The following is a 57,671-nucleotide window of genomic DNA, read 5'->3' on the forward strand; positions in this document are numbered from 1 at the left end:
AGGTAGCAATTATCTAAATCGCGAATGGCTTTCTTAGCATGAAACAAGCCATATAAAACATTCGATTTATGGTAAATCTCACTTTCGGGTGAATTGACATACTTCGGAACATTCTTGTCGGTTTTTAAAGTTCTGCCACCAAAACCAATAACTCTACCTGTAAAGTTATGAATAGGAAACATCACCCGACCTCGAAAACGATCGTAGATTTTTCCATTATCATTTTTAATCGATAAACCGGTTGATTCTAAAAATTCAAGTTTATGACCGGCATTAGTTGCGTTTTGTGTTAAGGCATCCCAAACATCAGGAGAATAGCCCACTTCAAACTTCTTAAGGATGTCTTCTCTGAATCCACGTTCCTTAAAGTAACTTAAACCAATTCCTTTACCTTCATCTGTTTCCCAAAGTTGTTTAACAAAAAAAGCAGCTGCGTATTGAGATACGATATATAAACTTTCTTTCGCACTTTGCGCTTCTGCTGCCTCTGGAGACAGCTCAGCCTCCTCTACTTCTATGTTATATTTATTGGCTAAAAATTTAAGTGCTTCCGGATAGGAGTATTTCTCATGATCCATGATAAAACGCACCGAATCACCACCCTTGCCACAACCGAAGCATTTGTAAATACCTTTAGTTACCGATACGTGAAAGGAAGGTGTTTTTTCGCCATGAAAAGGACAATTACCAATTAAACTGGTTCCGCGTTTTTTTAAGTGCACAAAATCCCCTACTACCTCCTCTATCCGGGCGGTATCCATTATCTTATCTATCGTTTCGCGGTTGATCATATATTATTATTTTCGTCATTGTGAGGGGCATGACGAAGCAATCTTTTTTGCTTTTATTAAATCACAAGCAGGAAAGATTGCTTCACCCTTTCGCTCAACTTAACCCTTCAGTTCGCAAGGACGACACCGTTTCGTCATTGCGAGGAGGCACGACGAAGCAATCTTTTTTGCTTTATTTATGCTCAATCTTTATCACAAACAGAAAGGATTGCTTCATCCTTTCGCTCAACTTAACCCTTCAGTTCGCAATGACGGCTCCACTTACCGTCATTGCGAGGAGGCACGACGAAGCAATCTTTTTTGTTTTTAATTACTCTTAAATTTTCATCACAAAAGCAGGATAAGATCGCTTCACTCACCCTAACCCTTCTGTTCGCAATGACGACACCCTCTCATCGTCATTGCGAGGAGGCAAGACGAAGCAATCTTTTTTGCTTTATTTACGCTCAATCTTTATCATAAGCAGGAAAGATTGCTTCACCCTTTCGCTCACCCGAACCCTTCAGTTCGCAATGACGCGTCATTGCGAGAAGGCACGACGAAGCAATCTTTTTGTTATCAATCATTTTAATATTTACCATTCTTTAACCTCATCCCATAAATCTTTCCATTCAGGATTTAAGTTTTCAATAAGTTTTATTTTCTTCAACCTGCTTCCGCCTTTAATCCTTTTTTCTTCTGCAATTGCATCCTCAATCGTAGAATAAAAACAAAAATAAACAAGTTTATTAACGTTATATCTTGCAGAAAAAGAATTTGAATGTTCTTTCTCTTTATGTTCCTTCATTCTAGATAAAAGATCTGATGTTACCCCCGTATAGAATGTTGTATGGGTAAAGTTGGTTATAATGTAGACTGTACCACCTCGTTCCATAGGTTTGATTAATTACACTTTTTTTGAAGATTGCTCCACCCTTTCGCTCAACTTAACCCTTCAGTCGCAATGACGACACCACTTACCGTCATTGTGAGGGGGCACGACGAAGCAATCTTTTTTGTTTTTAATTACTCTTAAATTTTCATCACAAAAGCAGGATAGATCGCTTCACTCCTTCACTCACCCTAACCCTTCTGTCCGCAATGACGACACCACTTATCGTCATTGCGAGGAGGCACGACGAAGCAATCTTTTTTGCTTTATTTACGCTCAATCTTATCACAAGCAGGAAAGATTGCTTCATTCGAACTTATCCTTTTTTCGCAAAAACGGATAGATTACTTCACCAACGGCAATAATTGTTCAGCAACTAACTGATTACCTTTTTCATTTAAATGAACCCGATCTGTGGTTAAAATACCTTTTTCTTGATCTTCAAGATTGTTGCTTGCCTCGTAATCAGCAAATACCTTTCTTAAATCACATAGTGGCAGATTGTTCTTTGCCGCCAGTTCCCTAATTCCGGCTGCATATTTATTTAAGTCAGCATCCATCTCGTTTGTACCGTCCTTTTTTTCGCCAATTACAGAAGGCGTACACAACACCACTTTACTTCCAATACCTTGAATTTTATTAATCAGTGCCTGATAAAATTTTAAATACTTATCATAATCAGTTCCGGTATGCGAAGATTGTTTATGCCACACATCATTAATGCCTACATAGATCACCACCAAATCTGGTTTCTTATTTAATACATCATCCTCTAAACGTAAATATAAGTCGTAAATTTTATTACCACCAATGCCGGCCCCTAGCACTTCATACTTTGTTGAATCCAGCTTTCTTTTAAGCAATGTGATATACCCATTTTTAGATACACCCTGTTGGGTAATGGAATCACCGAAGAAAATAATTCGTTTTGGTTTTAACGTCATTGATGTGAAGATCACCAGGCAAAAGCCTATTAAAATTACAGTGCTAAACAGGTTTCTCATAATTTTTTATTGGTTAGGGTTTCTTTTTAAAATCAAGATCTTGGAAATCAAAACTAAAGTCAGTTAGCGGAGAAATGGCCTCTATTTTAAAACCATCAGCAGCGGCATTATTATCCAGACTAAAATTTACAAATGCATCGGCATCCAAACTTCTATCATACCATTTTACGATAAAGGTGTTTCCTTTGTAATAGGTCATATCACCACGAAGCTTAGGTGCATTCTTTGCCTGAAAGTGCATCTTGCCATTTACATCGCTTATTGTTACCTCTCCAAACCAATCATCACGATAGGTTCCGTAATAGTTTTTAGCCTCAGGTTTTGAAGAAATTGCTTTTTGTTGTGCAGCAATATCAGCCCAGACTTTAGCCACCATTTCATTGGCTTCCTTTTCATTATTTAGCCTGTTATCATTGTAGCTTTTAATTCTATCCTGACCTTTTATTCCAAGATAGCCATCTTTAATGGAGTTGGTTATGGCGCTAAATGCTGCACCAGATTGTTGATTGGTTAAAACAATAATACCTAATTTCATTTCCGGAAGGATGGTGACCTGGGTAACAATACCTGATAAACCACCCGTATGCGTAGCCTGGAACTTACCATTCACATTACTTAGAAACCAACCTAGTCCATAGCTGCTAAAGCTAGCCGGATTGCCTCCTGCAATAATGGTTTGTGGTGTCCAAAGTTCTTTGGCAACCGCAGGGCTAAACAATTTTTTATCCCCTTCGGCACCATATTTCCCGCTATTCATCATGGCCATTACCCACTTACTCATATCCGTTACGTTCGAATAGATACCGCCTGCTGCATTTGCTATTTCGCCAAAACTTAATCCAACAGGCAACAGCTTTCCTTCATAAGGTGCATGTCCATCAATCACATTCGATTTATCCTTTAAACGATACCACGACGCGGCAGTTTTGGTCATGCCTAATGGTTTGATGATTCTGCTTTCGATAAAATTTTCATAAGTCATTCCTGAAACCCTGGCCACCACATCACCTGCAACGATGTACATCAGGTTATCATAATCATATTTGGTACGGAAAGAAGAAACAGGCTTTAAATAACGGAGATTATGAATCAGTTGATTTTTGGTTACCGTAGAAGAATCAGGCCAGATCATTAAATCACCAGCTCCAAGACCTAAGCCACTGCGGTGTGTTAACAAATCACGGATGGTAAATTCACTGGTTACGTAAGCATCATACATTTTAAATTCTGGTATCACATCGGTAACTTTCGTATCCCATGTAATTTTTTTCTCGTCAACCAGCATGCCTACTGCAGCTGCAGTGAAAGCCTTTGTATTAGATGCTACACCAAAAAGTGTATTTTCATCAACTTTCTTATTAGTTTTTATAGAACGAACTCCGTAACCTTTCAAATGGATTATTTTCCCATCTTTAATTACAGAAACGGCAATTCCAGGAACGTTAAATGTGGTTAATGTCTTTTCAACCAAACTATCAATTTGATGAGAAGAAAGGATTTGAGCCTGTAAGCTGATGCTACAATAAAGTAAAAGGGCAAGAAGAATTCTAAATTTAAGAAAGGAATGAGATTTCATTTTTACGGGTTTGAATAATGCCTTAAAGATAATAAATCTTTTACGCAAGCCATTCTTACTTCCCTTTTTCCAACTTATAATCTTTATGTACAATAAGGAAACTCGCCCGCTCCTCTTTTTTAAAAGGATAGTCCCAATTTCCCTGATAGGTTATTTTAGTAGGTAGTTTATCCTCACCAAAATAGCCCATTTCAATATTCATTTGTACATTAAAATCGAATAACATATTGCCATATTTCATGTCTACGTATCTTCCAAGAATATTAAAGTTTCGCTTATCGAATATGGTTACCAATTCCCTAATCATGATGCCATCTTTGGTCCAGCTACTTAAATCTGGCTTTACAGAAACTTTAAAACGATAAACCGGAATAGAATCTAGATAGGTACCGCTGGTGAAAGCGTAATCATAATACTGACGCATATTTGCAGTAAAAATTTCAGTTTTGCTTCCAATAAAAGGTACTTTAACCGGGCGGCCTGGGTTAAAAATGAGGGTTTTCAATTTGTCTTTGTAACCTTCATTCGTTCCTCCTTTACCATCACCAGTTGGCGCATTTGGCACGAAGTCGGTATTATAGGCATTCATAAAAATGTAATCAAACATCTCAACCGTATACAACTGATACTTTCCATTTTTCTTATAAACCTTACCGGTATCCTGTTTTACCAGATATTCCATTTTGTAAGGGCCATTATTGTTGTGTTTAATTTTACGATAAATCTTTCCGTCTACCTTATTTTTCTTATCATAAGTGTAAATCCTATTTTCAGCAATAAAACTATAACGTTTCATGTTTCTAAAAGATTGATAAAATGACGTATCATTAATTACCTTATTAATAAAGGTTTCAATATTCAGCTTTTCAGCTTTGATATTAACGGTTGAATCTAACGTAATGGTTTTAATCGTATCAGGATTGAAACGTGGAATTTCCTGTGCAAAACCATTATAAAAAAATGAGGTAATGATCAGGATTAAAAATATTTTCTTCATGCTTGCGTAGCTTGGCAAAAACGATGCCTTATTTAATTTGAGAAACACTAATTCAGACTAACATTGATTAGTTGCCTAATTGTTTCAATGCGATGTATGCCATTAATCCAGTAGAAATTTTCAAGGCATCTTCGTCGATATCAAATTTTGGCGTGTGCACAGAATATTGGGTATCCTTGGCCGCGTTCCCAGTACCTAAACGATAAAAACAAGCATCTGTTATCTGTGAGTAGAAGGAGAAATCTTCTGCCGCCATCCAGATATCCAGATCAACTACATTTTCTTTCCCTAAAAAATCTTCAGCAAAGGATTTAGCATTTGCTGTTAACTTTTCCTCATTAATTAAAAATGGATAACCTTTGTGAATATCAAAATCACAACTTCCACCCATACTTTCGGCCATGCCTTCAGCCATTTTTTTCATGCGTATGTGTGCTTCTGCTCTCCAATCCTCATCCAGCGTTCTGAATGTACCTTCAATTTTCACTTCATTCGGGATAATATTTGTAGCACCATTGGCTGTAACTTTACCAAAAGATAAAACAGAAGGAATACGTGGATCAGCATTACGGCTGACGATTTGTTGCAATGCAATAATGATATGCGAAGCAATCACAACCGGATCGATATTTTGATGTGGCTGCGCACCATGCCCCCCTTTTCCGGTTACGGTTACATATAATTCATCGGTCGATGCCATATAGATTCCCGAACGGAAACCAACTTTGCCAGCATCTATTAAGGGCATTACATGCTGACCAACAATATAATCTGGTTTTGGATTTTCCAGAACCCCTTCTTTGATCATGATACTTGCTCCTCCTGGAAGTAATTCTTCTGCAGGCTGGAAGATAAATTTAATCGTACCACCAAATTCAGCTTTCAGTTGATTTAAAATATAAGCAGTTCCTAATAGAGATGAGGTATGTACATCATGCCCACAGGCATGCATCACGCCGGGGCTCTTAGAAGCATAATGTTTATCACTAACTTCGTTAATGGGCAAGGCATCCATATCACCACGCAAAGCGATCACCTGATCTGATGGCAAATCTCCCTTTAACAAAGCTACAACACCTGTATTGGCACAACTGGTAAATTCGATTCCCCACTGCGTTAACTTTTCTTTAACAAATGCAGAGGTTTCAAATTCATGATAGGACAATTCTGGGTTTGCATGTAAATGCTGACGATAGCCTACTACATCATCAAAAATGGTTGCAGCTAAATCCTTAATTTTATCTTTGATCATCAGTGGTAATATCTAATTGTGGTGCATTGATTTTTTCCCTGAATATAAATAACGTTGGGAAGGTTGGTCTTATTTCACTCATTAATCGCTGGGCTTCTAATCTTGTTCTAAAATCGCCAACCCTAACATAATAGTTTGGTTCTTTATAAATGAGGTAAGTGTTTAACCTTGGATACAATGTTTTAAAGCGTGCCTGTTGATTGAAAACTTCCCGCCGATCGGAACCATAGAAAATCTGAACACGGTATCCATAAGATGAAACGATGGGTTTCCCTATTTTTACTTCACCTGATGTACGATATACATCCACTCTCTTGGCAATCAAACTATCTATTAAAGGATCTTTTATAACCACAACCTCTCCCTTTTGAGCAAGAGCGATATTGATAAAGAAGAAACTGAAGATTAGCGTATACAATATTTTCATGATGGTATGACAGTAGACAAACGAAAATTGTTTTAAAAACAAGAATGCCGAATTCACCGCAAAAATCGGCATTCTTTATGGGTTGTGCAAATGGTTATTATTAGTAGTTTTTGGATCATCAATTCTGGCTGAGCACAGCGAAGCCGAGAAATATTTTAAAATAGTTAATCGGTTAATGACAATTCAAAGATTTCTCTACTGCGGTCGAAATGACAAATTTCCTACTGAATATTATCAACTAAAGGCGTGTTTAAAAAAAGCCAGGTTCATTTCGAAACCTGGCTTTTTGTACTATTTCCATGCTATGAGAAGTCTCAATTTGCTTTCTTTGGTTCTAACTTTAATTCATAAACTTTTGGATCATATTTCATCATTGCGCCAGTAGCTGCATCAACTGCCCAACCAATCAGTCCTAATAAATTTAATACGGCAACAGGATTGAATGCTGGCGTTGGTTGAAAGGTTTTGGTTTCATAACCATCAAGTTTTAAGCTAACCATTGGGCCTGAAAATCCTTTTTTCAATGGAACTGCCATTGGTGTAACACCTACTTTAACTCCATCAACTTCGATATCAGCAGCTGGAGGGTTAGAATTAATCTGAACGTTTTGTTTTGTTCCGGTGAAGATGGTTGCGCAGCTCGAAAGCAGCAATGTTGCCGAGATGGCAACAAGGGTAAATACTTTTTTCATTTTTTGTGTGTGTGTTATGTGTCCCTACTCTTATGGCTTTTCAGTTCCGCCCTGTTTACGGTTCAGCTCCGCTTTTATATTAACCGCGTAAAGAAGTTGCCTACCAACTTCAAAATTGATCAATAGCTTGTAAATACGTTTAAGGATTGTGTTGATTAGAACAAGTAGATGAGTTAAAGTCTACGTCAATAAATATAGTATTAAATCTGAGCATTAAAAACCTATTTGTACAAAAAAGGCCTTGACGAAAGTCAAGGCCTTAATAATGTGCTATATAATTTATCTTACAAATTTGCGCCGTGGCAGTTTTTATATTTTTTACCACTTCCACAAGGGCACAGTTCATTTCTGCCTACTGTTGCTTCTTTACGGATAGGTTGCTGCGGAACAGCTTCACGCGTATCACCAAACTCAATACCTGGTTCTTCTCTACCAAACTCCTGTTTGGTTGTTTGTAACTTAGGTTGTTTTACTGGTGCTGGTGCTTCTCTCAAGTCTTCAGCCTCTTGCTGAACTGGAATACCACCTTTATATAAGAAACTTACTACTTCTTTATTCACTGCATTAAGCATGCTCTTAAATAAGTTGAAGGCTTCCATTTTATAAATAACCAATGGATCTTTCTGCTCATACACCGCATTTTGAACTGATTGTTTCAAATCATCCATTTCACGTAAATGCTCTTTCCAACTGTCGTCAATTAAAGCCAGAACAATTGTTTTCTCGAATGAACGAACAACCTCTTTTCCTTTATTATCGATTGCTTTTTTCAAATCTACTGCAACTTGAATGCCGCGAATACCATCCGTAAATGGAACAACGATTTGTTCAATAAGCTCACCGCGTTCTTCATAAACCTGAGTTAAAACCGGCAAAGATTGTTGAATTACTGCTTCTGATTTACGGGCATAAAAAGCTTCTGCTTCTTCAAATAATTTTTCAGATAGCTGTGCAGCATTGGTTGATGCAAATTCTTTTTCGGTAATGGCGGTATCTAAAGAGAAGTTTTTAATTACTTCTAGTTTGAAACCATCATAATTAGCCTCTTCTTTATATTCTGTTACGATATCTTCAGCAACATCAAAAACCATGTTGTTCATATCCACATCTAAACGTTCGCCAAATAAAGCATTTTTACGTTTAGCATAAATTACAGTACGTTGAGAGTTCATCACATCATCGTACTCCAATAAACGTTTACGAATACCAAAGTTGTTTTCTTCTACTTTTTTCTGTGCACGTTCGATAGACTTGGTAATCATAGAATGTTGAATCACTTCACCATCCTCAATACCCATGCGCACCATAATGCCAGAAATTCTTTCAGATCCAAATAAACGCATTAAGTTATCTTCAAGAGAAACGAAGAACTGTGAAGAACCCGGATCACCCTGACGACCGGCACGACCACGTAACTGTCTGTCAACACGACGTGATTCATGGCGCTCAGTACCTACAATGGCTAAACCACCTGCTTCTTTTACACCTGCACCTAATTTAATATCCGTACCACGACCAGCCATGTTGGTGGCAATGGTAACTGTTCCAGACTGACCAGCTTCAGCAACAATATCAGCCTCCCTCTGGTGCATTTTAGCATTTAATACGTTGTGTTTAATTCCACGAAGTTTAAGCATACGGCTTAACAATTCTGAAATTTCAACAGAAGTTGTACCTACCAGCACCGGACGACCAGCTTGTGTTAACTTTACAATTTCATCAGCAACCGCATTGTACTTTTCACGAACGGTACGGTAAACATAATCCTGCTCATCTCTTCTTGAAATATTTCTATTGGTTGGAATTTCAACAACATCCAGTTTATAGATTGACCAGAACTCACCAGCTTCAGTAGTTGCAGTACCCGTCATACCACAAAGTTTATGGTACATACGGAAATAATTTTGCAAGGTTACGGTAGCATAAGTTTGAGTTGCATCTTCAACTTTAACATTTTCTTTAGCCTCAATCGCCTGATGTAATCCGTCAGAATAACGACGACCATCCATGATACGCCCAGTTTGCTCATCAACAATTTTAATCTTTCCTTCATCGATGATATATTCTACATCAATTTCGAACAAGGTATAAGCTTTTAATAGTTGATTTACAGAGTGAATGCGTTCTGCTTTTACAGAATAATCACGCATTAAAGCATCTTTGGTAGATACTTTTTCTTCTAAAGGCAAGTCTGATTTTTCAAGCTCTGCTACTTCTGTACCTACATCAGGTAAAACAAAGAAATGAGGATCTTCACCTGATTGGGTAATCAACTCAATACCTTTTTCTGTTAATTCTACCTGGTTATTTTTTTCATCAATATAGAAGAACAATTCAGAATCTACCTTAGGCATATTCTTAGATTGATCTGCCATGTAGTAGTTTTCTGTTTTCAACAACAAACCTCGAACACCACTTTCACTTAAGAATTTAATTAGGGCTTTATTTTTTGGCAAACCACGGTAAGCACGTAATAATGCTAAACCACCTTCACCCTCTTCTGTTCCGCTGTTACCAGCGTTAATTAATTTTTTGGCTTCATTTAATGCTTGAGAAACATATGCCTTTTGAGCATTTACCAAACGCTCAATGCGTGGTTTTAACTCATAAAATTCATGTTGATCTCCATGAGGGATCGGGCCTGAGATAATTAACGGTGTACGGGCATCATCAATTAATACTGAATCGACCTCATCCACCATGGCAAAGTGTTGCTTGCGCTGAACCAATTGATCTGGCGTTTGCGACATATTGTCACGCAGGTAATCAAAACCGAACTCGTTATTGGTTCCGTAAGTGATATCTGAAGCATAAGCTTTTCTTCTTTCTTCAGAGTTTGGCTCATGTTTATCGATACAATCTACACTTAAGCCATGAAATTCAAATAATGGACCATTCCATTCACTATCTCTGCGGGCCAGGTAATCATTCACGGTTACGATGTGAACACCTTGTCCGGCAAGTGCATTTAAATATGCTGGTAAAGTACTCACCAGGGTTTTACCCTCACCAGTAGCCATTTCGGCAATTTTACCACTATGTAGAACAATACCACCGATTAACTGTACATCGTAATGAACCATGTTCCATACCACTTCAGTTCCGGCAGCATCCCAACGGTTTGCCCATTGTGCTTTATCACCTACAATTTTAACATTACTTTTGCGTGCTGCATAATCTCTATCAAATTGTGTTGCGGTAACTTCTAAATAATCGTTCTCACTTAAACGGCGAGATGTTTCTTTTACCACTGCAAAAGCTTCAGGAAGAATTTCCAAAAGAACTTTTTCTAATTCAGCATCGCGATCTTTTCCTAAGGCATCAACCTGATCGTAAATGGCCGTTTTTTGATGAAGATCCAGCTCTTCACTTTCAGCATCAGCTTTCAAGGCAGAGATTTTACCATCTATTTCAGTTAAAAAAGCAGATATTCTGCCTTTAAATTCTATCGTTTTACCACGCAACTCATCGTTGCTGAGCGCTGAAAGTTTGCTGTATTCTTCGTTGATTTTAACAACCAATGGCTGAATAGCCTTAATATCTCTTTCTGATTTACTTCCGAAAACCTTCGCTAAAAATCCTAACATTATGTTTTAAATCGTATTTATTATTAAAAAATGGTGTGTTACAACAACCAAGCCATTGCATTGCGCTAGTCAGTTTGGCAGTTATTAGTGGCTAAAATTAAGGATATATTCTAAAATATCAGTTATATTGCTACTGATAAATCAAATCATCTACAGAAAACTTTATATTATCGATACAATTCGTTTTTTTATTTAGTTTATTTTCTATTTGCATAATGTCTAAGAAAGCGATCTTTCAAATTTTAATTGAGTTTATTGCAGCATTATTTATACTGTCGCTGCCGCTTTTAATGCTATTCAGACAAGATTCATTATTTGTTCGGCCAGCAGATTTATTAGTGCCTCATCTGCTATTTTGCTTTTGCATTATAGGTATATATTTCTTGCATGCCTATGTATTATTCCCGAAGCTTTATCTTCAGAAAAAATATTTATTATATTTTTCAAGCCTGATTATTATTTTAATCTTTCTTATTGTAACGAGGCCATTTGATAAGTTTATGCTGCGGAAGAACGAAATGCAGTACCCCAGAGAAATGCCACCCCCACCACCATGGAATTTCCAGAAGAAAGGTATTCCACCACCCATGAAACCAAGGGCTGATTTCATCAGTGTTTTTCTTTACCTTTTAATTATTGTAATCAGTGTAATTAAAGAAACCAATAAGAAATTACAGGAAACCACTAAAAGGGCTTTACAGGCAGAAGCAGAGAAGGCACAGGCAGAATTATCATTTTTAAAGGCGCAGGTGAATCCGCATTTTTTGTACAATACGCTAAACAACATTTACACCCTGGCCATTATTAAAGATGATCACACCGGACCATCTATTATGAAATTATCCAATATTATGCGGTACATTACCGATGAGGCTAATCATGATTTTGTGGGTTTGCAAAATGAAATAGATTGCATTACGGATTTTATCAGCTTACAAAAATTACGCTTAACTAAAAAAACCACGCTGGAGTATCGGTTAGAAGGGTTAATCGGAAACCAGCAGATTGCGCCTTTAATATTAATGGCATTTGTAGAAAATGTGTTTAAATATGGCATTAGCAATCATAAATGTGGAGATTTGGTGATTCATATTAACGTAACAGATACTTCAATTAATTTTTATTGCAAAAATGTACTTTACCCAGATAAGAAAAATACAGAAAGAACAGGAATTGGCTTAGAGAATACTAAAAAGCGTTTACAATATATTTACCCCAACAAACATGTATTAAACGTTTCTGATCACGATGGCTTTTTTACCGTAAACCTTACTATCCACTTTTAAAAGATATGCGTTTAAGATGTATTGCAGTTGATGACGAACCTTTGGCACTATCGCTCATTCAGAGTTATATTATGGCTAATGAAAACCTTGAACTGGTACAAGTTTTTGAAGATGCTATAGCCGCATCTGAATATTTAAATCACACTTCTGTTGATTTATTATTTTTAGACATCAACATGCCTGATATTACGGGCATTAATCTATATAAATCATTGATTCAGAAACCTATGGTTATTTTTACTACAGCTTATAAGAATTTTGCTTTTGAAGGATTTGAACTAAACGCTGTAGATTATCTTTTAAAACCGATTGAATATTTGCGTTTTAAGAAGGCGATTAATAAAACAATAGATTTTTATCAATATCAGCAAACTAACCAGAAGGAAGTTGTTGAGCAGAGTATTTTTGTACATTCAGAATACAGATTGGTTAAAATTGACTTAAAAGACATTTTGTATATTGAAAGCCTGGAAGATTATGTAAAAATACATATCCAGAACAGCAAAATGATTTTAAGTTTAATGCCGCTGAAAAGGTTACTGGAAAAATTACCGGAAGACAAATTTAAACGCATTCATCGCAGTTACGTAGTGCCGGTGAGCAAAGTAAAATCCATACTTAATCGAAAAGCCGAACTTTTAAACGGCGAAATTCTCCCCATCAGCAATACATATGCATCCTTTATTGAAGATTGGCAACAGTTGCAAAGTTAAACCTTAACAATTTTTAACGGGACGTTCATTTACCGACACTTCCATTTAGCTAATCGACACATGTTTGATTGTTGCTACCATATCAAGCAATTTTATCGAACTAACAAAAACATCATTTAAAGGCTATGGAAAGAAAGAATTTTATCAGGAGTTTAATGATTGGAGCAATCTCCACTCCTGTTATTATTGATGCTTGCAAAAAAACAAGTACAGATGGCAGCACAACAGCTGGCTCAGGCACAGCCGGAACAACAACCAGTACTAACGGCTCTTGCACGGTGGCACCTACAGAAACTGAAGGGCCATTTCCGACCAAAACTCCTGCTTCTTATGTGCGCAGTGATATTACTGATGGCAAAATGGGTTATAAATTAAGCATTAAAATCACTATTGGGAATATCAATAACAGTTGTGCGGCATTGGCAGGCGCGATTGTAGATATCTGGCATTGCGATGCAGAAGGCAATTATTCTGAGTATGGTGGCACAGGTATGCAATCAACCAACTATCAATCTGTTCATTTTTTACGTGGCAGGCAAACCACTAATACCGATGGCTTAGTAACCTTTACATCAATTTTTCCTGGCTGGTATAGTGGTAGGGCCACACACATTCATGTACATGTTTACAACACGGCTGGAATATCATTAAGTATTACGCAAATTGCCTTCCCGGAAGGATCCGGAACTGCTTTAGCATTAGTAAATGGCTATAGTAAGGGAATGAGTGGATATACCTATAATAATGCTGATAATGTTTTTAGCGATGATAAAACAGGTGTTGAAATTGCCACAGTAACAGGATCTTTAACTGCTGGTTTCGAATTAAATTTCAAACTAAATGTTAAGGCATAATATTTTTAAATCCTTTATTTTTTTAGACGCTGGCAACGCTCAGCGTCTTTTTTAATTTTATACCATGCCACAAAAAGTAATTACGCTGTGTTATCGAAAAATCATTGATTCAACAGCCACAAATCCATGGGATAAATTTATTCATGAGGATAGTTTTACCGAGCTGAAAATGCAATCGCAGTTCTATAATCAGGAAGGAAAACACAGTACTTTTGCTGAGATCATTTTAAATGTCCCTGGTTCAGAAAAACTTCATTTTCTGGTTAGCGCTGCAATTACGGGATATCTGCAACAGCTCAATGGAATTATTCCAGATGTACTGGATAATCTTGGCAGGCGTTTTCTTACTTTTGAAAACTTTAAATTTGAAATCATTAATTCTGATTTAAATCAAATTGATAAACACAAGGTGGCAATAAATTTCTTTTCCAGGCCCTTATTATGGCATGATAGCATTGATCAATACCTGCTGGTTTCAGCATTTAATAAAAAAACAACAGATGAAATTTTCACCAATCTGTTTCAGATTCAACCATTTGTTAGCATTCATGCTATCAAAAACATCTCATAATTATGGACATCACTTCGGGAAAAATATACCTTGCTGATCAAAGGGGCCTCATAGAAACCTCAATTGCAAAAAGACACTGTACTTTTAACTTCGAAAAGTATTACAATGAGCACAAACAAGCATCAGGAGAACTGTTTATTTGTAATGATGAATCCATTGCCGGAAATAAGCTTACCTTTTTTCTATCCAGGGAAGATTCTTATCAGCTATTTTTTCCTGTTACCGGTGGGTTAGATATGGTGCAGAATGGAAAGGAGTTTTCGATCGAAACTGGCCAGGTGCAGGTTTTAAACGTAGGAAAAGGAGAAGTATTGGAAATCAGTAATCCTTATCCCAATGACGTGGTGAATTATATGCAGATTGGAATTACTACAGATCTGTTTTTACTTCGGGCAAGTGAGATGCTGTTCAATTTCGATTTCGAAAAGAATCCAAACCAGCTGATAGAAATTATATCCAGCTCGAAATTACCTTTTAAATTAAGTGCGGGGATTTTTGCGGGACGGAAAGAAACCACCTATCACCTTCAAAACCCAGAAAACAGATTTTTCTGTTTCATTATTGATGGAGCCTTCGAAATTGAAGGCAGGCTATTGCATGCCCGGGATGGTTTGTCACTTTGGGACGTAACACAAGTGGAATTAGAAGCCTTGAGCAATAACGCCATTATTCTGATATTAGAGCATTTGTAGCAATAAGTTCTCTATATCCTATTCTCTGTTTTCAATCCTCCATTTCCAGTGTCATCTTTCCGCTTCACGCCCAAATATGACATCACACTTAAATTAATGCAAATCGAAACTTTTATCTTCGATAAATCGTTAATACAAGCACATGAGAGGTTTCCGTTTTTCTGATTATAATCCTGGCGATACGCCAAAAGGTGGGTTTGATGAGTTGTTAAAATTATTTAGCGAATTGCTGAATTATACAGCGGGTGATGCGGCGGAAGCTTTAAGCTGGCTAAACGAACTCGACAAACAATATAAATTAACCAATAATGATTATGGTATTGGGAATTTTATTGATGACCTGAAAGATAAAGGTTATCTAACGGAAGACAATCAATCCGGAGAATTCAAAATTACCGCTAAAACCGAGCAAACCATTCGTAAATCTGCCTTAGATGAAATTTTTGGTAAGCTCAAAAAATCTGGCCGCGGAAATCATAACAGTAATCAGTCTGGTATTGGTGAAGAAAAAAATGCCGATCGCCGCGAATATAATTTCGGCGATAGTTTAGATCAGATCGATATGACTGCATCGATCCAGAATGCACAAATTAACCATGGTATAGGTGATTTCACTTTAACTGACCGTGATTTGGAAGTAGAAGAAAAGGATTTTAAAACTTTAACTTCTACCGTGCTGATGATTGATATTTCGCACTCTATGATTTTATATGGCGAAGACAGAATTACACCCGCTAAAAAAGTAGCGATGGCTTTAGCAGAACTGATTAAAACCAAATACCCAAAAGATACACTGGATATTGTGGTTTTTGGAAATGATGCATGGCCCATCACGGTAAAAGATTTACCCTATCTTCAGGTAGGGCCTTACCATACTAATACTTTTGCAGGTTTAGAACTGGCGACCGATTTACTGCGCCGCCGAAAAACACATAACAAACAAATTTTCATGATTACAGATGGGAAACCTACCTGTTTAAAAGAAAATGGGAAATACTATAAAAACAGCATGGGTTTGGATAGAAAGGTAATTAACAAAACCTTAAACATGGCAGCCCAATGTAAGCGATTGAAAATTCCGATTACGACTTTTATGATTGCCAAAGACCCGTATTTACAACAGTTTGTCCGCCAGTTTACTGAAATTAATGGTGGACGAGCATTTTACAGTTCATTAAATGGCCTTGGCGAATACATATTTGAGGATTACATTAAAAACAGAAGAAAAACAGTGAAATAGCCTGGAGTCTGAAAGTCTTTAGTCTGAAGTTGAAAAATAAATCGAGGTTGAAGTTGATAAACCATAATTACATAATAAACGACATTTAAACAGGGAAAAATTTGGCGGTGAAGCAACGCGATTTACAAAACCTCTAATCACTAAATCATAAACCCTAAACCTATTTTAAAAAATGCAAAACACCACATTAGGCGAATTAAAAACCACAGGATATCAATCAAGATCAGTTAAAGAAGAATTGAGAGAAAACCTGATTAAAGTTTTAAAAGATAAAAAAACAGAATTTGAAGGCATAATCGGTTACGATGAAACTGTAATTCCGGAATTGCAGACTGCAATTCTTTCCCGCCACAACATCCTGCTTTTGGGCTTACGCGGACAAGCAAAAACACGTATAGCCCGTTTAATGGTTAATTTGCTGGATGAATATGTTCCATATGTAGCCGGAAGCGAAATATTTGATGATCCATTGAATCCTATTTCGTGGTATGCCAAAAATGAAATTTCTACGAAAGGCGATGCTACAGAAATTGCCTGGCTGCACCGCAGTGAACGCTATACCGAAAAACTGGCTACACCAGATGTTACCGTTGCAGATTTAATTGGTGATGTAGATCCAATTAAAGCGGCGACTTTAAAATTAACCTATAACGATGAGCGTGTAATCCACTTTGGATTGATCCCACGAGCACACAGAAGTATTTTTGTGATCAATGAATTGCCCGATTTGCAAGCTCGGATTCAAGTGGCCTTATTTAATATGCTGCAAGAAAAAGACATTCAAATCCGTGGATTTAAATTACGCTTACCTTTAGATGTTCAATTTGTATTTACAGCAAATCCGGAAGATTATACCAACCGTGGTAGCATTGTAACGCCTTTGAAAGATAGGATCGAAAGTCAGATTTTAACACACTACCCAAAAAGCATTGAAATTTCACGTAAAATCACTTTTCAGGAAGCTAAACTAACAGAAGCCCAAAGAACGGCTATTGAAGCAGATGGCTTGTTAAAAGACCTGATTGAACAAATTGCTTTTGAGGCCCGCAAAAGTGAATACATTGATCAGAAATCTGGTGTTTCAGCAAGGCTGACCATTTCAGCTTATGAAAACTTAATCAGCACTGCTGAACGCCGAATGTTAATCTCTGGTGAAAAAAGCACATTCGTTCGCTTATCAGATTTAGCTGGAATTATCCCTGCCATTACCGGAAAGATCGAACTGGTTTATGAAGGTGAATTAGAAGGGCCCGCACATGTAGCCACGACTTTAATCGGCAAGGCTGTTAAAACATTATTTGCACGATATTTTCCTGATCCTGAGAAAGCGAAGAAAACGAAGACCGCCAATCCATATACTGAAATTACCGAATGGTTTACGGAAGGAAACAATGTAGATGTAACGGATAGTTTGAGCAATGCACAATATAAAAAAGCATTGATGCTGGTACCAGGTTTGTATGATACGGTTAAAAAATTCCATCCAAAATTAAGTGAAAATCAAACCCTGCTGCTTATGGAATTTGTATTACATGGATTAGCAGAATATTCTCAGTTAAGTAAAAATTATCTAAATGGTGGCTTCGGTTTTTCTGATATGTTCGGTAGCTTATTTAATGCCGAATTTGATGAGGAAGAAGATGAAGATGATTTCAGATAATTTTAATCTATAATTTTTTAGCTTTGACAAATTCTTTCCAATAGGAGAGAATTTGTCAAAGCTTTTTCTTTATTAAATTTTTCTCATGGGAAGATTACCTTTTATCATAGCTGCCTGCATTTTCATCATCATTTTCGATATTTATTGCTTCAGGGCAATTATTTCTGTTTTCAAAAAATGGAAGCCAACCACTAAAAAAATCTTCTCCATTTTATACTGGAGCTATAGCATTCTGCTTATTATAGGGGTTTTCGCAGGCATTTACCTCAATCTTTTTCTCACCCTTAGGGCAATCATTTTAGTGGCATTCTTTTTAACAGTTGCCTGTAAAATGGCCATGTTGCCTTTCTTGGTTCTGGACGATTTACGCAGACTGTATATCAAAGTTTTCAGAAAAAAAGCGGTGGTTAAAGATCAGCCCATCAGTGAAACTGATCAGATTTCACGTTCAGAATTTTTGGTTAAGGCAGGTTTAGTTGCGGCAGCCGTTCCACTTACATCTTTAAGCTGGGGCATCATTTCTGGTGCTTACGATTATCAGGTTAGGAAAGTAAACCTCATTTTACCTAACCTTCCAAAAGCTTTTGATGGCATTACTATGGCGCAGATTTCTGATATCCATTCTGGTAGTTTTTATAATAAGACTGCTGTAAAAGGTGGCGTGGAATTACTGTTGGCAGAAAAACCTGATTTCGTATTTTTTACTGGCGATTTAGTGAACAACCTGACTAATGAGGTTCGAGATTATCAGGATATTTTCTCAAAGGTTAAAGCGCCTCTTGGTGTTTATTCTTCCCTTGGAAATCACGATTATGGTGATTATTATTTTGGAAAGGAGTCATCTCCGGCCAAAGTAAAAAACCTGAAGAACATGGTGGATGTACACAAAATTATGGGCTATGATTTGTTGATGAATGATCACCGCCGACTTAAGGTTGATGGTGAAGAAATTGGTATCCTGGGCATAGAGAACTGGGGAATGGGGCGTTTTCCAAAATATGGAAAAATGGAATTAGCTGTTCAAAACACAGATGATTTACCTGTAAAACTATTATTAAGCCACGATCCTTCACACTGGCGTGGAGAGGTACTAAAAAAGTATCCGCAAATTGATGCCATGTTCAGCGGCCATACACATGGGATGCAGTTTGGTGTTCGCCTTAAAGAATATCAGTGGAGCCCCGTACAATATATCTATAAAGAGTGGGCAGGCTTATATCAGGAACAAAAACAACAGCTTTACGTTAATGTTGGCTATGGCTTTTTAGGCTATCCTGGAAGGGTTGGCGTGTTGCCAGAAATTACGGTTTTTACGTTGAAAAGAGCTTAATATGAGAATACTGAAGGAGGGAATGAGAGATTGAAGGAAGGAATGAGAGAATGGAAAAGTATTACGCCAACACATTCAATCATTCTCTAATTCTATCATTCAAGCCTCAATCATTTGTATTACCCCGCATTAAAGCGATAGCCAACACCTCTAACGGTTTGTAATAACTGAGGGTTATCAGGATTTAATTCAATTTTTTTACGCAACCGAACAATATGCATATCAAGTGTTCTGGTATTTACATCAGAGTTATAACCCCAAACCACCAGCATTAATTCATCACGGTTGATTACTTTTCCAGGGTTACGCAAAAAGTAAAGCAAAATGCGATTTTCCAATATGGTGAGCTCAATTTTCTTTCCTTCTCTGAATAAAGTATGAATATTCGGATGGTGCTCCATATTACCAAAACGGTGAATTTCGGCCGTATCTTTATTTACAATAAACTTCACCTTGCTCTCCAACATGGCTACCAATACATCCATATTAAAAGGCTTGGTGATATAATCTGAAGCGCCAAAATTATACGCATCAATTTTATCTACATCCTGGGCTTTTGCTGTCATCATAATGATCAGGTTCTCGAAGCCTTGTTTACGAACATTTTCGCATACTTCGGCACCCTGTTTACCTGGCATCATCCAATCCAATAGTACAATATCAGGCTGGTCAGCGATAATGATCCGCTCGCCAGATTCTCCATCATTTGCTTCTAAAACGGTATAGCCTTCGGCTTTTAAACGGTGTGCAACTAAAAAACGAAGATTTTCATCATCTTCTACAATTAATATTTTTACTTCTTTAGACATTTGTGTGTATTTATATGTTGTAAAGTTAAAAGATTGAAAAATTTAAAGGTTGTCAAAACAACATTCAACCTTTCCAATATATCCAGCGTTTCTATTACATTTTAACTATTATAGGGCAATACAATTTTAAATTCTGTACCCAAACCTACTTTACTTTTAACAGAGATTTCTCCCTCCATAAAGTTAACCAGTTCCTTGCAAAAAGCCAAACCAAGGCCTACGCTTCCCATTTGATTATATTCGTTTTGTATCCTGAAAAACTTTTTAAAGATATTATTCAATTCCCCTGAAGCGATACCAATTCCCTTATCTGCAAAGCGAAAAACCAAAACTCCTTTTATCAGCTTGGCACTCATATGTAACTTTTTATTTTCAGGTTTTGAGTATTTGTATGCATTCTCTGCCAGGTTATCAAACAAACTACCTAATAACACGGGATCAGTGATGAAGGTTTTAAAACCAACCACTTCATAAGTCATCTTAAAATCTGGGTGCTTTAAAGTATGCGACTCAATGGTACTTTCAATAAAATCACGAATATTAACCGTTTCCTGATTGAGTTTAATCGCTTTATTTTCAATCTGTGTAAAAGCCAGCAGCTTGTTCATTAAACCATTCAATTTATCAGCTTCCTCATCCAGTATTTTACCATAAAGTTGTTGCTCTTTCTGGCTTAAAGCTGTGGCACTTTTAATATTATTACCTGCAATTTTAATCACGCTTACCGGAGTTTTAAACTCGTGCGTCAGGTTATTTACAAAATCATACTGCAACTTAAACATTTTACTATTGATATTTAAGTTACGATATATTAAAAAAGCAACCAAAAGTAGCACACCATATACCAAGAGCAAAACAAGGGCAATAGGCATAAAGTATATAAATATTTCTCTTTTGATGTAAGATTTAGAACTCGTCAGGTATAACTTGAAATCAGAAAAAGCACCTGGTAATGCAATCTCTGTGGTCATGTTTTCATCGGAGGTATCAATTGGATCGTATGTTAATGGCTCTACCTGAATTTTCTGATATAACAATGGTCTGGTATTTACCACCTTAATTTTATTCGGGTTTAGCTGAAAAACGAGCATATCCTGCTGGTAAACGGGTGAAGGATTTAACCTGCGCCGCATCATATCTTTATAGACTTTTAAATCTTCCCTTCTTGGAATATTCAGGTAGGTAATTTTATTGGAGCTAACGACAGAAAAGTTGGTAAACAGTTCTTCCTGTGTAGGCACAGCAACGGTATCTAACTGATCAACAAATGTGACTAATTTATACGCCATGGCATTGAAATCATCACCAACTTTAAAAGATTTGGTATCAGATTCAGAAAACAACCTGATTGAATCTGCAGCTACATTTTTGCCAAACTGAAAAATAGATTTTGGCCCGATTGATAACTTCCCGACATTCATGCCATCTTTTACCGGCATGTTTTTAACTTCGGTATCGTAAAAGGTTACCCTTGATACAAATGAGTATTTAAGCATTATGGTGTCTACAAACTTGGATGCTGTAGCAGAATCCAGAAACCCGTTATAATAAGAGATTTCAGGCATTTTATTCTGAAAGAAATCATTATAAGGCTTAATACTTTGCTCCAGTACATTTACCTTTTCTGAAACGAATTCATTTTCTATAGATTTCTTGCTGAAATTGAAAGCCAGAAAAAGAGACAGCACAAATAAGATGGATATGAGTACGATAAAGGTAACACCTAGTGAAAAATTTTTGCGATAGCCACTCTTCTTATCCAGCGCCATAACTTATTTCTTGCTGATATTGTTTTTTAAAAACTCTTCCAATGCTTTGTACAAAGCTGTTCTCCCCTGTTGCCTTTTAATTGGATTTGGCCCCTCTTCTTTTTCAATGTAGGTAACAGGTACATTTCTCTTTTTAAGTTCTTTAATAAACTGCACACCTTCGGCTACATTCACCCGTGGATCTTTAGGATTCTGGGCAATGAAAAGGGGTAATTTAAACCGATCAGCATGAAAAACAGGCGAAGCCGAACGCAGGTAGTCTGTATCCGTTACCGGGTTGCCAATAATCTCGTAATACATTTGTAGATTAGACTTTAAAAATGGCGGAATTCCCTTCAGGTAACTAAATAAATTAATCACTCCAGAATTTGATCCTCCACAACTATAAAGATCAGCATTTTTATACAAACAATTCAGCGCAATATAGCCACCAAAACCATTGCCATAAATGGCTATTTTTTTTGGGTTTGCAATTTTATTTGCAATCAGCCAGCGAACGCCATCATTCACATCTTCCTGTATTTTATCATCCCACTCTTTAAAACCCGCAGCATAAAAAGATTTACCATAGCCATTTGAGCCACGATAGTTGACTTGCAATACAGCATAACCCCTATTAGCCAGAAATTGAACTTCGGCATTATAACCCCAGGTATTTCTTCCACCCGGACCATTGTGAGGCAAAACGACCACTGGCAAATTGGTTTTCTTTGTACCTTTTGGAAGGGTTAAATAGCCGTTAATGGTTAAACTATCAGAACTTTTAAAACTGATGGGCTTCATATCGCTCATCGATTCCCCTTTAATGGAAGAGTTGATATCAGTAAGTTTTTTAAGTTTATTTTCGCTAACGGTATATAGATAATAAGAGCCCGGGTTTTTATCAGTGAAGGTTCTAACCACAAAAACGTTATCCATTTTATCGTTATCCATAATGCGCCATTCGGTGCCGGGTAAGAGTTGATCTATTTTACTGTAGGTAAGTTTGGTCTCGTTATCCAGGTAATATTTTTGCTTTTTCCAGGTCTCACAGGTAACAAACATAATTTTATTTTGTATTCTGGAATACCTGGTTTCTGTAACATTCAGGGTATCATTCGCAAAAAGCACCTTTTTTTCTTTACCTGTTTTTAAATCCAAGGCCACCAATGCATTTTTATCCCGGTTTACACTAGAAATTGCATATAACACATTAGGCTCATTTTCTGGAAAGGCTACAGGCTGAAAAGTAGTTTCAAAATTGTTGGTAATTACAGGCAGAAAAGGCTTTCTTTCATTCTCCCGGTAAAGCAGCGTTTCATTTACGCCATCACTGGCAACCGCAATTTTTAGAATCCCCTTATTATCCGTCATCCATTCGGTAATATTGCCCGGGTTTTTAGCGGCAATTTCCATTTTTCCATTCCGAACGTTTAACCGATAAACATCAAAAACAGTTGAATCCCGTTTATTTGAAGCTACAATGATATATTTATCATCAATTAACTGATCTTCAATTACCCGAACCCTGGTTTTTTCATTTGAACTCAGTTGCACTTGTTTACTTCCATCCTTGTTGATGACAAAGAGGTCGGATTTTCTTTCTTTAGTATCATCTTCGGCATAATAAATCAATTCATTGTTACTGGTCCAAAAATGAAAGCTGATTGATTTTTCTGTAAGATGTGTAAGCTGAACACTTTTTCCTGTGGCCAGGTTCTCGACGAATAAATCAAGCTTTTTATCCTGAAGTTTAAGATAGGACAGGCTTTTGCCATCAGGCGAAATACGATAATACGCTTTATCCTGTGTTTTAAAGAAATCATCAACAGGTATAATTCCTACATCACCCGAGCGCTTACAAGCACAGATTGCAGCAATAAAAACCAATAAAATAATCCTTTTCAACATAAATAATTTCTCGCCGGGATGACAAAAATAGGCATCTCAACCACTTAACTCTAGTTTACACTAACAATGTTACTTTAATAACAAATCTAAACCTGTCGTCCAATTTAGTATTTATTCAGAATCTGAGAAAAACAACTGCTACAATAACCCTGCTCAAAATTTAAAGCAATAAAGCTTCCAGTTATACTAAATCAATTTAGTTATTCTTTAACACTAAATCTTTTACCTTTCGCGTCTTTTTATTACATTTAAAATTTACAAAATAGGATTATGAATCGTTTAATCACCTTCACATTTTTCATTTTAAGCTTTAATGTTCAGGCGCAGATTATCAATAATAATTCATCTTTTTTATCAGAAGATAACAATTTAGCCATCCAATATTACCGGGATGGAGATTACGAGAAAGCTGTTGTTTTGCTGGAAAAAATGTTCGCCAATCCTAATAACGAAGGCTATTTTGACATTTATTTCAATAGCTTATTAAAACTGAAACGTTATGATGTAGCTGAAAAAGTAGTTAAAAAAGTGATGAAACAGCATCCGGAAAATGATGCTTATCCAATTGCGCTGGGCAAGCTTTATCAGGAAAAAGGTGATGTACAATCTGCTAATAAAATATTTAATGACATCATCGCGAAACTCCCGAAGGATGAATTTATGATCCGGAATTTAGCGAATAACTTTTATCGCTTCGAGAACTACGATTTGGCAGTTCAAACCTTTAAACAAGGAAGAAAGATTCTCGCAAATGATCAGCTCTTCACTTACGAATTGTTGAACATCTATCGGTATAAAAAAGATAAACCCATGCTAATGCAGGAGTATCTGGACATATTACCTTCCACACCGCAATTATTGCTGCAGGCTGAGAATGTACTTTCAATGATTTTTGAGGATAAAAGTGACTATCAGACTTTTCAGGCGGCCATATTAAGAAAGATCCAAAAAGCACCCGATGCAGAAATTTACATTCAACTTTTAACATGGAACTATATTCAGCAACAAGAGTTTGATGCAGCCTTGCGCCAGCTTATTGCCTTTGATAAACGTACAAAAGCTGATGGAGGAACCCTATTTAATGCCAGTTTTACATTTATAGATAATGGCGCTTACGAAACGGCAATAAAAGCTTATGAATATTTGTTAACCAAAGGAAAAGAAAATCAATATTACCTGCCATCGAAAATTGAAATGTTGAATACCAGATACAACCTCCAAACTTCGGGAAAATACTCAGTGGCAGATCTGAATTTACTTGCTAAGGATTATCAGGGTTTGCTGGATGAAAATGGGAAGAACAGGAATACATTATTTGCCATTAAAAAATTGGCGAACCTGCAGGCATACTATTTAAATGAGCCGGGTAAAGCCGAAAAAGGCCTGGAAGAAGCCTTGCAAATACCCGGAATTGGCGCAACAGATCTTGGACAGTTGAAACTGGATTTAGGTGATGTTTATATCCTAAGCAACCAACCTTGGGAAGCATTTTTGGTTTACGAACAAGTAAGTAAGCAATTTGAAAGTCAGCCCATTGGGAATGAAGCGCGTTTTAGAAGTGCCAAACTTTCTTTTTACCAGGGAAACTTTGATTACAGCAACGGACAGTGCCAGGTACTTAAAGCAGCAACCTCCCAGCTTATTGCCAATGATGCACTTAACTTAAGCTTACTGATTTCTGATAATATTCAAACCCCAACTGATAGCAATGCATTAAAAATGTATGCTGATGCTGAAATGCTGGTATTTAGAAACCTGCCTGCGCAGGCGGTAAAAAAATTAGACAGCATTGCTATTTCCTATCCGCAAAATGGTTTGGCCGATGCTATATTAATGATCAAAGCCAGAATATTTATTAAATCAGCGGATTTCCAGAAGGCTGCAAATATGCTAAAAAAAGTTGCAGATGATTTTAAAGATGGCATCTGGACTGATGATGCATTGTTTACTTTAGGTGATTTATATGAGAAGAAACTCAATGACATCGCACAAGCCAAAAGCTATTTCCAAAAGCTGATCACAGATTATCCGGGAAGCATGTTTAGTGCCGAAGCCAGAAAAAGGTTTAGAAATTTAAGAGGGGATGGGGTTTAGCGCATGCTTAAAAATTTAACTAAGATATAAATCAACAATGCTATTACGCCCAAAATCATCATCCGTTCACCGTGAATTCGATCTTTGTTTGAATAGATATGAATTTGTTCTCCATTTGGCAAGGTTTTCTGTTGATTCCTAAGGTACCAGCCGATCAGAATTCCTAAAAGGCCACCCAAAAACACAAGAATATAACCAATAACAACTAGCAATATTGGACTCTTTTCTGGCTTGGATAATTCCACTATTCTTTGCGCTCTTATTGAATTAATTTCGTTCAGATCAATTCGCACACCTCGGTCATTCAATAACTTTTGTGCAAGTTGAAAATCCAAAGCGCTCCATTCATCTTGCTTTTCAAATACTTCTTTTAATTCATCATCAGTGAAATTAAAAAGGTAATGACTTGAATCAACAGAATTCAAATCTTGCGCTGCAATTTCTTGAAGTAATTGATTTGCGTTATCAAAATTCGATGGTTTTAGCTTAATTCTAAAATCTTTATCAATTTCATTATTGGCAAAAGTAACATCAAAATTGGCAGAGACGTCTTCTAGCAAATATTCAATATGATGCTGTTTCAACATATCGCCCAAGGCTAAGGCAGCTGCTTTATCATTGAACCTTTGAAAAGTTACAAATTGATCTTCAATCATAAGTTACTATTAATGTTATATATAAATGCTATCTCCAATCCCATACTACTACATTCCACGCCACACCAGCAACATCTGTGTAAGTATAAATGGTTTTAAAGCCTATCCTTTCATGAGCTTTCATAGACCTTAAATTAATGTAGGCAATTTCTGTAATCGCAAAATCATAACGGGAAGCAAAATGATTTTTATACGCTTCATAACACTGATCAAATAAACCTTGTCCGCGGTAATTCTTATCTACACAAACTTGTCCTACTACAATATAATGATAATCACCAACGGGCATTCCTTTGAATTGGATATGATCAAAGCTTTCATACATTTCTACCAATCGGGGGATGTCATTCTTCGATTGTTCGGTCATTCCCAACACATAGGCAATAACCTGCTCACCGTCTTTAGCAATGATATTTTTTTCATGAAGATGCATTTTCTTCAGATCATCAAGTGTATGTGAAACCGTTACAAATCCCTGCTCGCTAATTTCTAAAAGAGATAAATCCATTTTTAGATTTTTCTTTTGAAGGATTATAATTCCTTCCAGGTCAGAAGAAGTATTAGACGTGGTTATTTCAATCATAATATCGGCAATTAGTGAGCACTAAATATAACTAATCTATTCGTTCCTATATTTTCTTCGTTATCTTTGCAATATGCTTTTATATAATGTTACATTGATTTTAGAAGAATCTGCAGCAGCAGAATGGTTACAATGGATGCAGGAAACCCACATCCCTGCAGTTATGGCTACCGGAATGTTTGTATCTAACCGCTTATTAAAAGTGTTGGATTCTCCAAACGAAGGTGTTACCTATTGTACGCAATACATTGCTGAAAATCAGGAAAACTACAATCAATATCAACAAGTTTATGCACCAGCTTTACAGGAAGACTTGAATGAAAAGTTTAAAAATCGTTTTGTAGCTTATAGAACACTAATGGAGTTTGTTGGCTAGATTCAACACTCCAAACTCCGCCTCTAAACTTATTTTAGCTTCTCATTATTCCGGTGTCTGTCTGCATCTCGAATACTTTTCTTTTCCAGATTTTTGGCAAGCGCTTCGGTTAGATTGATGCCGGTTTGGTTGGCCAGACAAATCAGCACGAACATCACATCGGCCATTTCATCAGCCAGGTTTACAGCCTCATCGCTTTTTTTAAAAGATTGCTCACCATATTGACGGGCCATAATCCGGGCCACCTCCCCCACTTCTTCCATTAAAATTGCGGTATTGGTTAATTCATTAAAATACCTGATTCCAGTAGTTTTGATCCACTGATCTACAGTTTCTTGTGCTTCGTTAATGGTCATTTTTTTCTTCTTCTATTTCTTGATTAATCCGTTCGTTTATATTGATTTTAGCGCCCTCAAGTAAGAAAACACTTGCACCAAATTCTCGTGAAAATGGATTTTTTACTGCTCCAATTTTGGTGATCTTCTCAAAAAAGGGTTGCTCCTTTTTCCTTTCTGGATCCTCATCATCAGCATCCCGGATTAAAATTAAATCTTTGATCGGCTTATCCATTTTAAACCAATAGAGATAATCGGCATTGTATGATACAGCATTTATGTTTTTAAATTTAGAGTAGTAATTAATAGCACCAGCTTGCCCATAGTTATCTGCACGCACCAGCAATGCTGATTTATCCTTTACTTTTGCATAAGCAAGATCGGCTAAGGCAGCCATTTCTTTCCAGCCCTGCATATCCGCATAATCTTGTGGCAATTGGTGGTTTTTCCCATCCTCCCAGTGTAACAATCCAACTTTTTCAAATCGATTGTGATTTGCAATAATCTGTTTTGGAGAATAGAGTGGCATAATTAAAGGCAGCGCATAAATAAACAACCCAATGTTAAAAGCCAGAAGCAAAGCAATCCATACATAGCGTTTGTAAAGGATTATTCCGAAATAAGTTGCTCCAAAAGCTAACAAAACAGGATATAAACCCAAGGCATAATAGTCTTTAGCCTTGAAATAGCTAAAAATAATCATGGTAAAAAGATAGGTGAAAATTACCCATCGATATTTAGCAAATGGCTTATAAAAAATCAATGCGCCCATTCCAGCAAGTAGTATAAAAATACTGGTGGCAAAGAACAGCAATTGATTGATAAAGAAATCGACCCGATTAACATGAATGAGTTGGGTTTTCGCCAGTAACTTCATATGAGTAAGTACCGGAAAATCATGCGTAACCTGCCAGATTATATTTGGAGAAATGATCATTAAGGCGACGACAATTGCAAAATACAAATGCTTATTGGCAAATATTTTTCTATTCGGGCTGATGATGATCGCCGGCAATAGGCCCATGATCAAAAAAAGAATATTGTATTTATTTAAAAAACCAAGTGCAAATGAAATCGCAAAATAATATAAGTACTTAGGCGCTGTTTGATCAAAATACTTAATCAGATAATAAAAACAAGCTGTCCAGGCCAGCACATCAAAAGAATTGGGTTGATAGAGTGTATTTAATCTTAAAAGTAATGAGCATAGACAAGCAACAGCAACAAAACATTTAGCTAACAGATTTCCTTTAAAATGCTCAACAATTTTCCAGCTAAATAAAATGGTTAATGCCCCAAATAAGGCAGGAAAAAATCTCACCCAAAACATGCTATTACCCAGCCACTTAATCACTAAAGAAAACAATGAGGTTAGCGGAGGAACCGAAGTAAAACCAGCAGCCAGATGGTTGGCCTGATCCAGATGCAAAAATTCATCCCGCTGAAGTTCATAAACTGAATTAACCAACACAAAAGATAAAACGATCTTTAAAAGCAAGAAAAAGGTAAGAGAACTATATTCTATCAGTTGGTTTGGATTTTTATCCTCCATATTCATTTAAACGCAATAATTCATTAAAATAGATTAATTACGGCTTTGACAGCTGATTGCTTAAATAGTTACGATTACAGCGTTTAAATCTATTTTATTCCTTGTTTTTTGTGTCAATAATAATAGTAACTGGCCCATCATTTAGCAAGGCGATTTTCATATCGGCGCCAAAAATCCCGGTTTTTACATCTTTCCCAAGCAGTGCTGATAGTTTTTCAATCATTTTCTCGTGTAATGGAATTGCCACATCAGGTCTGGCCGCTCTGGTAAATCCAGGTCGGTTTCCTTTTTTAGTTGTGGCGAACAAGGTAAATTGACTGATCAAAAGGATATCACCATTTACGTCAGCCAGTGCTTTATTCATCATTCCGTTTTCATCACCAAAAACACGCATACCAATGATTTTCTGTGCCAACCAATCTAAGTCTTCTGAAGTATCAGCATCCTCAATACCCAATAACACCAGAAACCCGGTGTCTATTGCTCCAGTAATTCCGCCATCAACTGTGCAACTTGCTTGTGTAACTCTTTGTAAAACTGCCCGCATTTTATATACTTTTGCTCAATAAATTGATATGCGCAAGATAAGTATTTTAGTGATTTCTGTATTTCTCATCTTCGGCTGTAAACAAAAATCAATCGTTCATCCAACTTTTTACTTTTGGAAAACTGATTACCATAATAATAAAGCGGAAACCGATTATCTTGATCAATTTAAATCGAAAGCGCTATATGTTCGGATTATGGATGTCGACTTCGACCCAGATCGTCAACAAGCCGTTCCTATTTCTCCAATCAAATTTTCAGATCCACTGCCAACGCAAGTGGAGATTATTCCAGTGGTATTTCTGGTCAACCGGATATTTAATGATACTGATTCCAATAAAACCAAAGTATTGGCCAACCGGATCGCCAATTTTGTAGATGCCAAAGTAAAGCAAGCTGGAAAACAAAATTATGCAGAACTTCAAATCGATTGCGACTGGACAAAAACCACCCGCGACCAGTATTTTGAATTTCTTAAACAATTAAAACGTCAGCCACTGTTAAAAGGGAAAAATATTTCGGTTACGCTCCGATTACACCAGGTAAAAAACGTTGTAACAAGCGGTATTCCTCCTGTAGAAAAAGCAATGCTGATGTGTTACAATATGGGAAACCTGCGCAAATATGGAGATCAGAATTCCATTCTCGATCAGCATGAAATGGATGTCTACCTGAAGGATTATCTAAAAAATTATCCTTTGAAACTTGATGTGGCCCTACCGCTTTTTGAATGGGCAGTTGTATTCAGAAATAAGGCATACGCCGGAATTTCCAAGCGAATAAATAAGACTCAAATCGAAGATAAAAAATTATTCAGACAAAGGGGAAACTCTATTTTGTATGATCTTTTGACGGATTACCCAGCCGCCGGATTAAAGCAAGGTGATGTAATTAGATGGGAAGAGATTTCCAATAAACATTTACTTGCCACATCTACCTTTTTATCCCGATATTTGAAACCAGGAGAACGAAATCTTGTTTTTTATCACCTCGAAACCGACCTTTTAAATCATTTTACGCATGAAGATCTTCAAAAAGTTATCGCTAATTTCTAGTGTTTTCTTGCTTACATTTTTTGGTGAAATCGCTGTTAATATTGCCTGCGGCAGCGAGGTAGATCCTTATGATTACTATATTTCTTATTTCCATAATAATGTTCAGGGAGATGAATACACACCTTTTGCCTTTAATCAAATGGCATATTTAAATAGTGAGGAAGATGTGGTAAGTGAGTCGGAAATTAACAGCGAGGAATGGGGAAAGTACCTTGATGTTAAGGCGCAAGATGTGCATAAAATTATGTATAATGTAGATAGCGCAACAAATGTTAAGCTTACTAATTATAAAGGCGAAGTTTCATCTCTTCCGGATAACTTGCAGAAAAACACCTTTATCCAGGCCTTGGCACAACATAAAGATGCGTTAAAATATTACTCCTTTGCCAAAAGCACTGAACCATTTGCCAATGTGAACTTCGATATGTGGGATCCAAAACCACGAGACACTACAGCGATGGATGAATTGGCAAAAGTGGCGGTGAAATTAACAGAATCAGAAAAAGATAACTTCTTGAAACTACGTTATGCTTATCAGGCAGAAAGAATGTTTCATTATGCGGGCTTGCATACAGAGAGTAAAAACGTTTACGATAAATTCATCAAAACAAACAAAACCAAAAGTGCGGTTAAGGGGTGGGCATTGGCGCTGTATGCCGGATCGACCAGAAGATTGGGAAATCCTGAAGAATCTGCCTTCCTATTTTCGAAAGTTTTTACCACTAATCCCGAACGAAGAATACAGGCCTATAAAAATTATTATTACAACAGTGCTCCTGTAAATGGTGCTTTGAAATATGCTAAAACAAATGATGAAAAAGCCAGCATTTGGGCAATAAATGGTTTCGGAAACCTAGACTTCAACATCGAAAGCTTAAACAAGGTTTATTTGTATGAACCTAAAAGTCAATTAAACGGTGCGTTGTTGGTGAGAGAAGTGAACAAATTAGAACAAGCTTTAATTAAAGATAGTGATCTTGCTAAAATCTCTTATCAGTATTATTTTTATGAGAGTGATAAGGGGAAATATAAGGATAGTGTGAAAACCCTGAACTTAAAACGACTTAATGAGATTAAAAATTTCGCTGTGAAATTGGCTGCCGAACAGAAATATCCACAACCAGAGCTGGGCACTTTAACAGCTGCCTATTTATCTTGGATGGAGAATAAAGATCTTGATGCATCGAATTATTTAGCAACATTAAATCCCGCTAAGCTGCCAGAAAAACTACGTGATCAATACCGGATTACCGATTTACTGATCAAAGCTAAAAACATCAAAAAGGGAAATCCTTTTAATGAGAATGAGTTATTATCATCTTTAAAATGGCTTGACGAAAAACGATTTGCAGAAAACAAAACCGTACGAAATGGGCAATATGACGACTGGTCAAATGAGGATAAACGCTTTACCAAGACCACCAGAAATTTTTACCAGCAAATTTTAGCTCCTGCTTATCTGAAAATGGGCGATACCGCAAAAGCAGCACTCGCGATGGTGAAAGGCGACTTATCATACAACTTGATGAAAAATAATTCGCTTTTCAAAAACATGAGTTACCAGAGTACTTCGTTCTGGCAGCAATATTTAAGTCCGAAAAGTATGCAAGCCCTCGCAAATTACAAAACTAAGGCCAAAGGAAACGATGTCATTGCGTTATTGGCAAAAGCTTTAAATAAGCTTAATAATGATGAATTTTATGAGCTTTGGGGTACAACATACCTGAGAACGCATCAATATGAAAAAGCACTGATTTACTTTAAAAAAGTTTCAGCTAGCTACCAGTATTTTTCACCTGCTGATTGGTATGCCGATGATAGCGAAGCCAAGTTGGTTGCCGATCCTTTCATAGAAACTGTAAATGATTATCCCAAAAAGTATGCTTCAAATGATCAGCGATTTAATAAAGTAATTTTCGCCAGGGAAATGGCCCGTTTACAGAAACTAATCCTAACCGATAAGAAGAATGCTGCCAGTTATTATTATCGCATGGCAAATGCTGTTTACCAAACCGGCTATTATGGCAATTCATGGTTTTTGATTAGTTATGATTGGAGCACTTACGCCAACGAAGAGAAACCAAAATATAACTATGATGTAGATTATAAGTTGGCCAAAACAGCTGCCGTATGGTATGCAAAGGCCAGGGCTTTGAGTACAAATCCGGAATTTAAAGCTAAATGCACTTTCATGCTCGCCAAATGTGCCCAAAAGCAGATTATCAGTAATGCTGACTATTCTGCTTACAATTATTACAATACCAAAAGCAAAGCCTATAAAGATTTTATTGCAGCTAATTATAACAATCCCTATTTTAAAGAACTAAAAACAAAGTACGCGAAAACATCTTTTTATAGAATAGCAGTAAATGAATGTAGCTATCTGGAAGATTTTATTGCGGGAAGTAAGGGTAAAAGCTAAAGGCAAAAGCAGAAAGGTTAATGCCCAATTGGAAAGTCAAAACAAGATAATAAACATGATGCTATCTTCGCTTTAAACTTTCTACTTTAAGCTTAACTAAAGATTCTACCATCTGATTAATGCACTCGCCCAGGCGAAACCCGATCCAAAGGCAGCAAGGCAAACCAGATCGCCATTTTTAATTTTCCCCGCTTCCCAAGCTTCGCATAAAGCAATCGGAACTGATGCAGCTGTGGTATTTCCGTACTTCTGGATGTTATTGAAAACCTGATCGTCATTTAAGCCTAATAGATTCTGCACATACTGACTGATGCGTAGATTTGCCTGATGTGGTACGAGCAGATTGATATCTTTTTCGGTAAGATTATTAGCGACCAAAGCCTCACGAATTACCTCAGGAAATTTAACCACAGCTTTTTTAAATACTGATGGGCCATCCATATAAGGTAAAACAGCACCGCTAGCTAAAATTTCTGGCGTCATGAATAATCCACCCAATTCCTGATCAGGAAAAGCTGGTTTATCTTTCATCCATTTATTGGCATGCGAACCTGGATAATGCATTGCTAGTATTTCTGCATCTGCGCCATCACTATGTAAATGTGTACTTAAAATACCTTTACCTTTTTCATCCGTAGGCTGCAGCACCACAGCACCTGCCCCATCACCAAAAATTACCGATACATTCCTGCTGCGGGTTTCAAAATCCATGGCGAATGAATGTTTCTCACTTCCCACCACCAAAACATTTTTATACATCCCGGTTTTTACAAACTGATCGGCCACCGATAAAGCATAAACAAAGCCCGAGCATTGGTTGCGAATATCTAAAGCGCCAATTTCGCCCATTCCCATTTCGCGTTGCAATAAAACACCGCAACCAGGAAAATAATAATCAGGACTTAGCGTAGCGAAAACAATAAAATCTACCTCTTTAGCAGTGATCCCGGCACGCTCGATTGCAATTTTAGCTGCTTCAATCCCCATAGTGGTGGTGGTTTCATCATAGCGATCGGCAAAACGGCGTTCCTCAATTCCCGTACGTTCCTGAATCCACTCATCATTGGTATCCATAAAGTGACTTAAATCAGTATTGGTATAAACATTTTTAGGAACGTAGTAACCTATTCCTGCTATTTTGGTTTGATGCATGCTGTTGTTGATAATTTGGTTAAACAAAGTTAGTTAATTTAAAAAGATATGAGCGGTGCGATTTGAGACATGAGATTTCATCGTAATGCCCTAAAACCTAATATCTCTGTTCTAATATCTCAAATCTTCTAAATTATTGTTTATTTTTGCACCATGTCTACAGAAACCAAAGAAGAGACCTTTACGCTCGAAGAAATTTTAACTTCCCTAAAAACTGTACATCGCCTTATTTTGTGGAATGATGATATCAATACTTTCGACCATGTGATTTATTGCATGATGAAATACCTGGATTATAATGAGGCACAATCGGAAAAAATAGCTTGGAAAGTGCATAATGATGGGAAATGCCCGGTTTTGGAAGGTTCCTTTACTGAGATGGAAGTGTATCGCAAAATTTTACAACAAGAAGGATTAACGGTTTCGGTGGATTAAAACTTTGTTTTTTAAAAAATAAATAATCAGTATCTTTAACTAAGCAATTAAGTTATGAGTTATGCAAGTTACACTCGAAATTAAAGACGATAAGGCCATTTCAATTTTAGAAACTTTGAAAAGCATCAAGGGGATTAGGATTAAGAATATTGGGTTATCCAAAGAAAAATACCTAAATGAGTTAGCTGCCGCTTATAAAGAAACAGAATTAGCAGAAAAAGGCGAAGTTAAATTAAAAAGTTTTGAGGATTTAATAAATGAAATTTGATGTACTCACATCATCCCTCTTTAATAAAGAATTTAAAAACCTTTGTAAAAAACACAAATCCGCAAAAAACGACATTATTAATTTCGTAGAAAAACTTAAAGAAAACCCTATTCAAGGTATTTCGCTTGGAAACGATTGTTTTAAAATCAGAATAGCAATTTCAAGTAAGGGAAAAGGCAAATCGGGTGGAGTGAGGTTAATAACAAAGATTAGAGTCTTAAAGGAACGAATTTATCTTTTATCCATTTATGATAAATCAGAACGAGATTCTATTTCAGATAAAGAATTAGAGGCCGTTTTAAAATCTATTGATGATTAATTAAATTCCAGTCCTTTCAAAAGTTCATTCAACTCAGCCTGCGTACTCTGCGTTTTATCTTTCGCATACCAGCCATGCAGTTTTTCGGCCAGAATTGGCATCTCAATCGTTTCCTTTTTCCACTCTTTTAAAAGTTCCTGCAAAATCTTCGGTCTTGGTGCCCAAGTGGCTAAAACCTGATCTGCTGATTCATTCAGCACAATTAAAACTGGAATCGCTCTGCCACCATTAGTCAAATGTGCATCAATTAATGGCAGATTTTTATCTCGCAGCACAAATTTCAAATCAATTCTACCTAAAGATGCAGTCGCGATTTTATTGAACACCGGAATAATTTGAGCAGCATCACCGCACCAGCCTTCAGTAATCACCAAGAACTTATAATTACCTTTCAACTGATTAATGGTAGAGATTAAATCATCAGTTAAACTAACGGTCTTATCAACCCGATTCATGCGCTGCACGTTCATTTTAGTGTAATGTAGATCATAACTAGCTTCACTAGTAGATTTGCCTTCTAATAAAAGCTGGTCGACCAGAGCACGATAGGTTTGATAATCCATTCCTTGCTCGTTAAAAATTTCGCTATAATTAACCATAGTGTCTTTCAATTATAGTGCAAAGGAAAGGAGAAATTCAACGAAAATAATCACGGATTTGCAAGAAATCTCTTCGTGAATAATTACACAACTTTGGGATTACGCAGGTGTTTTTTCAATGATAAAAAAAATGCTAAACTGCCATCAATTTACTTAGATGCTGTGTTAGTGCCACAAAATCATCAACGGTTAATTGCTCGGCACGTTTCTCAAAATAAATATGATCATCCATTTTATCTTTAGGCATTACAGCAGACACTGCATTACGCAATGTTTTTCTTCTTTGATTGAAGCCTGCTTTAACCACACGCCAGAACAATTTTTCATCGCAATCCAGCGTTTCCGTTTCATTTCTGGTTAAGCGAATAACGGCAGAATTAACCTTTGGCGGTGGATTAAAAGTGCCTGGCTTAACGGTAAACAGGTATTCAATTTTATAATACGCTTGGAGGAAAACACTTAGGATCCCGTAATCTTTTGTTCCGGCAGGCGAAGCACAACGTTGTGCTACTTCTTTTTGAAACATGCCAACCATCTCCACAACCTTATGGCGATTATCTAAAATCTTAAATAAAATCTGAGAAGAAATATTGTAGGGAAAGTTACCGATAATAGCAAACTGACCTGGGAAAATGGCGTCAAAATCTAATTTCAGAAAATCACCATTAATTAAACGATCGCCCAATTGCGGATACTTCTCATTCAGAAAATGGTAAGATTCCGTATCAATATCAATCAAGTAAGTTTGTAAATCTTCACGTTTCAACAAAAAATCAGAAAGAATTCCCATTCCCGGGCCAACCTCTAAAACCTGATGATACTTTTCAGTATTCACCAAAGCCTCAACAATGCGATTTGCGATGCCCTTATCGGTTAAAAAATGCTGACCTAAATGTTTTTTCGCTTTTACTAAACTCATATCCCAAACCCCTAAAGGAGCTTTTAAAAATTAAAATGATTGGCAAAGATAGACTTAATATTCCTTTGCGGATAACTTAGTGTGCTATGCGCTTTCATTTTTTTTAAAGTCTTTAAACGAAAATCAGTATTTTGCGCTAAAATTTTCCAGTAATTATGAGCGATAAACTTAAAATAGGTATTAGTATAGGCGACGTGAACGGTATAGGTTTAGAGGTAATTATCAAAACGTTATCCAATGCAGCTATTTTAAATTATTGTATTCCAATTGTTTACGGACATACTAAAGTCTCATCTTTTCACAGAAAGGCAAATAACCTTGGTGATTTCAGTTTTAATGTGATCAATCACGCCAACCAGGCACAGGTTAAAAAGGCAAACATGATTAATTGCTGGGAAGAAGACGTAAAAATAGAACTTGGCCAGGTAACGCCCACGGGTGGAAAATATGCGTTGTTATCACTTGAAAAAGCTACCGCCGATTTAGTAAGCGGTGAAATTGATGCTTTGGTTACGGGACCAATCAACAAACATAACATTCAATCAGAGACCTTTACATTTCCAGGTCATACTGAATATTTACAGGAAAAAAGTGGCAGCAAAGATGTACTGATGTTCTTAATCAGCGAAAATTTACGCGTAGGTGTAGTTACCGGGCATATTCCGGTTAAGGATGTTCCGACAGCAATTACAAAAGATAAAATCTTAAGTAAATTAAAGCTGATTAACGAGAGTTTAAAAAAGGATTTCTGGATTGAAAAACCGAAAATTGCTGTTCTGGGTTTAAATCCGCATGCCAGCGATAATGGTTTGCTGGGTGCCGAAGAGGCCGAAATTATTACACCAGCCATTCAGGAAGCCTATGATAAAGGCATGATGGTTTTCGGACCCTACCCTGCTGATGGTTTCTTCGGAAATGGCAGTTACAAAAAATTTGATGCTGTTTTGGCGATGTATCACGATCAGGGACTAATTCCTTTTAAAACTTTAGCATTTCACAACGGCGTAAATTATACTGCAGGTTTAAATTTTGTACGTACTTCTCCAGATCATGGTACCGGTTATGATATTGCTGGAAAAGACCTTGCAGATTCTACCTCATTTACAGAAGCTTTATTTTCGGCTATTCACATTGTGAAAAACCGCAGAGAACAAGAAGAAATGTTAAGTGGCCAATTGCGTTCTGGAGGTAAAATTGTGGAAACACAATTTGATATTAAAGATGACGCATCATAAGATAACAAACCACAAGGTTTTTGAAACTTTATAGGCTTAATTAAAAGACAAAACCCATGTCAAAATTATCCCCAATTATAAATCCAGAGGATTTATCTTCGCTTAATTTAAACGAAGATATCGTAATGATCGATGCGAGCGCCGGATCGAAAGCCCGCTACGAAGAGCAACACTTAGCTGGTTCATTATTTGTTGACGTGAATAATGATCTGGCCAATATTGGTGATTTTGCTAAAGGTGGCCGCCATCCATTACCAAAGTTGGATCAGTTCGCTCAGCTTTTGCAAAAACTCGGCATTACTGAAAACACATATGTTATCGTATATGATGATAAGAATGGAAGTAATGCTGCAGCAAGGCTATGGTGGATGCTGAGATCAATCGGACATAAAAAAGTTCAGGTAATAGACGGAGGATTTCAAGCAGCTGTAAAAGTTGGTTTCCCTACTACTAATCAAACAGAAATTCCAAAATCAGTTGGCGAATACCCAATATCATCGTGGAGTTTGCCGTTGTCTGATATTTATGAAGTGGAAGAAGTGGCAAAGCATAAAGAATATATGGTTATTGATGTTCGAGATGCTAACCGTTACGCTGGCCTTACTGAACCAATTGATACTATTGCTGGTCACATTCCAGGCGCCATCAATATTCCATTTACAGAAAATCTGAACGAGGAAGGACACTTTTTATCTCCTGATGTGCTAAAAGAAAAATATATTGCTGCTTTAGCCACCATAAAACCTGAAAATGTGATTGTGCACTGTGGGTCTGGCATTACAGCTTGTCACACTCTTCTGGCAATGGATTACGCAGGTTTGCCCATTCCAAAACTTTACGTTGGCTCATGGAGCGAATGGAGCAGAAACAATAAAGAAATGATTTTAAAAAGCTAAACCTGTGAGCTTTTTAAAACCTCATCGGTTTTTTAAATAGATAACAATTTTAAAAAACATTTTTAATCTAATTATTTTATCCATACATTTGCAGGCTAAAATTTTACAGTACTTTGAACCCACTAAAACAATTTTCTATACCGTTTACCGGACTAAAATTGGGAACTCATCAGTTTGATTATGAACTGGATGACAGTTTCTTTAGTGCTTTTGAGTATTCGTTAATTAAAAGCGGCAATTTAAAGGTTAACCTTGAACTTGATAAGCAAGAGACCATGTTGCTTTTAAAATATAAAGTTGCTGGGACATTAAATTTAGATTGCGATAAATGTTTATCGGAATTTGCTTACCCGGTTAACCTATACGAAAGACAAATTGTAAAATTTGCAGGAGATGAACTGGAAAGCGATGATGAAGAAATCATTTCGTTAAGCCGTAAAGATTCTGAGATTGATATATCAGGTCCACTATATGAAATGATAAACGTTTCGGTACCCTATATCAAAAATTGTGAGCAGGCAGGTAAAGAGTGTGATCAGGAAATGATTGATCGCTTAGAACAACTCTCTATCGATAAGCAGGCAGAAGAAAATGAACAAACAAGCGACCCACGTTGGGAAGCCCTTAATAAGTTAAAAAAATAATTAGATTATACACCAATGGCACATCCAAAACGGAAAATCTCGAAACAGAGAAAAAATAAAAGAAGAACACACTACAAAGCAGTGACACCTTCTTTGGCAACTTGCGCAGCAACAGGTGCTATTCACGTACCTCACCGTGCATACAACGTTGATGGTAACCTATACTATAACGGTAAATTGGTTATCGAAAATACTCAAATCGGGTAATTTTCTTAAGAAATTGTTTGTGTTTTCAGCGGCTTTAGTCATACCTTAGTCCACTGAAAATTTAGGATTTAACCTAACTTAACACAAACAGATTTTTTCGATGAAAATAGGCCTCGACATAATGGGCGGAGACTACGCTCCCAAAGCAATTGTTTTGGGAGCAATAGCAGCTCATCAATCGCTAAACGCCGGAGAACATATTGTTCTTATCGGTGATACCGAACAGATTAAACCCATTCTTGCAGAAGAAGGTTTTAATCCGGATCATTTTGAATACGTTCATACTGATGAAGTTATTGGTATGGGTGAACATCCCACCAAAGCAATCGTTCAGAAACCAAATTCGAGCATTGCGGTTGGTTTTAATCTTCTTAAAGAGGGTAAAATCGATTCATTCGCAAGTGCAGGTAATTCTGGCGCCATGTTAGTTGGCGCTGTATTCAGCGTTAAAACTATTCCGGGCATCATTCGTCCATGTTTGTGTTCCATTCTTCCAAAACTGAAAGGCGGTACAGGTCTGTTATTAGATGTGGGTGCCAATTCCGATTGTAAACCAGATATTTTATTGCAATTTGGTGTTTTAGGCAGCTTATATGCAGAAAATTTATTCAAAATAGATAATCCAAGGGTTGCTTTAATGAATATTGGCGAAGAAGATGAAAAAGGCAACATGCTTAGTATGGCTACTTTTCCTTTAATGAAAGAAACCGATCGGTTTAATTTTGTAGGTAATGTAGAAGGAAGGGATCTTTTTAATGATAAATCAGATGTAATTGTTTGCGATGGTTTTACTGGAAATGTAATGCTTAAATTAGCAGAATCTTTCTATGTAATCACGATCAAAAAAGGATTAAAAGATGAATTTTTCGATCGGTTTAACTACGAACAGTATGGTGGAAGTCCGGTTTTAGGCGTTAACGCTCCTGTTGTTATCGGACATGGAATTTCCAGTCCGTTAGCTGTTAAAAATATGGTTCTTCAATCCAGAGAAATGATTACTACAGGATTGGTAGAAAAAATTAGAGTGGCATTTAAAAATTAACAAAAATTCTTAAAATGAGTAAAATTCATGCTGCTATTACGGCAGTAAATGGTTACGTCCCCGACTATGTGCTCACCAACGCAGAGTTAGAAACCATGGTTGATACTTCTGACGAATGGATTACCAGCAGAACGGGTATTAAAGAACGTAGAATTTTAAAAGGTGAAGGTTTAGGCACATCAGATATGGCTGTTCATGCTGTAAATGGCTTGCTTAAGAAGAGAGGAATAGACGCAAAAGAAATTGAGCTCATTATTTTTTGTACCACTACCCCAGATTTTACTTTTCCGGCGACAGCCAACGTACTGGCAGATAAAATTGGTGCCATTAATGCCTGGGGTTACGATTTACAGGCCGCGTGCTCTGGTTTTTTATTTGGATTAGTAACAGGTGCATCTTTCGTAGAATCTGGAAGACATAAAAAAGTTTTAGTTGTTGGTGGAGATAAAATGTCATCTATCATCAATTATGAAGACCGTACCACTTGCATCATTTTTGGTGACGGTTGTGGTTGTGCTTTATTAGAACCCAACGAAGAAGGCCTGGGTGTTCAGGATTCTATCCTTAGAACTGATGGTGCAGGCCGAAATTTCCTGGGTATGAAAGGTGGCGGTTCAGTTCAGCCAGCTACGCACGAAAGCATTGATGCTAAACTACATTATGCACATCAGGAAGGTCCAACGGTATTTAAATTTGCGGTAACCAATATGGCAGATGTTGCTGCTGAAATTATGGAACGCAATAATCTAACTCCTAATGATGTAGCTTGGTTAGTGCCACATCAGGCCAATAAACGCATTATCGATGCCACGGCAAATCGGATGGGTGTAACATTGGATAAAGTAATGATCAATATTGAACGTTACGGAAATACCACTAACGGAACCATTCCATTATGCTTATGGGAATGGGAAAGCAGATTAAAAAAAGGCGACAACATTGTATTAGCGGCTTTTGGTGGTGGCTTTACATGGGGTTCAATTTACCTTAAATGGGCATACGATTCAAATTAGCCTCAGTCGGAAGTCGAAAGTCTTCAGTCTGTTAACTATAAAATTTAAAACAAAAAAAGTATAACTTAGTTAATTCATTTATACACTATTTTTTACATAACAAGGATTAAAAAATGGATATCAAACAAATACAGGAACTGATTAAATTTGTTTCTCGTTCTGGAGTAAACGAAGTTGCTATTGAGCAAGAAAACTTCAAGATTACGATTAAAACAAACCATGCACCAACAGTTGTGAATGCTACCGTACCACAAGCGCCGCTTGTACAGGCAGCGGCTCCGGTTGCTACAGCTCCTACTGCTCCAGTTGCGGCAACACCTGCTGTTCCAGCTACGGAAGAAGATGCATCAAAATACATTACCATTAAATCTCCAATGATTGGTACTTTTTACCGTTCAGCAAGTCCGGAAAAACCAATGTTTGTAAATGTTGGCGATGAGGTTGGTGTTGGTAAGGTTGTTTGTATCATAGAGGCTATGAAACTTTTTAATGAAATTGAAAGTGAAGTTTCAGGTCGTATCGTTAAAATTCTGGTTGATAATGCATCTCCGGTAGAATATGATCAACCATTATTTTTAGTAGAACCTATTTAATTGTAAACATTTACGTCACCCTGAATTTATTTCAGGGTCTTCTTTTTTAAATAGATGCTGAATTAAATTCAGCATGACGATTATTTTAAAACAGAGACGAAAAGGAAAAATTATGTTTAAAAAAATACTGATTGCCAACAGGGGGGAAATTGCATTACGTATTATCCGTACCTGTAAGGAAATGGGCATCAAAACGGTTGCTGTTTACTCTACCGCCGATCGCGAAAGTTTGCATGTACGTTTTGCTGATGAGGCTGTTTGTATTGGTCCTCCACCAAGTAAAGATTCTTATTTAAATATCCCTAATATCATCTCGGCTGCAGAATTAACTAATGCCGATGCCATTCACCCGGGTTACGGTTTCTTATCAGAAAATGCTAAGTTTTCTAATATTTGTCGTGAATATAACATCAAATTCATTGGTGCTACACCTGAACAAATCAATGGTATGGGCGATAAAGCCTCTGCAAAAGAAACGATGAAAATCGCAGGTGTTCCTACTATTCCTGGATCAGAAGGTTTGCTTACCAGCGTTAAAGAAGGTATTGCTATTGCTAACGAAATGGGTTATCCAATTATTTTAAAAGCTACTGCCGGTGGCGGTGGTCGCGGAATGAGGGTGGTTTGGAAAGATGAAGATTTTGAAAATGCATGGGATAGTGCACGTCAGGAATCTGGAGCCGCATTTGGTAATGATGGTTTATACTTAGAAAAATATATCGAAGATCCGCGCCACATTGAAATCCAGATTATTGGTGACCAATATGGTAAAGCTTGTCATTTATCAGAACGTGATTGCTCTATTCAACGCCGTCACCAGAAATTAGTGGAGGAATCTCCATCACCTTTTATGACGGACGAACTTCGTGTTAGAATGGGTGAAGCAGCCATTAAAGGTGCACAAGCTGTAAATTACGAAGGTGCAGGAACAATCGAATTTTTGGTTGATAAACACCGTAACTTCTATTTTATGGAAATGAATACACGTATTCAGGTAGAGCATCCGGTAACTGAAGAGGTGATTAACTTCGATTTAATCAAGGAACAAATTAAAGTGGCTGCCGGAATTCCAATTTCAGGTAAAAATTATTTTCCAAATATGCATGCCATTGAGTGTCGTATCAATGCAGAAGATCCTGCCAATAATTTCCGTCCTTCCCCAGGAAGAATTACCAATTTCCACTCTCCGGGCGGACATGGTGTTCGTGTAGATACGCATGTTTATGCTGGTTATTCCATTCCTTCAAATTACGATTCAATGATTGCAAAGTTGATTTGTGTGGCGCAAACCCGCGAAGAAGCCATATGTACCATGGAGCGTGCTTTAGGTGAATTTGTAATTGAAGGCATCAAAACTACCATTCCATTCCATTTACAATTGATGAAAGATCCTAATTTCAGAGCAGGAAATTTCACCACGAAATTCATGGAAACATTCGAATTTTCAGAATAAAATCTTACTAATAGATAAATATTAATCCCATTTTGGTAAAACAAAATGGGATTTTTGCTTATTTAAATTTTGGAATTATTTTATTAAATTTGATTATGGAAACATTAATTGTACATCCCGAAAATAAGGCTCAATTGAATGCTATAAAACAAGTTTTAAAAGCGATGAAAATTTCTTTCGAAAAAGAGGAAAAAGCATATAATCCTGAGTTTGTAGAAAAGATTTTACAAGGTGATAGGGATTTCGCAGAAGGAAAATTTACTAAAATTGATTTAGATAATCTATGGAAGTAGTTTTTCTTCCTACCGCTAATGAAGATTTAATCTTTTGGAAAAAATCAGGAAATATAACTATACAAAACAAAATTCATCAGCTGCTAATTGCAATAAGCAATTCACCATTTGAAGGCATTGGAAAACCTGAAGCATTAAAACATAAATTAACAGGAAAATGGTCAAGAAGAATAAATTCTGAACATAGAATTGTTTATGAAGTTTTAGAGAAGGAACAGATCATTAAAATACATTCCTTAAAAAGCCATTATAATTAATATTGAACTCAGTACCTGAAATTTTTAATAAAAGCATAAACTATTTCTATATTTAACACGTAAATACCATTCTATTCATTTAGAATGGTATTTTTGTTTTCAACATGAGCGACACTACAGAAAAAACATCCCTACGAAAAGCAATCGGGCAAAAAGGAACAACTTTAGAGGCAGAAATGTCATTTTTTGACCATCTTGACGTTCTTCGCAAGCATTTAATCAGAGCCGTAATTGCCATAGGTGTATTTACAGGTATCGCCTTTTACTTTAATGAAGAAATTTTAGATAAGGTTATTTTCGGTCCTAAAAAACCTGATTTCTGGACCTACAGAATGATGTGCAAACTGGTTGAAAATTTTCCATCACTGGGTAAAGATATGTGTATCACCAAAATTAATGGTGAAATTATCAATACTGAAATGGCAGGTCAGTTTAACTTGCAGCTAAATGTTTGTGTGATGTGTGGTATAATTGCAGGTTTCCCCTACTTGCTTTGGGAAATCTGGCGTTTCATTAAACCCGCTTTACACGAAAATGAACGTAAATCTGCCAGTGGATTTGTATTTTTCGCATCAGTTTTATTCATTATCGGTATTCTTTTCGGATACTTTGTTGTTTGTCCGCTTTCAGTTAATTTCCTAACAGGTTATACAGTAAGTGCAGAAATCAAAAATACCTTTACTGTAGATTCTTATCTTTCTTCTGTAGCTACACTAACCTTAGGAACTGGTATCATTTTCGAACTTCCAGTGATTATTTTCATCTTATCAAAATTGGGATTAATGACACCTAAGCTGATGAGATCAAGCAGAAGATACGCAGCGGTGATTATCTTGATTATAGCGGCCATTGTAACACCAACACCAGATATTATGACCATGTTGATTGTGGCCACACCTTTATTCTTATTATATGAATTAAGTATTTTCGTATCTGCATATATCGAAAGAAAGAAGAAAAAGGCAGATGCGGCTTTCTACGCTAACTAACAAAAACATTACGAACAGATTTTATAATTCTGTATAAATTTGAACATGTCTGAGACTAAGATAAAAATCGCTATTGGCGGAGATCATGCAGGCTTTGAATACAAGGAAGTGCTAAAGGATTTTTTAAAAGATTATGAAGTAAAAGATTTCGGACCGCATTCTTCAGCCTCAGTAGATTATCCAGACTTTGCACACTCAGTGGCTTCCGCCGTGGAAAATGGTGAATTTACTTATGGCATACTACTTTGCGGATCAGCTAATGGTGTAGCCATTACAGCCAATAAACATAGCGCAATCAGAGCTGGCCTATGTTGGGAAAACGAAGTTGCAGCATTGGTTCGCAAACATAATAATGCTAATGTTTTATGTATTCCAGCGAGATTTATATCAGAAGAACAGGCAAAAGAAATTACAACAACTTTTTTAAATACCGCATTTGAAGGTGGTCGTCATCAAATTAGAGTTGATAAAATTTCATGTTAACTAAAAACTCATCTAACTATTCAATAATGAACAAAAGAATTTTAACTCTTGGCTTAGCATCTTTCCTATCTGTAGGTTGCTTTGCGCAAGTTAAACCACTAATACCGAACAAAGATGCCATGCGTTTTAGCAAGGCAATTAATAAAGATAATGCTTACAAACACCTTTCAGTGCTGGCATCTGATGCGTATGAAGGTCGCGAGACTGGAAAAAAAGGTGCCTGGATGGCCGCAGATTACATTCGTGATTATTTCAAATCACTGGGTTTGAAAGGACCTGTTGATGGCAGTTATTTTCAAAAAATTGATTTGGTGAGTTATGCGTTGAGCGAAAACATGTTAACCATTAATGGCCAACCGAAAGTGGCATACAAAGACTTTGTTATTGCCAGCAATGCTGTAGGACTTAAAGGTTTTACTTTTAGCAGTGACGATTTGATTTTTGCTGGTTATGGTGTATCCAATGATAGTTATAATGATTACAATGGAATAGATGTAGCTGGAAAAATTGTGATGATCTTCGTAAATGGCGATCCAACAAAAACATTAGATCCAAATGATCGCCGTGCTATGATGATGGCAAGATCAAGAAAAATAAATTACCTGGCTCAAAATAAAGCAAAGGCCGTAATTTTAATTGATCCTGCTTTAGATAATCTTTCAGAAGAACGCAAAGCGGCCTATCTTTCTGGCCAAATGGTGATGAAATCAAAAGAAACTGTAGAAAGGATGGAGAAAATGAATCCCTTTACTTCCATTTCAATATCTACCGCCACGGCAGATGAAATTCTAAAAGTAGGCAGCACTTCAGTATCAGCCGTTCAAAATAAAATTGCAGATACCAAGCAACCAGCCTCTCAAACCATTAATGTCGCTATTTCTGCCAGCGCGATGAAAAAAGAAACGCCACTTCGCTGTGAGAATGTTTTAGGATTTTTAGAAGGTTCTGATCCTAAATTAAAAAAAGAAGTTTTAGTTTTAACCGGACACTACGATCATATAGGCATCACACCGGAAGCTCCAGGTGCTGATAAAATTAATAATGGTGCGGATGATGACGGTTCAGGAACTACTGGCGTGTTACTAATGGCTAAAGCATTTACAGATGCAAAAAAAGCAGGTAAAGGCCCGAAACGTAGTATTTTATTTATGACTGTTGTAGGTGAAGAAAAAGGACTTTGGGGATCTGATTGGTATTCAGAACATCCTGTATTCCCAATTGAAAATACGATTGCAGATTTAAATACAGATATGATTGGCCGTATAGGTGAAAAGTATTTGGGTAAACCAGATTCTGCCAACTATATTTACTCGGTAGGTTCAAAAATGTTAAGTTCAGAATTAGGTAGACTAAGTGAGCAGGTAAATGCGACCTATACTAAAATGATTCTGGATTATAAATATGATGATCCGAAGGATACTCAACGTATTTATTATCGTTCAGATCACTATAACTTTGCTAAACTGGGCATTCCGATTATTTTCTATTATGATGGTATGTTGGAACAAGATTACCACCAGCCTGGAGATGAAGTAAGTAAAATTAACTTCCCTTTATTGGCTAAAAGAGCACAGTTAACCTATTATACTGCATGGGAATTAGCCAATGGCGCTAAGCGACCAGCAGTAGATTTAGACGGAAAAGGCAATCCAAAGAAATAAGAAAGTCATAAAACGAGCCCCTTGATTATTCAGGGGGCTTTTTTATGCACATAGTTTTCGCCAGCAGCAGAAATTCATATCTTTGAAATATGATGAAGACTGCCGAGGAATTTTTAGAAAAATCTGATGAAAAAGCTTTCGATTTACCGCATCGTAAAACCATCAATTATAATATTGGTAAATACAATACAGCAGTAGAGCGTGGTTTATCAAAATTCGAAAACCTTGAGGCATCTAAAAAGAAGGCACATGTGATCAAATGGCGTGTGATGGAGAATCTCGATAAATTCTTACCAGAATTTGAATCGAATTTTCAACGTCGTGGTGGTAAAGTGATCTGGGCAAATGACGCTGCAGAAGCCCAAAGAGAAATCTTAAACATCATTCAAAAAAATAACGGTAAAACGGTAATCAAATCAAAATCGATGACGACCGAAGAAATTCATCTGAATGATTTTCTGGAAAGCAACCAAATAGAATCGTTAGAAAGTGATTTAGGTGAATACATTGTTCAATTACTTGGGCAGGCACCTTACCATATTGTTACGCCAGCCATGCATTTAAGTGCGACTGACATTGCAAAATTATTTCATGATAAGTTTGGAACGCCCATTGATGCCACACCGCCACAGCTTGTTCAAAAGGCACGTGAATTACTTCGTGATAAATATTTAAAAGCAGATATTGGCATTAGCGGTGGAAATTTCCTTATTGCTGATACCGGCAGTATTGCACTCACTGAAAATGAAGGGAATGCCCGTCTAAGTACTACTTTCCCAAAAATACACATTGCCATTGTAGGTATTGAAAAAGTAATCCCATCTATAGCAGACTTGGATTTATTCTGGCCACTATTGGCTTCACATGGCACGGGACAAAATTTAACAGTTTATAATACCATTTTAAGTGGACCACGTCAGCCAAATGAAACTGATGGCCCAGAGGAGATGTATGTAATCCTTTTAGATAATGGCCGCACCAATTTATTGGCACAAAAAGACCAGCGTCAAGGCTTATACTGCATCCGTTGCGGTGCTTGTTTAAATGCCTGTCCTGTTTATAAAAATATTGGCGGTCACACCTACAATACGACTTATAGTGGCCCTATTGGTTCGGTAATTACACCACACCTTAAAGGCATGGAAGAGTTTAAGCATTTAAGTTATGCCTCCAGTCTGTGTGGAAAATGCTCTGAAGTTTGTCCTGTTAAAATTGATATTCATAAAATGTTACTGCTTAACCGCCGGGATGCAGCCTCCACACACGAAAATGGCAAAATAGAAGAAATGGGATGGAGCATGTTCAACAGAATGATGCAGAAACGCAAATGGATGGATTTCTTCGGTGGAAAGTTTAAAAATTTGATGCTCAAAACTTTTTTTAAAAAGAGTTGGGGCAAATACCGTGAAATGCCGAAGGTTGCCGATAAATCTTTCTCAAAACAATGGGAAGAATTGAAAAAAAGTAGGGAGTCTTAATTAGGGGAATCTTTAGTCTCCTAATAGAAATGCTATTTAATCAAACTTATATTTTTGTATATTTGATATAGAGTGTAATAAATATATAAATTATGGATACGGTTTTGCTGGAAATTACAAATGAAAAGGCTTATAAACTCATACAGGATTTAGAAGCTTTGGATATTGTTAAAATTTTAGAGAAAAATGCAAAGCCAAAAGAAAGCCTTTCTAAGAGATTTGCAGGCTCTTTAAATCTTACCGATCAACAATATGAAGATTTCCAACAACATATTATAGATAGTAAGAGCGAATGGGAACGGGATATTTAATTGACACCAACGTTATTATAGGTTATTTAAATGGTAGAATCGAAAATAACGGAATGGCTTTTATGCATCCTATTATTGACAAGATTCCAAATATATCGGTAATAAATAAAATTGAAATCTTAAGATTTAATCCACCTGATGATAATTATAAAACATTGCTCGATTTTGTAAAATCAAGTAATGTTCTTAGTTTAACCGAAAATATTGTAGATAAAACAATTTCAATATGTCAGGTCAATAAAATCAAACTTCCTGATGCCATCATAGCAGCCACAGCAATAGTCAACAACCTTACATTAATTACAAGAACCACTTCTGATTTTAAAAAAATTGCTGATCTTGAATTTCTCAACCCATGGGATATTTCTTAAAGTCTTAATCCATACCAGCTATGCATTTCAACCGCTCTGATAAAGATGACAAATTCTTACTGAATTTATATAAAAGGCTGCTTTATCCCCGATTGGTAGAAGAGAAAATGCTGAAATTATTGCGCCAGGGTAGAATTGGCAAATGGTTTTCAGGCATTGGTCAGGAAGCCATCGCAGTTGGCAGTACCCTGGCCATGCAAAGCGATGAATATATCTTGCCCATGCACCGCAACCTGGGTGTTTTTACCTCACGCGATATTCCGCTAAAAAAATTAATGGCTCAATGGCAGGGCAAAATTACTGGTTTTACCAAAGGTCGTGATCGATCCTTCCATTTTGGCACACAAGAGTATAAGATTATAGGAATGATCTCCCACCTTGGTCCGCAGATGGCCTTAGCCGATGGTATAGCACTGGCAGATGTATTGCGCAAGCAACCCAAAGCTACATTGGTTTATACCGGAGAAGGTGCAACCAGTGAAGGTGATTTTCATGAAGCAGTTAATGTAGCTTCAGTTTGGAATCTTCCCGTTATTTTTCTGATTGAGAATAATGGCTACGGATTATCTACACCAAAATCAGAACAGTTCAGGTGCAAAAATTTAGTTGACAAGGCAATAGGTTACGGAATAGAGGGTATTCAAATTGATGGAAACAATATCCTTGAAGTTTACAATACCATCAACCAGTTGGCAAATGAGATCAGGAAAGACCCACGCCCGGTACTCGTAGAATGTCTTACTTTCAGAATGCGTGGACATGAAGAGGCATCAGGTACCAAATACGTTCCGCAAGAATTATTTGATGAATGGGAAAAGAAAGACCCCTTAAGTAATTATGAATCCTATTTAATTGAGCAGGGTATTTTAACACCTGATTTAGTTATAGATTTCAAAATTAAGTTTAAAACAGATATTGAGTTAGACATTGAAGAAGCCTTTAATGAACCGGAAGCAGAGGCAGGTGCCAGTCACGAAGAAGCTGATATGTATTTTCCCTTCACTCAACAGATTACGGAACCAGGAACGTCATTAACTGAAAAGCGATATCTCGATGCCATAAGCGAAGGCTTGGATTTAGCGATGCAAAAATATCCAAATCTGGTTTTAATGGGCCAAGACATTGCAGAATATGGAGGTGCCTTTAAAATCACTGATGGCTTTACCACAAAATATGGCAAAGAAAGGGTAAGAAATACGCCAATCTGCGAATCTGCCATTGTTGGTGCGGGCTTAGGTCTTTCCATCAATGGTTATAAAGCCGTAGTAGAAATGCAGTTTGCAGATTTTGTTACGGTTGGCTTTAATCAGATTGTAAATAACCTGGCCAAAACACATTACCGCTGGGGTGAAAAGGCAGATGTAGTGGTACGTATGCCCACAGGGGCTGGAACGGGTGCTGGTCCTTTTCACTCACAAAGTAATGAGGCCTGGTTTACCAAAACACCTGGTTTGAAAATTGTATATCCGGCTTTTCCGGCAGATGCAAAAGGATTGTTGTTGGCTGCAATAGAAGATCCAAATCCCGTGCTTTACTTCGAACATAAATATTTATATAGAAGTTTAACAGCTCCTGTTCCCGATGGTTATTACACAACAGCAATTGGAAAAGCTGTTACACTGGCCTGGGGAAATAAATTTACCATTATCACTTATGGTTTAGGTGTACATTGGGCTTTAGATTACATCAAAAACAATCCATTATGTGATGCGACCTTAATTGATTTAAGAACATTACAACCCTGGGATAAAGAAACTGTTACAAGAGCAGTAAAAACCACAGGAAGAGTTTTAATTTTGCATGAAGATACGCTTACCAATGGGTTTGGTGCAGAAATCTCCGCATGGATAGGCGAACATTGTTTTTCGGATTTAGATGCACCTGTGATGCGCTGTGCCAGTTTAGATACGGCTATTCCCATGAGCAAAGTCTTGGAAGACGATTTTTTAGCAAAGGCAAGATTAGCAAAAACAATAGATAAATTATTGAAATATTAGAGCATTTTTTGCCGTCTTGTCATGTTGACCTGTAGCCAAGCGGAAAGCTACGAAGTAAATCTATTTCAGCATTTTAATTGCTTTTGACCTGAAATGAATTCAGGGTGACGACCGTGCAAAACAAATTATAAAAAAATGAACAATTTTAAAGTCGAAGGAAATATAGTTGACATCACAAAGCGAAAAATTTTCTTTGGTGAAGTAGAGGTTGAAAAAGGAAAGATAAAATCAGTTAGAGAGATTTCTGAGCAGAAAGAAAGTGCTCATTTTATTACGCCAGGCTTTATTGATAGCCATGTACATATTGAAAGCAGCATGCTCATTCCAAGTGAATTTGCCCGGTTAGCTGTGAATCATGGAACAGTTGCCACCATTAGCGACCCCCACGAAATTGCCAACGTTTGTGGCATAGAAGGTGTTGAATTCATGATAAACAATGGCAATACCGTTCCTTTTAAGTTTAATTTCGGTGCACCCAGCTGCGTGCCTGCTACCATCTTTGAAACGGCAGGTGCCGAGCTCAACCATGATGACGTAAAAGCACTCTTAATGCGCCCGGAAATAAAATACCTTAGTGAAATGATGAATTTTCCGGGTGTGCTTCACAAAGACAAAGAAGTTTTAATGAAAATTGCCGCAGCACATGAACTCGGTAAACCTGTAGATGGACATGCACCAGGTTTACGTGGCGATGCTGTTCAACAATATATTGATGCTGGTATATCCACAGATCATGAATGTTTTACAGCTGATGAAGCACTGGATAAACTACAGCGTGGGATGAAAATCCTCATCCGTGAAGGAAGTGCTGCTAAAAATTTTGAGGCATTGATCGATCTATTACATGAATGGCCGGAAATGATGATGTTTTGTAGCGATGACAAACATCCTGATAGTCTGGTCGAAAATCACATTAATGCCCTTTGTGCAAGAGCTGTTGCCAAAGGAATTAATATTTTCAATATTCTCCAGGCTGCTTGTATTAATCCAATCATTCATTATAAACTGGACGTTGGCCAGCTACAAGTGGGCGATTTTGCAGATTTTATTGTTATTGAAGATTTGAAAAATTTCGAGGTTAAACAAACTTACATTGACGGAATTTTGCTTGCAGAAAATGGAAAAATTGTTGGTGATTGGATAAAACATACGCCAGAACAGGAATCTGTAAATCACTTCCAGTGTAGCTTTAAAAAAATGGAAGAATTTAAATTTCCTTATACTGGTCAGACAGAAATTGCGGTAATTGAAGCTTTAGATGGCCAATTAATTACAAATAGGCTTTCAGCAAAACCCCATGTTTTTGAGCAAAATATGGTTAGCGATGTAGAAAATGATGTATTGAAAATGGTAGTAGTTAACCGCTATCAGGATGCGCCAATTGCAATTTCATTTGTAAAAAACTTCGGTTTAAAAAATGGTGCAATTGCATCAAGTGTAGCCCATGACAGTCATAATATTATTGCAGTTGGTGTAGATGACCAGAGCATTTGTGAAGCTGTAAATCTGGTGATCAAAGAAACTGGAGGAGTAGCCGCCTTAGGCTTTGGAAAAGAAATAGTTTTAGCTTTGCCAGTTGCAGGTTTGATGAGTAATATAAATGGTTATCAAGTGGCTGAAAGTTATACTTTAATAGATCAGTTTGCTAAAGATTTGGGTTCTACGCTTCTCGCTCCATTCATGACCCTTTCTTTTATGGCTTTACTTGTTATTCCACGTTTAAAATTAAGTGATAAAGGATTATTTGATGGTGATAAGTTCGAGTTTGTTTAATAAAACCGTCAATTGCGAGGCATGAAGAAATTCTACAGCAAGAGCTATAATGGTTGGTGCATTAAGATTGCTTCATGCCTTGGAACGGCGAACACTATAAATTTTCTATATTATTTACCTATAATGCTGAAACAAGTTCAGCAAGACGATCGCAGAAAAAAAATTATTCTACCACAAAAACCTCAGCCAAAGGATTAAATAAGTATAGCCGTTTATCATCTAAACAGATACAACGGTACCGTTTTCTGATCCGTTCGCCTTTGATAAAGCGTCTGCCATCTTTAATTCTAAAGGTAGTATTAATGGGTATTTGCTCTAAATGCAGTGTTTCTGTTTTATTCGTATCATACCTTTTTAAAGCACGTGATAAATTTAAATCCGAACAACTGGAAGCAGCAGGATTTGACATGTAATTATCAATGGCCAGATGAATATCCGCAGGAAAAACCTTCATCTCAAAAAAAGGAACCATCATCCGCTGGAAGTTCTTTTTCCATTCTGAACCATGAGGTTTTACTTTGTTTTTAAAGTCGTTCCAGGTTAAAAGATGTGCAAATTCATGAACGGTGGTGACCAGAAAAGCGTAGTGATTAAGGTTGAAATTTACGGAAATGCGATGGCCTTTATCGCGAAAAGGATGACGATAATCGCCTAATTTCGTAGAACGGGTTTTAGCAATTTTAAATTCACACTGAAAATAATCAATCCACTTTGCAATTAGCGGTGCGGCCTCGACAGGCATATATTGCGCTAATAAATCAACTTTCTTCACGAATGCTAAGGTAAGTATTTTTGTATTTCTTACCACAGAGGGCATAAAGATTTACACAGAGAAACGGAGTTTTAACAGACAAGTTTTATCAGTAACCGTTCACAACTCGTTTAATACCATCTTTTAACCTTAAAACATTGAAATTCATTAAAAGTCCAAATCTATAGCCGCCCAATTTCATATAAGTTAATGTTTGAGCCAAATGAATATCTGCTAGTCGCTCTATGCTTTTCAACTCTAATACTAAACTATTCTCTACTAAAATATCAATTCGATAACCACAATCCAACTTTACATCTTCAAATCGCAGGGGCATCATTTTTTCTTTTTCAACCTGAAAACCTGCTTTATCAATTTTATAAAACAAACATTCTTTGTAAGCACTTTCAAGCAATCCCGGACCAAGACCTGTATGAACATCTATAGCCAACCCAATAATTGTTCTTGTTAATAAATCTTCTTTCATAATACTTTGTGTTCTCCGTGCCTTACTCTGTTCTCTCTGTGGTAAAAAATTCCTCGAATTTCTTTGCGGTTAAATCATTATTCTTCCGATGGGAACAACGAAGCCAATACCATTTTAATCTCACCAAAAGAATAATCTTTCCCAAGAAACTCCCGGATAGTAGACATTGATTTTGTTTTCTGACTTTCTACCGCATCTGCAATATTCTTGATTTTATTAGGCTTCACCAATTTGGTAACATCCAGTTGTTGAGTAGAAACATAGTACGCCAAATGACCTTCAATGGTACCGACTGAAAAGCCACGTTCTTTTGCAATTTCTTCTAAGCTTTTTCCCTGTTCATACAGTTCGAAACTAACCAGTTTGGTATCAATTTTTGGTTCTTTCTTTTTCTTTTCAACTGCAGATTTCACTTTCAGTGTTTCACCTTTTAATTGAATAGCCTTTTGCAATTGTTGATTCCGCTCCGAAGTATTTAATAGCGCCTCTGTATCTGCTTTGCTAAATTCTTTCCCCGCAATAAGCGCCTGTAATAAAGCCTTGCTTTTATGCATTTTTTTTAGCTGTTCATACACCAGAATCTCCAGTTCAAGCAGTTCGGTTACATAGGTTTTAATTTGTTTTTCTTCTTTTACAGCTTCAATTTGAGCCAGAAAACGATCTGAAATTTCCTTGACTAAAGGATTAAAATATTTTAATGCAGCCTCTACCCTTTTGGATACATTAAATAAAGTATACTCCGTTTGCTCAGAAAAAAGATTTTTAAGTTGGTTCACAAAAGTATCAGCGGTAGCGGTGATTTTCTGAAAATCAGCGTATACTGTATTTGTCCAATCTTCATGTTTTTGCTTGGCAGATTTGTTTTCACTTTTATCAAAAGTTTGACTGTGTTCCTTTAAATAATACCGGATTAGGTTCAAATCAAATGCCGCAAAAAGATAACTCCGGATAAAGGTATAACTCTCTACACTGATCTGCTCATGCAGTACTTCTGATGGTTGCTTAGTTTTAGAAAAATAGTGCACATTCTGATCTTGCTGCAAACCACTATCCCGAAGGTGAGAGGTTAAAACCAAACCATTTAAAGAACGTAAACGTGATAGTGCAACATAGGCCTGACCCGGAGCGAAGGCATCGCCAACATCAATAATGGCTTTATCAAAAGTTAAACCCTGACTTTTGTGTACTGTGATTGCCCAGGCGAGTTTTATAGGATATTGAATAAATGAACCTGCAACATTTTCTTTAATTTCATTGGTTGCTTCATCCAATTTATATTTCACATTTTCCCAGGTGTATGGCGAAATCTGGATCACTACTTTATCTTCAGGAAGTTCAATTTCCACAATATCCTTCTCTATGTGATGTACGACTCCGATTTTACCATTATAATAACGCTTTTCGGCGGTCATATCATTTTTAATGAACATTACCTGTGCACCAACTTTTAATTCTAGGCTTTTATCATTAGGGTATGCATATTCATTAAATTCACCCTGAACTTTTGCTTCAAAAAAATATGATTTATTTTGGAGTTGTGTTAATCTTTCACGATTAATGCTATCTGCCTTATTGTTATGAGTGGTTAAGGTAATATAATTATCATCTGCCGAAGGTTTAAAATCCTGCTTAAAATGCTGCCTTAATAAAGCGGTATCTTCTGGTGTGATTTTATTATTCCGCAGGTTGTTCAACAGATCTATAAAAACGGCATCATCCTGACGGTAAATTTTCTCAAGTTCAATATAAACTGGTGGATTATCCTGTAAGGCCAGTGCATCGAAAAAATAAATGCTCTTATAAAATTTGGCCATGATGCGCCACTCATCATTTTTTACAACAGGAGGTAATTGGTGTAAATCTCCAATAAAGAGCAATTGTACTCCACCAAACGGAAGATTTCGGTTCCGACGCACATAACGTAAAGCGAAATCAATGGCATCAAGCATATCTGCCCGCAACATACTCACCTCATCAATCACCAATAATTCCAATTCTTGCAACATGCGGCGTTTATTCCCTTGCATGTTCATGTGCTTTATCAGCGTTTTGGATGTATTAAAGTTGAAATTAATATTTTCATTAATCAAGGCACCTGCCGCATCTGGTAAGTAAGCACCAAAAGGAAGTTGAAAAAGCGAGTGAATGGTTACCCCCGATGCGTTGATGGCGGCAATACCTGTCGGCGCCACTATCAAGGCTTTTTTATGGGTAAGTTTAATCAGCTTACGTAAGAAAGTGGTTTTACCCGTACCTGCTTTTCCGGTTAAGAAAACATGTTTTGAGGTATAATTCACAAATTTAGCCGCAATTTCTGCAGGCATAGAAGTTTCTTCTAAAGTGGGCATCGGCAGTAAAATTTTAGTCAGCAATAATCGGAGGGATGAATAAAGCTAAACATTTTAGCACAAAACT

At 36.8% G+C, this 57,671-nt stretch carries 56 protein-coding genes (1 of these 56 cut by a window edge); 33 read left to right on the forward strand and 23 right to left on the reverse strand.

Annotated features, from left to right (window positions below):
- The 9 genes from dnaG to secA all read right to left on the reverse strand — a co-directional run.
- Nucleotides 1-791, reverse strand: the start of a protein-coding gene (dnaG, locus tag EV200_RS06680; protein ID WP_132530371.1) for a DNA primase. The gene continues 1,201 nt to the left of window position 1, outside the view; 791 of the gene's 1,992 nt are visible here — the first part of the coding sequence; its start codon is at nucleotides 789-791; its stop codon lies beyond the left edge, outside the window.
- Nucleotides 792-1,365: 574 nt separating this feature from the next.
- The gene (locus EV200_RS06685) at nucleotides 1,366-1,665 is read right to left on the reverse strand and encodes a GIY-YIG nuclease family protein (protein WP_132530373.1); all 300 of its coding nucleotides are present in this window, start codon (nucleotides 1,663-1,665) and stop codon (nucleotides 1,366-1,368) included.
- 341 nt (nucleotides 1,666-2,006) lie between these two features.
- The gene (locus tag EV200_RS06690; protein ID WP_132530375.1) at nucleotides 2,007-2,666 is read right to left on the reverse strand and encodes an SGNH/GDSL hydrolase family protein; all 660 of its coding nucleotides are present in this window, start codon (nucleotides 2,664-2,666) and stop codon (nucleotides 2,007-2,009) included.
- 13 nt (nucleotides 2,667-2,679) lie between these two features.
- Nucleotides 2,680-4,242, reverse strand: coding sequence for a serine hydrolase (locus EV200_RS06695; protein ID WP_132530377.1), 1,563 nt, complete (start codon nucleotides 4,240-4,242; stop codon nucleotides 2,680-2,682).
- Nucleotides 4,243-4,297: 55 nt separating this feature from the next.
- Nucleotides 4,298-5,239 carry a hypothetical protein gene (locus tag EV200_RS06700; RefSeq protein ID WP_132530379.1) on the reverse strand — a complete coding sequence of 314 codons (942 nt, stop codon included), beginning with the start codon at nucleotides 5,237-5,239 and terminating at the stop codon, nucleotides 4,298-4,300.
- 67 nt (nucleotides 5,240-5,306) lie between these two features.
- Nucleotides 5,307-6,491 carry a M20 metallopeptidase family protein gene (locus tag EV200_RS06705; RefSeq protein ID WP_132530381.1) on the reverse strand — a complete coding sequence of 395 codons (1,185 nt, stop codon included), beginning with the start codon at nucleotides 6,489-6,491 and terminating at the stop codon, nucleotides 5,307-5,309.
- The gene (locus EV200_RS06710) at nucleotides 6,478-6,918 is read right to left on the reverse strand and encodes an SPOR domain-containing protein (protein ID WP_132530383.1); all 441 of its coding nucleotides are present in this window, start codon (nucleotides 6,916-6,918) and stop codon (nucleotides 6,478-6,480) included. The genes EV200_RS06705 and EV200_RS06710 overlap by 14 nt, the downstream gene beginning before the upstream one ends.
- A gap of 314 nt (nucleotides 6,919-7,232) precedes the next feature.
- On the reverse strand, nucleotides 7,233-7,610 hold the full coding sequence (locus tag EV200_RS06715; RefSeq protein ID WP_132530385.1) for a PEGA domain-containing protein: 378 nt from the start codon (nucleotides 7,608-7,610) through the stop codon (nucleotides 7,233-7,235).
- Nucleotides 7,611-7,894: 284 nt separating this feature from the next.
- Nucleotides 7,895-11,197, reverse strand: a complete 3,303-nt coding sequence (secA, locus tag EV200_RS06720; RefSeq protein WP_132530387.1) for a preprotein translocase subunit SecA — start codon at nucleotides 11,195-11,197, stop codon at nucleotides 7,895-7,897.
- A 500-nt stretch (nucleotides 11,198-11,697) separates the two neighbouring features.
- Between secA and EV200_RS06725 the strand changes: the two genes are divergently transcribed.
- The 8 genes from EV200_RS06725 to EV200_RS06760 all read left to right on the forward strand — a co-directional run bounded on the left by EV200_RS06725 (nucleotide 11,698) and on the right by EV200_RS06760 (nucleotide 19,543).
- Complete coding sequence (locus tag EV200_RS06725) at nucleotides 11,698-12,483, forward strand: sensor histidine kinase (RefSeq protein ID WP_165877882.1); 786 nt, start codon at nucleotides 11,698-11,700, stop codon at nucleotides 12,481-12,483.
- A gap of 5 nt (nucleotides 12,484-12,488) precedes the next feature.
- Nucleotides 12,489-13,196: a LytR/AlgR family response regulator transcription factor gene (locus EV200_RS06730; protein ID WP_132530391.1), complete on the forward strand. Its 708-nt coding sequence runs from the start codon at nucleotides 12,489-12,491 to the stop codon at nucleotides 13,194-13,196.
- Nucleotides 13,197-13,321: 125 nt separating this feature from the next.
- On the forward strand, nucleotides 13,322-14,050 hold the full coding sequence (locus tag EV200_RS06735; protein WP_132530393.1) for a dioxygenase family protein: 729 nt from the start codon (nucleotides 13,322-13,324) through the stop codon (nucleotides 14,048-14,050).
- Between the two features lie 64 nt (nucleotides 14,051-14,114).
- Nucleotides 14,115-14,621 carry a hypothetical protein gene (locus EV200_RS06740; protein ID WP_132530395.1) on the forward strand — a complete coding sequence of 169 codons (507 nt, stop codon included), beginning with the start codon at nucleotides 14,115-14,117 and terminating at the stop codon, nucleotides 14,619-14,621.
- Between the two features lie 2 nt (nucleotides 14,622-14,623).
- A complete protein-coding gene (locus tag EV200_RS06745) occupies nucleotides 14,624-15,313 on the forward strand; it encodes a pirin family protein (RefSeq protein ID WP_132530397.1) in 690 nt (229 codons plus the stop codon).
- A 142-nt stretch (nucleotides 15,314-15,455) separates the two neighbouring features.
- Nucleotides 15,456-16,553, forward strand: coding sequence for a vWA domain-containing protein (locus tag EV200_RS06750; RefSeq protein WP_132530399.1), 1,098 nt, complete (start codon nucleotides 15,456-15,458; stop codon nucleotides 16,551-16,553).
- Between the two features lie 172 nt (nucleotides 16,554-16,725).
- Complete coding sequence (locus EV200_RS06755; protein ID WP_132530401.1) at nucleotides 16,726-18,213, forward strand: sigma 54-interacting transcriptional regulator; 1,488 nt, start codon at nucleotides 16,726-16,728, stop codon at nucleotides 18,211-18,213.
- Between the two features lie 85 nt (nucleotides 18,214-18,298).
- A complete protein-coding gene (locus tag EV200_RS06760) occupies nucleotides 18,299-19,543 on the forward strand; it encodes a metallophosphoesterase (RefSeq protein WP_132530403.1) in 1,245 nt (414 codons plus the stop codon).
- A gap of 119 nt (nucleotides 19,544-19,662) precedes the next feature.
- On the opposite strand, the gene EV200_RS06765 is transcribed toward EV200_RS06760, so the two are convergent.
- The 3 genes from EV200_RS06765 to EV200_RS06775 all read right to left on the reverse strand — a co-directional run bounded on the left by EV200_RS06765 (nucleotide 19,663) and on the right by EV200_RS06775 (nucleotide 24,011).
- The gene (locus EV200_RS06765; protein ID WP_132530405.1) at nucleotides 19,663-20,352 is read right to left on the reverse strand and encodes a response regulator transcription factor; all 690 of its coding nucleotides are present in this window, start codon (nucleotides 20,350-20,352) and stop codon (nucleotides 19,663-19,665) included.
- Nucleotides 20,353-20,453: 101 nt separating this feature from the next.
- Nucleotides 20,454-22,121: a sensor histidine kinase gene (locus EV200_RS06770; protein ID WP_132530407.1), complete on the reverse strand. Its 1,668-nt coding sequence runs from the start codon at nucleotides 22,119-22,121 to the stop codon at nucleotides 20,454-20,456.
- 3 nt (nucleotides 22,122-22,124) lie between these two features.
- Nucleotides 22,125-24,011 carry a S9 family peptidase gene (locus tag EV200_RS06775; RefSeq protein WP_132530409.1) on the reverse strand — a complete coding sequence of 629 codons (1,887 nt, stop codon included), beginning with the start codon at nucleotides 24,009-24,011 and terminating at the stop codon, nucleotides 22,125-22,127.
- Nucleotides 24,012-24,281: 270 nt separating this feature from the next.
- Here EV200_RS06775 and EV200_RS06780 point away from each other — a divergent pair, with 270 nt between their 5' ends.
- Nucleotides 24,282-26,105, forward strand: coding sequence for a tetratricopeptide repeat protein (locus EV200_RS06780; RefSeq protein ID WP_132530411.1), 1,824 nt, complete (start codon nucleotides 24,282-24,284; stop codon nucleotides 26,103-26,105).
- Here the strand turns inward: EV200_RS06780 and EV200_RS06785 are convergent.
- A complete protein-coding gene (locus EV200_RS06785) occupies nucleotides 26,102-26,761 on the reverse strand; it encodes a hypothetical protein (protein ID WP_132530413.1) in 660 nt (219 codons plus the stop codon). The genes EV200_RS06780 and EV200_RS06785 overlap by 4 nt on opposite strands.
- Before the next feature lie 28 nt (nucleotides 26,762-26,789).
- A complete protein-coding gene (locus tag EV200_RS06790; RefSeq protein ID WP_132530415.1) occupies nucleotides 26,790-27,344 on the reverse strand; it encodes a GNAT family N-acetyltransferase in 555 nt (184 codons plus the stop codon).
- A 73-nt stretch (nucleotides 27,345-27,417) separates the two neighbouring features.
- On the opposite strand from EV200_RS06790, the gene EV200_RS06795 reads away from it, so the two are divergent.
- A complete protein-coding gene (locus EV200_RS06795; protein ID WP_132530417.1) occupies nucleotides 27,418-27,720 on the forward strand; it encodes a DUF4286 family protein in 303 nt (100 codons plus the stop codon).
- A 29-nt stretch (nucleotides 27,721-27,749) separates the two neighbouring features.
- Here the strand turns inward: EV200_RS06795 and EV200_RS06800 are convergent, their stop codons facing one another.
- From EV200_RS06800 to dtd, 3 genes are all read right to left on the reverse strand, one after another.
- Complete coding sequence (locus EV200_RS06800; RefSeq protein ID WP_132530419.1) at nucleotides 27,750-28,076, reverse strand: nucleotide pyrophosphohydrolase; 327 nt, start codon at nucleotides 28,074-28,076, stop codon at nucleotides 27,750-27,752.
- On the reverse strand, nucleotides 28,066-29,607 hold the full coding sequence (locus EV200_RS06805; RefSeq protein ID WP_132530421.1) for a glycosyltransferase family 39 protein: 1,542 nt from the start codon (nucleotides 29,605-29,607) through the stop codon (nucleotides 28,066-28,068). Before EV200_RS06805 ends, EV200_RS06800 begins: the two co-directional genes overlap by 11 nt.
- Before the next feature lie 94 nt (nucleotides 29,608-29,701).
- Complete coding sequence (gene dtd / locus EV200_RS06810; protein ID WP_132530423.1) at nucleotides 29,702-30,154, reverse strand: D-aminoacyl-tRNA deacylase; 453 nt, start codon at nucleotides 30,152-30,154, stop codon at nucleotides 29,702-29,704.
- Nucleotides 30,155-30,182: 28 nt separating this feature from the next.
- Here dtd and EV200_RS06815 point away from each other — a divergent pair, with 28 nt between their 5' ends.
- Nucleotides 30,183-31,208, forward strand: a complete 1,026-nt coding sequence (locus EV200_RS06815) for a hypothetical protein (protein ID WP_132530426.1) — start codon at nucleotides 30,183-30,185, stop codon at nucleotides 31,206-31,208.
- The gene (locus tag EV200_RS06820; RefSeq protein WP_132530428.1) at nucleotides 31,174-33,630 is read left to right on the forward strand and encodes a hypothetical protein; all 2,457 of its coding nucleotides are present in this window, start codon (nucleotides 31,174-31,176) and stop codon (nucleotides 33,628-33,630) included. The genes EV200_RS06815 and EV200_RS06820 overlap by 35 nt, the downstream gene beginning before the upstream one ends.
- Before the next feature lie 105 nt (nucleotides 33,631-33,735).
- Here the strand turns inward: EV200_RS06820 and EV200_RS06825 are convergent, their stop codons facing one another.
- Nucleotides 33,736-34,809: a 3-oxoacyl-ACP synthase III family protein gene (locus tag EV200_RS06825; protein ID WP_229676791.1), complete on the reverse strand. Its 1,074-nt coding sequence runs from the start codon at nucleotides 34,807-34,809 to the stop codon at nucleotides 33,736-33,738.
- Nucleotides 34,810-34,935: 126 nt separating this feature from the next.
- On the opposite strand from EV200_RS06825, the gene EV200_RS06830 reads away from it, so the two are divergent.
- From EV200_RS06830 to EV200_RS06840, 3 genes are all read left to right on the forward strand, one after another.
- Nucleotides 34,936-35,217 (forward strand): ATP-dependent Clp protease adaptor ClpS, encoded by a 282-nt coding sequence (locus EV200_RS06830; RefSeq protein ID WP_029286998.1) that lies wholly within the window; start codon nucleotides 34,936-34,938, stop codon nucleotides 35,215-35,217.
- 61 nt (nucleotides 35,218-35,278) lie between these two features.
- Complete coding sequence (locus tag EV200_RS06835) at nucleotides 35,279-35,485, forward strand: hypothetical protein (protein ID WP_132530430.1); 207 nt, start codon at nucleotides 35,279-35,281, stop codon at nucleotides 35,483-35,485.
- Nucleotides 35,475-35,804, forward strand: a complete 330-nt coding sequence (locus EV200_RS06840; protein WP_132530432.1) for a type II toxin-antitoxin system RelE/ParE family toxin — start codon at nucleotides 35,475-35,477, stop codon at nucleotides 35,802-35,804. The genes EV200_RS06835 and EV200_RS06840 overlap by 11 nt, the downstream gene beginning before the upstream one ends.
- On the opposite strand, the gene EV200_RS06845 is transcribed toward EV200_RS06840, so the two are convergent.
- Nucleotides 35,801-36,367, reverse strand: a complete 567-nt coding sequence (locus tag EV200_RS06845) for a thioredoxin family protein (protein ID WP_244312962.1) — start codon at nucleotides 36,365-36,367, stop codon at nucleotides 35,801-35,803. The genes EV200_RS06840 and EV200_RS06845 overlap by 4 nt on opposite strands.
- A 169-nt stretch (nucleotides 36,368-36,536) precedes the next feature.
- A complete protein-coding gene (rsmA, locus tag EV200_RS06850) occupies nucleotides 36,537-37,322 on the reverse strand; it encodes a 16S rRNA (adenine(1518)-N(6)/adenine(1519)-N(6))-dimethyltransferase RsmA (protein ID WP_132530436.1) in 786 nt (261 codons plus the stop codon).
- Between the two features lie 155 nt (nucleotides 37,323-37,477).
- On the opposite strand from rsmA, the gene pdxA reads away from it, so the two are divergent.
- The 18 genes from pdxA to ade all read left to right on the forward strand — a co-directional run bounded on the left by pdxA (nucleotide 37,478) and on the right by ade (nucleotide 54,018).
- Nucleotides 37,478-38,557, forward strand: a complete 1,080-nt coding sequence (pdxA, locus tag EV200_RS06855; protein ID WP_132530438.1) for a 4-hydroxythreonine-4-phosphate dehydrogenase PdxA — start codon at nucleotides 37,478-37,480, stop codon at nucleotides 38,555-38,557.
- A 56-nt stretch (nucleotides 38,558-38,613) separates the two neighbouring features.
- Nucleotides 38,614-39,453 carry a sulfurtransferase gene (locus EV200_RS06860; protein ID WP_132530440.1) on the forward strand — a complete coding sequence of 280 codons (840 nt, stop codon included), beginning with the start codon at nucleotides 38,614-38,616 and terminating at the stop codon, nucleotides 39,451-39,453.
- A gap of 113 nt (nucleotides 39,454-39,566) precedes the next feature.
- Entirely contained in the window at nucleotides 39,567-40,097 is a 531-nt protein-coding gene (locus tag EV200_RS06865; protein WP_132530442.1) for a YceD family protein, read from the forward strand.
- Between the two features lie 15 nt (nucleotides 40,098-40,112).
- Nucleotides 40,113-40,304, forward strand: coding sequence for a 50S ribosomal protein L32 (gene rpmF, locus EV200_RS06870; protein WP_010600130.1), 192 nt, complete (start codon nucleotides 40,113-40,115; stop codon nucleotides 40,302-40,304).
- Between the two features lie 100 nt (nucleotides 40,305-40,404).
- Entirely contained in the window at nucleotides 40,405-41,346 is a 942-nt protein-coding gene (plsX, locus tag EV200_RS06875; RefSeq protein ID WP_132530444.1) for a phosphate acyltransferase PlsX, read from the forward strand.
- 14 nt (nucleotides 41,347-41,360) lie between these two features.
- Nucleotides 41,361-42,359, forward strand: a complete 999-nt coding sequence (locus tag EV200_RS06880) for a beta-ketoacyl-ACP synthase III (protein ID WP_132530446.1) — start codon at nucleotides 41,361-41,363, stop codon at nucleotides 42,357-42,359.
- Nucleotides 42,360-42,472: 113 nt separating this feature from the next.
- A complete protein-coding gene (gene accB / locus EV200_RS06885) occupies nucleotides 42,473-42,952 on the forward strand; it encodes an acetyl-CoA carboxylase biotin carboxyl carrier protein (protein ID WP_132530448.1) in 480 nt (159 codons plus the stop codon).
- Between the two features lie 112 nt (nucleotides 42,953-43,064).
- Nucleotides 43,065-44,405: an acetyl-CoA carboxylase biotin carboxylase subunit gene (accC, locus tag EV200_RS06890; RefSeq protein ID WP_132530450.1), complete on the forward strand. Its 1,341-nt coding sequence runs from the start codon at nucleotides 43,065-43,067 to the stop codon at nucleotides 44,403-44,405.
- A gap of 95 nt (nucleotides 44,406-44,500) precedes the next feature.
- Nucleotides 44,501-44,698: a DUF2683 family protein gene (locus EV200_RS06895; RefSeq protein WP_132530452.1), complete on the forward strand. Its 198-nt coding sequence runs from the start codon at nucleotides 44,501-44,503 to the stop codon at nucleotides 44,696-44,698.
- Entirely contained in the window at nucleotides 44,689-44,955 is a 267-nt protein-coding gene (locus EV200_RS06900; RefSeq protein WP_132530454.1) for a Txe/YoeB family addiction module toxin, read from the forward strand. Before EV200_RS06895 ends, EV200_RS06900 begins: the two co-directional genes overlap by 10 nt.
- A 104-nt stretch (nucleotides 44,956-45,059) precedes the next feature.
- A complete protein-coding gene (tatC, locus tag EV200_RS06905) occupies nucleotides 45,060-45,944 on the forward strand; it encodes a twin-arginine translocase subunit TatC (protein WP_132530456.1) in 885 nt (294 codons plus the stop codon).
- Nucleotides 45,945-45,989: 45 nt separating this feature from the next.
- Entirely contained in the window at nucleotides 45,990-46,427 is a 438-nt protein-coding gene (gene rpiB, locus EV200_RS06910) for a ribose 5-phosphate isomerase B (protein ID WP_132530458.1), read from the forward strand.
- A 26-nt stretch (nucleotides 46,428-46,453) separates the two neighbouring features.
- Nucleotides 46,454-48,088: a M28 family peptidase gene (locus EV200_RS06915; protein WP_132530460.1), complete on the forward strand. Its 1,635-nt coding sequence runs from the start codon at nucleotides 46,454-46,456 to the stop codon at nucleotides 48,086-48,088.
- Between the two features lie 89 nt (nucleotides 48,089-48,177).
- Nucleotides 48,178-49,566, forward strand: coding sequence for a LutB/LldF family L-lactate oxidation iron-sulfur protein (locus EV200_RS06920; protein WP_132530462.1), 1,389 nt, complete (start codon nucleotides 48,178-48,180; stop codon nucleotides 49,564-49,566).
- A 92-nt stretch (nucleotides 49,567-49,658) separates the two neighbouring features.
- Nucleotides 49,659-49,877, forward strand: coding sequence for a hypothetical protein (locus EV200_RS06925; protein WP_132530464.1), 219 nt, complete (start codon nucleotides 49,659-49,661; stop codon nucleotides 49,875-49,877).
- The gene (locus EV200_RS06930; protein ID WP_132530466.1) at nucleotides 49,859-50,248 is read left to right on the forward strand and encodes a type II toxin-antitoxin system VapC family toxin; all 390 of its coding nucleotides are present in this window, start codon (nucleotides 49,859-49,861) and stop codon (nucleotides 50,246-50,248) included. The genes EV200_RS06925 and EV200_RS06930 overlap by 19 nt, the downstream gene beginning before the upstream one ends.
- Nucleotides 50,249-50,268: 20 nt before the next feature.
- Nucleotides 50,269-52,245 (forward strand): alpha-ketoacid dehydrogenase subunit alpha/beta, encoded by a 1,977-nt coding sequence (locus tag EV200_RS06935; RefSeq protein ID WP_132530468.1) that lies wholly within the window; start codon nucleotides 50,269-50,271, stop codon nucleotides 52,243-52,245.
- A gap of 135 nt (nucleotides 52,246-52,380) precedes the next feature.
- Nucleotides 52,381-54,018 carry an adenine deaminase gene (gene ade / locus EV200_RS06940; protein ID WP_132530470.1) on the forward strand — a complete coding sequence of 546 codons (1,638 nt, stop codon included), beginning with the start codon at nucleotides 52,381-52,383 and terminating at the stop codon, nucleotides 54,016-54,018.
- Between the two features lie 163 nt (nucleotides 54,019-54,181).
- On the opposite strand, the gene EV200_RS06945 is transcribed toward ade, so the two are convergent.
- The 3 genes from EV200_RS06945 to EV200_RS22145 form a co-directional block, all read right to left on the reverse strand.
- On the reverse strand, nucleotides 54,182-54,790 hold the full coding sequence (locus EV200_RS06945; RefSeq protein ID WP_229676792.1) for a SprT-like domain-containing protein: 609 nt from the start codon (nucleotides 54,788-54,790) through the stop codon (nucleotides 54,182-54,184).
- A gap of 88 nt (nucleotides 54,791-54,878) precedes the next feature.
- A complete protein-coding gene (locus tag EV200_RS06950; protein WP_132530472.1) occupies nucleotides 54,879-55,256 on the reverse strand; it encodes a GxxExxY protein in 378 nt (125 codons plus the stop codon).
- Nucleotides 55,257-55,333: 77 nt separating this feature from the next.
- Nucleotides 55,334-57,604, reverse strand: a complete 2,271-nt coding sequence (locus EV200_RS22145; protein WP_132530474.1) for a helix-turn-helix domain-containing protein — start codon at nucleotides 57,602-57,604, stop codon at nucleotides 55,334-55,336.
- Nucleotides 57,605-57,671: the final 67 nt, after the last annotated feature.

It is taken from the genome of Pedobacter psychrotolerans (assembly GCF_004340665.1).
GTDB lineage: Bacteria > Bacteroidota > Bacteroidia > Sphingobacteriales > Sphingobacteriaceae > Pedobacter > Pedobacter psychrotolerans.

What these genes read in the sequence shown, in the direction of transcription:
- EV200_RS06685 (WP_132530373.1), bottom strand. Translation starts at nt 1,665, where the DNA reads ATGGAACGAGGTGGTACAGTCTACATTATAACCAACTTTACCCATACA.
- EV200_RS06690 (WP_132530375.1), bottom strand. Translation starts at nt 2,666, where the DNA reads ATGAGAAACCTGTTTAGCACTGTAATTTTAATAGGCTTTTGCCTGGTG.
- EV200_RS06695 (WP_132530377.1), bottom strand. Translation starts at nt 4,242, where the DNA reads ATGAAATCTCATTCCTTTCTTAAATTTAGAATTCTTCTTGCCCTTTTA.
- EV200_RS06700 (WP_132530379.1), bottom strand. Translation starts at nt 5,239, where the DNA reads ATGAAGAAAATATTTTTAATCCTGATCATTACCTCATTTTTTTATAAT.
- EV200_RS06705 (WP_132530381.1), bottom strand. Translation starts at nt 6,491, where the DNA reads ATGATCAAAGATAAAATTAAGGATTTAGCTGCAACCATTTTTGATGAT.
- EV200_RS06710 (WP_132530383.1), bottom strand. Translation starts at nt 6,918, where the DNA reads ATGAAAATATTGTATACGCTAATCTTCAGTTTCTTCTTTATCAATATC.
- EV200_RS06715 (WP_132530385.1), bottom strand. Translation starts at nt 7,610, where the DNA reads ATGAAAAAAGTATTTACCCTTGTTGCCATCTCGGCAACATTGCTGCTT.
- secA (WP_132530387.1), bottom strand. Translation starts at nt 11,197, where the DNA reads ATGTTAGGATTTTTAGCGAAGGTTTTCGGAAGTAAATCAGAAAGAGAT.
- EV200_RS06725 (WP_165877882.1), top strand. Translation starts at nt 11,698, where the DNA reads ATGCTGCGGAAGAACGAAATGCAGTACCCCAGAGAAATGCCACCCCCA.
- EV200_RS06730 (WP_132530391.1), top strand. Translation starts at nt 12,489, where the DNA reads ATGCGTTTAAGATGTATTGCAGTTGATGACGAACCTTTGGCACTATCG.
- EV200_RS06735 (WP_132530393.1), top strand. Translation starts at nt 13,322, where the DNA reads ATGGAAAGAAAGAATTTTATCAGGAGTTTAATGATTGGAGCAATCTCC.
- EV200_RS06740 (WP_132530395.1), top strand. Translation starts at nt 14,115, where the DNA reads ATGCCACAAAAAGTAATTACGCTGTGTTATCGAAAAATCATTGATTCA.
- EV200_RS06745 (WP_132530397.1), top strand. Translation starts at nt 14,624, where the DNA reads ATGGACATCACTTCGGGAAAAATATACCTTGCTGATCAAAGGGGCCTC.
- EV200_RS06750 (WP_132530399.1), top strand. Translation starts at nt 15,456, where the DNA reads ATGAGAGGTTTCCGTTTTTCTGATTATAATCCTGGCGATACGCCAAAA.
- EV200_RS06755 (WP_132530401.1), top strand. Translation starts at nt 16,726, where the DNA reads ATGCAAAACACCACATTAGGCGAATTAAAAACCACAGGATATCAATCA.
- EV200_RS06760 (WP_132530403.1), top strand. Translation starts at nt 18,299, where the DNA reads ATGGGAAGATTACCTTTTATCATAGCTGCCTGCATTTTCATCATCATT.
- EV200_RS06765 (WP_132530405.1), bottom strand. Translation starts at nt 20,352, where the DNA reads ATGTCTAAAGAAGTAAAAATATTAATTGTAGAAGATGATGAAAATCTT.
- EV200_RS06770 (WP_132530407.1), bottom strand. Translation starts at nt 22,121, where the DNA reads ATGGCGCTGGATAAGAAGAGTGGCTATCGCAAAAATTTTTCACTAGGT.
- EV200_RS06775 (WP_132530409.1), bottom strand. Translation starts at nt 24,011, where the DNA reads ATGTTGAAAAGGATTATTTTATTGGTTTTTATTGCTGCAATCTGTGCT.
- EV200_RS06780 (WP_132530411.1), top strand. Translation starts at nt 24,282, where the DNA reads ATGAATCGTTTAATCACCTTCACATTTTTCATTTTAAGCTTTAATGTT.
- EV200_RS06785 (WP_132530413.1), bottom strand. Translation starts at nt 26,761, where the DNA reads ATGATTGAAGATCAATTTGTAACTTTTCAAAGGTTCAATGATAAAGCA.
- EV200_RS06790 (WP_132530415.1), bottom strand. Translation starts at nt 27,344, where the DNA reads ATGATTGAAATAACCACGTCTAATACTTCTTCTGACCTGGAAGGAATT.
- EV200_RS06795 (WP_132530417.1), top strand. Translation starts at nt 27,418, where the DNA reads ATGCTTTTATATAATGTTACATTGATTTTAGAAGAATCTGCAGCAGCA.
- EV200_RS06800 (WP_132530419.1), bottom strand. Translation starts at nt 28,076, where the DNA reads ATGACCATTAACGAAGCACAAGAAACTGTAGATCAGTGGATCAAAACT.
- EV200_RS06805 (WP_132530421.1), bottom strand. Translation starts at nt 29,607, where the DNA reads ATGGAGGATAAAAATCCAAACCAACTGATAGAATATAGTTCTCTTACC.
- dtd (WP_132530423.1), bottom strand. Translation starts at nt 30,154, where the DNA reads ATGCGGGCAGTTTTACAAAGAGTTACACAAGCAAGTTGCACAGTTGAT.
- EV200_RS06815 (WP_132530426.1), top strand. Translation starts at nt 30,183, where the DNA reads ATGCGCAAGATAAGTATTTTAGTGATTTCTGTATTTCTCATCTTCGGC.
- EV200_RS06820 (WP_132530428.1), top strand. Translation starts at nt 31,174, where the DNA reads ATGAAGATCTTCAAAAAGTTATCGCTAATTTCTAGTGTTTTCTTGCTT.
- EV200_RS06830 (WP_029286998.1), top strand. Translation starts at nt 34,936, where the DNA reads ATGTCTACAGAAACCAAAGAAGAGACCTTTACGCTCGAAGAAATTTTA.
- EV200_RS06835 (WP_132530430.1), top strand. Translation starts at nt 35,279, where the DNA reads ATGCAAGTTACACTCGAAATTAAAGACGATAAGGCCATTTCAATTTTA.
- EV200_RS06840 (WP_132530432.1), top strand. Translation starts at nt 35,475, where the DNA reads ATGAAATTTGATGTACTCACATCATCCCTCTTTAATAAAGAATTTAAA.
- EV200_RS06845 (WP_244312962.1), bottom strand. Translation starts at nt 36,367, where the DNA reads ATGGATTATCAAACCTATCGTGCTCTGGTCGACCAGCTTTTATTAGAA.
- rsmA (WP_132530436.1), bottom strand. Translation starts at nt 37,322, where the DNA reads ATGAGTTTAGTAAAAGCGAAAAAACATTTAGGTCAGCATTTTTTAACC.
- pdxA (WP_132530438.1), top strand. Translation starts at nt 37,478, where the DNA reads ATGAGCGATAAACTTAAAATAGGTATTAGTATAGGCGACGTGAACGGT.
- EV200_RS06860 (WP_132530440.1), top strand. Translation starts at nt 38,614, where the DNA reads ATGTCAAAATTATCCCCAATTATAAATCCAGAGGATTTATCTTCGCTT.
- rpmF (WP_010600130.1), top strand. Translation starts at nt 40,113, where the DNA reads ATGGCACATCCAAAACGGAAAATCTCGAAACAGAGAAAAAATAAAAGA.
- plsX (WP_132530444.1), top strand. Translation starts at nt 40,405, where the DNA reads ATGAAAATAGGCCTCGACATAATGGGCGGAGACTACGCTCCCAAAGCA.
- EV200_RS06880 (WP_132530446.1), top strand. Translation starts at nt 41,361, where the DNA reads ATGAGTAAAATTCATGCTGCTATTACGGCAGTAAATGGTTACGTCCCC.
- accB (WP_132530448.1), top strand. Translation starts at nt 42,473, where the DNA reads ATGGATATCAAACAAATACAGGAACTGATTAAATTTGTTTCTCGTTCT.
- accC (WP_132530450.1), top strand. Translation starts at nt 43,065, where the DNA reads ATGTTTAAAAAAATACTGATTGCCAACAGGGGGGAAATTGCATTACGT.
- EV200_RS06895 (WP_132530452.1), top strand. Translation starts at nt 44,501, where the DNA reads ATGGAAACATTAATTGTACATCCCGAAAATAAGGCTCAATTGAATGCT.
- EV200_RS06900 (WP_132530454.1), top strand. Translation starts at nt 44,689, where the DNA reads ATGGAAGTAGTTTTTCTTCCTACCGCTAATGAAGATTTAATCTTTTGG.
- tatC (WP_132530456.1), top strand. Translation starts at nt 45,060, where the DNA reads ATGAGCGACACTACAGAAAAAACATCCCTACGAAAAGCAATCGGGCAA.
- rpiB (WP_132530458.1), top strand. Translation starts at nt 45,990, where the DNA reads ATGTCTGAGACTAAGATAAAAATCGCTATTGGCGGAGATCATGCAGGC.
- EV200_RS06915 (WP_132530460.1), top strand. Translation starts at nt 46,454, where the DNA reads ATGAACAAAAGAATTTTAACTCTTGGCTTAGCATCTTTCCTATCTGTA.
- EV200_RS06920 (WP_132530462.1), top strand. Translation starts at nt 48,178, where the DNA reads ATGATGAAGACTGCCGAGGAATTTTTAGAAAAATCTGATGAAAAAGCT.
- EV200_RS06925 (WP_132530464.1), top strand. Translation starts at nt 49,659, where the DNA reads ATGGATACGGTTTTGCTGGAAATTACAAATGAAAAGGCTTATAAACTC.
- EV200_RS06930 (WP_132530466.1), top strand. Translation starts at nt 49,859, where the DNA reads ATGGGAACGGGATATTTAATTGACACCAACGTTATTATAGGTTATTTA.
- EV200_RS06935 (WP_132530468.1), top strand. Translation starts at nt 50,269, where the DNA reads ATGCATTTCAACCGCTCTGATAAAGATGACAAATTCTTACTGAATTTA.
- ade (WP_132530470.1), top strand. Translation starts at nt 52,381, where the DNA reads ATGAACAATTTTAAAGTCGAAGGAAATATAGTTGACATCACAAAGCGA.
- EV200_RS06950 (WP_132530472.1), bottom strand. Translation starts at nt 55,256, where the DNA reads ATGAAAGAAGATTTATTAACAAGAACAATTATTGGGTTGGCTATAGAT.
- EV200_RS22145 (WP_132530474.1), bottom strand. Translation starts at nt 57,604, where the DNA reads ATGCCCACTTTAGAAGAAACTTCTATGCCTGCAGAAATTGCGGCTAAA.